At 71.6% G+C, this 54,690-nt stretch carries 56 protein-coding genes and 2 pseudogenes (1 of these 58 running past the window's edge); 25 read left to right on the top strand and 33 right to left on the bottom strand.

From position 1 onward, the window contains the following. Window positions 1–145 precede the first annotated feature (145 nt). The 4 genes from B072_RS0136415 to B072_RS0136430 all read right to left on the bottom strand — a co-directional run bounded on the left by B072_RS0136415 (window position 146) and on the right by B072_RS0136430 (window position 2,371). Window positions 146–430: a zf-TFIIB domain-containing protein gene (locus tag B072_RS0136415; RefSeq protein WP_018534917.1), complete on the bottom strand. Its 285-nt coding sequence runs from the start codon at window positions 428–430 to the stop codon at window positions 146–148. A 69-nt stretch (window positions 431–499) separates the two neighbouring features. Further along, window positions 500–1,456, bottom strand: a complete 957-nt coding sequence (locus B072_RS0136420) for a phosphotransferase family protein (RefSeq protein ID WP_018534918.1) — start codon at window positions 1,454–1,456, stop codon at window positions 500–502. 202 nt (window positions 1,457–1,658) lie between these two features. Next, window positions 1,659–1,865 carry a hypothetical protein gene (locus B072_RS0136425; protein ID WP_018534919.1) on the bottom strand — a complete coding sequence of 69 codons (207 nt, stop codon included), beginning with the start codon at window positions 1,863–1,865 and terminating at the stop codon, window positions 1,659–1,661. Between the two features lie 227 nt (window positions 1,866–2,092). After that, window positions 2,093–2,371 (bottom strand): hypothetical protein, encoded by a 279-nt coding sequence (locus B072_RS0136430; protein WP_018534920.1) that lies wholly within the window; start codon window positions 2,369–2,371, stop codon window positions 2,093–2,095. 202 nt (window positions 2,372–2,573) lie between these two features. Here B072_RS0136430 and B072_RS44895 point away from each other — a divergent pair, with 202 nt between their 5' ends. Further along, the gene (locus B072_RS44895; protein ID WP_018534921.1) at window positions 2,574–3,863 is read left to right on the top strand and encodes a serine/threonine-protein kinase; all 1,290 of its coding nucleotides are present in this window, start codon (window positions 2,574–2,576) and stop codon (window positions 3,861–3,863) included. 5 nt (window positions 3,864–3,868) lie between these two features. On the opposite strand, the gene B072_RS0136440 is transcribed toward B072_RS44895, so the two are convergent. The 10 genes from B072_RS0136440 to B072_RS0136485 all read right to left on the bottom strand — a co-directional run bounded on the left by B072_RS0136440 (window position 3,869) and on the right by B072_RS0136485 (window position 16,509). Continuing rightward, window positions 3,869–4,696: a TrmH family RNA methyltransferase gene (locus tag B072_RS0136440; RefSeq protein WP_018534922.1), complete on the bottom strand. Its 828-nt coding sequence runs from the start codon at window positions 4,694–4,696 to the stop codon at window positions 3,869–3,871. Between the two features lie 54 nt (window positions 4,697–4,750). Further along, complete coding sequence (gene cobA / locus B072_RS0136445; protein WP_018534923.1) at window positions 4,751–5,986, bottom strand: uroporphyrinogen-III C-methyltransferase; 1,236 nt, start codon at window positions 5,984–5,986, stop codon at window positions 4,751–4,753. Between the two features lie 154 nt (window positions 5,987–6,140). Further along, on the bottom strand, window positions 6,141–9,380 hold the full coding sequence (gene cobT, locus B072_RS0136450; protein WP_018534924.1) for a nicotinate-nucleotide--dimethylbenzimidazole phosphoribosyltransferase: 3,240 nt from the start codon (window positions 9,378–9,380) through the stop codon (window positions 6,141–6,143). A 354-nt stretch (window positions 9,381–9,734) separates the two neighbouring features. Then, window positions 9,735–10,958, bottom strand: coding sequence for a precorrin-6y C5,15-methyltransferase (decarboxylating) subunit CbiE (cbiE, locus tag B072_RS0136455; protein WP_018534925.1), 1,224 nt, complete (start codon window positions 10,956–10,958; stop codon window positions 9,735–9,737). Between the two features lie 155 nt (window positions 10,959–11,113). Beyond that, window positions 11,114–11,752: a GNAT family N-acetyltransferase gene (locus tag B072_RS0136460; protein ID WP_018534926.1), complete on the bottom strand. Its 639-nt coding sequence runs from the start codon at window positions 11,750–11,752 to the stop codon at window positions 11,114–11,116. A 147-nt stretch (window positions 11,753–11,899) separates the two neighbouring features. Then, entirely contained in the window at window positions 11,900–12,721 is an 822-nt protein-coding gene (locus B072_RS0136465) for a MetQ/NlpA family ABC transporter substrate-binding protein (protein WP_018534927.1), read from the bottom strand. 20 nt (window positions 12,722–12,741) lie between these two features. Beyond that, window positions 12,742–13,572 carry a MetQ/NlpA family ABC transporter substrate-binding protein gene (locus B072_RS0136470; protein ID WP_018534928.1) on the bottom strand — a complete coding sequence of 277 codons (831 nt, stop codon included), beginning with the start codon at window positions 13,570–13,572 and terminating at the stop codon, window positions 12,742–12,744. 75 nt (window positions 13,573–13,647) lie between these two features. Then, window positions 13,648–14,400, bottom strand: coding sequence for a methionine ABC transporter permease (locus tag B072_RS0136475; RefSeq protein ID WP_018534929.1), 753 nt, complete (start codon window positions 14,398–14,400; stop codon window positions 13,648–13,650). Then, window positions 14,397–15,452, bottom strand: a complete 1,056-nt coding sequence (locus B072_RS0136480; protein ID WP_026246660.1) for a methionine ABC transporter ATP-binding protein — start codon at window positions 15,450–15,452, stop codon at window positions 14,397–14,399. The genes B072_RS0136475 and B072_RS0136480 overlap by 4 nt, the downstream gene beginning before the upstream one ends. A gap of 406 nt (window positions 15,453–15,858) precedes the next feature. Next, window positions 15,859–16,509 carry an HAD family hydrolase gene (locus B072_RS0136485; protein WP_018534931.1) on the bottom strand — a complete coding sequence of 217 codons (651 nt, stop codon included), beginning with the start codon at window positions 16,507–16,509 and terminating at the stop codon, window positions 15,859–15,861. Window positions 16,510–16,582: 73 nt separating this feature from the next. Here B072_RS0136485 and B072_RS0136490 point away from each other — a divergent pair, with 73 nt between their 5' ends. After that, window positions 16,583–16,942, top strand: coding sequence for a hypothetical protein (locus B072_RS0136490; RefSeq protein WP_026246661.1), 360 nt, complete (start codon window positions 16,583–16,585; stop codon window positions 16,940–16,942). Then, window positions 16,923–17,414: a hypothetical protein gene (locus B072_RS0136495; protein ID WP_026246662.1), complete on the top strand. Its 492-nt coding sequence runs from the start codon at window positions 16,923–16,925 to the stop codon at window positions 17,412–17,414. Before B072_RS0136490 ends, B072_RS0136495 begins: the two co-directional genes overlap by 20 nt. 66 nt (window positions 17,415–17,480) lie before the next feature. Here the strand turns inward: B072_RS0136495 and B072_RS0136500 are convergent, their stop codons facing one another. The 3 genes from B072_RS0136500 to B072_RS0136510 form a co-directional block, all read right to left on the bottom strand. Then, entirely contained in the window at window positions 17,481–17,981 is a 501-nt protein-coding gene (locus tag B072_RS0136500; RefSeq protein ID WP_018534934.1) for a GNAT family N-acetyltransferase, read from the bottom strand. A gap of 39 nt (window positions 17,982–18,020) precedes the next feature. Next, window positions 18,021–18,548 (bottom strand): RNA polymerase sigma factor, encoded by a 528-nt coding sequence (locus B072_RS0136505; protein ID WP_043245437.1) that lies wholly within the window; start codon window positions 18,546–18,548, stop codon window positions 18,021–18,023. 73 nt (window positions 18,549–18,621) lie between these two features. Continuing rightward, window positions 18,622–19,815: a glycerophosphodiester phosphodiesterase gene (locus B072_RS0136510; RefSeq protein WP_018534936.1), complete on the bottom strand. Its 1,194-nt coding sequence runs from the start codon at window positions 19,813–19,815 to the stop codon at window positions 18,622–18,624. Window positions 19,816–20,012: 197 nt separating this feature from the next. Here B072_RS0136510 and B072_RS0136515 point away from each other — a divergent pair, with 197 nt between their 5' ends. Next, entirely contained in the window at window positions 20,013–20,786 is a 774-nt protein-coding gene (locus tag B072_RS0136515; protein WP_078506700.1) for a lysophospholipid acyltransferase family protein, read from the top strand. A gap of 167 nt (window positions 20,787–20,953) precedes the next feature. Here the strand turns inward: B072_RS0136515 and B072_RS0136520 are convergent, their stop codons facing one another. Beyond that, window positions 20,954–22,486, bottom strand: a complete 1,533-nt coding sequence (locus B072_RS0136520; protein WP_018534938.1) for an MFS transporter — start codon at window positions 22,484–22,486, stop codon at window positions 20,954–20,956. Next, on the bottom strand, window positions 22,483–23,034 hold the full coding sequence (locus tag B072_RS0136525; protein WP_018534939.1) for a TetR/AcrR family transcriptional regulator: 552 nt from the start codon (window positions 23,032–23,034) through the stop codon (window positions 22,483–22,485). Before B072_RS0136525 ends, B072_RS0136520 begins: the two co-directional genes overlap by 4 nt. Before the next feature lie 151 nt (window positions 23,035–23,185). Between B072_RS0136525 and B072_RS44900 the strand changes: the two genes are divergently transcribed. Further along, window positions 23,186–23,455, top strand: a complete 270-nt coding sequence (locus B072_RS44900; protein WP_018534940.1) for a hypothetical protein — start codon at window positions 23,186–23,188, stop codon at window positions 23,453–23,455. Window positions 23,456–23,530: 75 nt separating this feature from the next. Here B072_RS44900 and argH read toward each other — a convergent pair whose 3' ends face one another. Continuing rightward, a complete protein-coding gene (argH, locus tag B072_RS0136535) occupies window positions 23,531–24,961 on the bottom strand; it encodes an argininosuccinate lyase (RefSeq protein WP_018534941.1) in 1,431 nt (476 codons plus the stop codon). A gap of 155 nt (window positions 24,962–25,116) precedes the next feature. Here argH and B072_RS0136545 point away from each other — a divergent pair, with 155 nt between their 5' ends. Further along, window positions 25,117–25,704 carry a pyridoxamine 5'-phosphate oxidase family protein gene (locus tag B072_RS0136545; protein ID WP_018534943.1) on the top strand — a complete coding sequence of 196 codons (588 nt, stop codon included), beginning with the start codon at window positions 25,117–25,119 and terminating at the stop codon, window positions 25,702–25,704. A gap of 3 nt (window positions 25,705–25,707) precedes the next feature. After that, on the top strand, window positions 25,708–26,427 hold the full coding sequence (locus B072_RS0136550) for a L,D-transpeptidase family protein (RefSeq protein ID WP_026246664.1): 720 nt from the start codon (window positions 25,708–25,710) through the stop codon (window positions 26,425–26,427). An 18-nt stretch (window positions 26,428–26,445) separates the two neighbouring features. Here the strand turns inward: B072_RS0136550 and B072_RS0136555 are convergent, their stop codons facing one another. Together B072_RS0136555 and B072_RS0136560 are read right to left on the bottom strand one after the other, a co-directional pair. Further along, window positions 26,446–27,951, bottom strand: a complete 1,506-nt coding sequence (locus B072_RS0136555; protein WP_018534945.1) for a sensor histidine kinase — start codon at window positions 27,949–27,951, stop codon at window positions 26,446–26,448. Further along, window positions 27,948–28,679 (bottom strand): response regulator transcription factor, encoded by a 732-nt coding sequence (locus tag B072_RS0136560; RefSeq protein ID WP_018534946.1) that lies wholly within the window; start codon window positions 28,677–28,679, stop codon window positions 27,948–27,950. Before B072_RS0136560 ends, B072_RS0136555 begins: the two co-directional genes overlap by 4 nt. A 139-nt stretch (window positions 28,680–28,818) precedes the next feature. Between B072_RS0136560 and B072_RS0136565 the strand changes: the two genes are divergently transcribed. The 8 genes from B072_RS0136565 to B072_RS0136600 all read left to right on the top strand — a co-directional run bounded on the left by B072_RS0136565 (window position 28,819) and on the right by B072_RS0136600 (window position 36,871). Beyond that, the gene (locus B072_RS0136565; RefSeq protein WP_018534947.1) at window positions 28,819–30,189 is read left to right on the top strand and encodes a ferric reductase-like transmembrane domain-containing protein; all 1,371 of its coding nucleotides are present in this window, start codon (window positions 28,819–28,821) and stop codon (window positions 30,187–30,189) included. Between the two features lie 18 nt (window positions 30,190–30,207). After that, complete coding sequence (locus B072_RS0136570) at window positions 30,208–30,684, top strand: FMN-binding protein (RefSeq protein WP_018534948.1); 477 nt, start codon at window positions 30,208–30,210, stop codon at window positions 30,682–30,684. Further along, a complete protein-coding gene (locus B072_RS44905) occupies window positions 30,677–31,444 on the top strand; it encodes an FAD:protein FMN transferase (protein ID WP_018534949.1) in 768 nt (255 codons plus the stop codon). Before B072_RS0136570 ends, B072_RS44905 begins: the two co-directional genes overlap by 8 nt. 36 nt (window positions 31,445–31,480) lie before the next feature. Further along, window positions 31,481–32,497 (top strand): bile acid:sodium symporter family protein, encoded by a 1,017-nt coding sequence (locus tag B072_RS0136580; protein ID WP_018534950.1) that lies wholly within the window; start codon window positions 31,481–31,483, stop codon window positions 32,495–32,497. 140 nt (window positions 32,498–32,637) lie between these two features. Next, on the top strand, window positions 32,638–33,357 hold the full coding sequence (locus B072_RS0136585) for a GntR family transcriptional regulator (protein ID WP_018534951.1): 720 nt from the start codon (window positions 32,638–32,640) through the stop codon (window positions 33,355–33,357). Further along, entirely contained in the window at window positions 33,354–34,385 is a 1,032-nt protein-coding gene (locus tag B072_RS0136590) for an ADP-ribosylglycohydrolase family protein (RefSeq protein ID WP_018534952.1), read from the top strand. Before B072_RS0136585 ends, B072_RS0136590 begins: the two co-directional genes overlap by 4 nt. Window positions 34,386–34,436: 51 nt before the next feature. Then, window positions 34,437–35,906 carry a purine-cytosine permease family protein gene (locus B072_RS0136595; RefSeq protein ID WP_018534953.1) on the top strand — a complete coding sequence of 490 codons (1,470 nt, stop codon included), beginning with the start codon at window positions 34,437–34,439 and terminating at the stop codon, window positions 35,904–35,906. Then, window positions 35,903–36,871 (top strand): PfkB family carbohydrate kinase, encoded by a 969-nt coding sequence (locus B072_RS0136600; protein WP_018534954.1) that lies wholly within the window; start codon window positions 35,903–35,905, stop codon window positions 36,869–36,871. Before B072_RS0136595 ends, B072_RS0136600 begins: the two co-directional genes overlap by 4 nt. A gap of 82 nt (window positions 36,872–36,953) precedes the next feature. On the opposite strand, the gene B072_RS0136605 is transcribed toward B072_RS0136600, so the two are convergent. Genes B072_RS0136605 through argC form a run of 5 tightly spaced genes read right to left on the bottom strand, consistent with a single transcriptional unit; the run spans window position 36,954 to window position 41,862 of the window. Beyond that, window positions 36,954–37,529 (bottom strand): arginine repressor, encoded by a 576-nt coding sequence (locus tag B072_RS0136605; protein WP_018534955.1) that lies wholly within the window; start codon window positions 37,527–37,529, stop codon window positions 36,954–36,956. A gap of 19 nt (window positions 37,530–37,548) precedes the next feature. Beyond that, complete coding sequence (locus B072_RS0136610) at window positions 37,549–38,751, bottom strand: acetylornithine transaminase (protein ID WP_018534956.1); 1,203 nt, start codon at window positions 38,749–38,751, stop codon at window positions 37,549–37,551. Continuing rightward, window positions 38,748–39,680 (bottom strand): acetylglutamate kinase, encoded by a 933-nt coding sequence (gene argB / locus B072_RS0136615; protein WP_018534957.1) that lies wholly within the window; start codon window positions 39,678–39,680, stop codon window positions 38,748–38,750. The genes B072_RS0136610 and argB overlap by 4 nt, the downstream gene beginning before the upstream one ends. Beyond that, on the bottom strand, window positions 39,677–40,828 hold the full coding sequence (gene argJ, locus B072_RS0136620; RefSeq protein ID WP_018534958.1) for a bifunctional glutamate N-acetyltransferase/amino-acid acetyltransferase ArgJ: 1,152 nt from the start codon (window positions 40,826–40,828) through the stop codon (window positions 39,677–39,679). Before argJ ends, argB begins: the two co-directional genes overlap by 4 nt. After that, entirely contained in the window at window positions 40,825–41,862 is a 1,038-nt protein-coding gene (gene argC, locus B072_RS0136625; protein ID WP_026246668.1) for an N-acetyl-gamma-glutamyl-phosphate reductase, read from the bottom strand. The genes argJ and argC overlap by 4 nt, the downstream gene beginning before the upstream one ends. A 158-nt stretch (window positions 41,863–42,020) precedes the next feature. On the opposite strand from argC, the gene B072_RS0136630 reads away from it, so the two are divergent. From B072_RS0136630 to B072_RS0136645, 4 genes are all read left to right on the top strand, one after another. Continuing rightward, a complete protein-coding gene (locus tag B072_RS0136630; RefSeq protein WP_026246669.1) occupies window positions 42,021–42,548 on the top strand; it encodes a DUF3592 domain-containing protein in 528 nt (175 codons plus the stop codon). A 33-nt stretch (window positions 42,549–42,581) separates the two neighbouring features. Next, window positions 42,582–42,893 carry an ArsR/SmtB family transcription factor gene (locus tag B072_RS0136635; RefSeq protein WP_018534961.1) on the top strand — a complete coding sequence of 104 codons (312 nt, stop codon included), beginning with the start codon at window positions 42,582–42,584 and terminating at the stop codon, window positions 42,891–42,893. After that, window positions 42,890–43,282 (top strand): VOC family protein, encoded by a 393-nt coding sequence (locus tag B072_RS0136640; protein ID WP_026246670.1) that lies wholly within the window; start codon window positions 42,890–42,892, stop codon window positions 43,280–43,282. Before B072_RS0136635 ends, B072_RS0136640 begins: the two co-directional genes overlap by 4 nt. A gap of 81 nt (window positions 43,283–43,363) precedes the next feature. Beyond that, window positions 43,364–44,650 (top strand): HEAT repeat domain-containing protein, encoded by a 1,287-nt coding sequence (locus tag B072_RS0136645; RefSeq protein WP_018534963.1) that lies wholly within the window; start codon window positions 43,364–43,366, stop codon window positions 44,648–44,650. Here B072_RS0136645 and B072_RS44910 read toward each other — a convergent pair. Then, window positions 44,638–45,858, bottom strand: coding sequence for an alanine--tRNA ligase-related protein (locus B072_RS44910; protein ID WP_018534964.1), 1,221 nt, complete (start codon window positions 45,856–45,858; stop codon window positions 44,638–44,640). The two genes, B072_RS0136645 and B072_RS44910, sit on opposite strands and share 13 nt — an antisense overlap. Window positions 45,859–46,225: 367 nt before the next feature. On the opposite strand from B072_RS44910, the gene B072_RS0136655 reads away from it, so the two are divergent. Further along, window positions 46,226–47,218 carry an aldo/keto reductase gene (locus B072_RS0136655; protein WP_018534965.1) on the top strand — a complete coding sequence of 331 codons (993 nt, stop codon included), beginning with the start codon at window positions 46,226–46,228 and terminating at the stop codon, window positions 47,216–47,218. A 93-nt stretch (window positions 47,219–47,311) separates the two neighbouring features. Here B072_RS0136655 and B072_RS0136660 read toward each other — a convergent pair whose 3' ends face one another. Further along, a complete protein-coding gene (locus B072_RS0136660) occupies window positions 47,312–49,792 on the bottom strand; it encodes an alpha-L-arabinofuranosidase C-terminal domain-containing protein (protein WP_018534966.1) in 2,481 nt (826 codons plus the stop codon). Between the two features lie 135 nt (window positions 49,793–49,927). Here B072_RS0136660 and B072_RS0136665 point away from each other — a divergent pair, with 135 nt between their 5' ends. Further along, on the top strand, window positions 49,928–50,368 hold the full coding sequence (locus B072_RS0136665) for a DUF6314 family protein (RefSeq protein WP_026246671.1): 441 nt from the start codon (window positions 49,928–49,930) through the stop codon (window positions 50,366–50,368). On the opposite strand, the gene B072_RS0136670 is transcribed toward B072_RS0136665, so the two are convergent. The 3 genes and pseudogenes from B072_RS0136670 to B072_RS47905 all read right to left on the bottom strand — a co-directional run. After that, the gene (locus B072_RS0136670) at window positions 50,343–50,921 is read right to left on the bottom strand and encodes a histidine phosphatase family protein (RefSeq protein ID WP_018534968.1); all 579 of its coding nucleotides are present in this window, start codon (window positions 50,919–50,921) and stop codon (window positions 50,343–50,345) included. The two genes, B072_RS0136665 and B072_RS0136670, sit on opposite strands and share 26 nt — an antisense overlap. Window positions 50,922–51,021: 100 nt before the next feature. Next, a complete protein-coding gene (locus tag B072_RS0136675) occupies window positions 51,022–51,486 on the bottom strand; it encodes a GNAT family N-acetyltransferase (protein ID WP_026246672.1) in 465 nt (154 codons plus the stop codon). Between the two features lie 84 nt (window positions 51,487–51,570). Further along, window positions 51,571–51,711: pseudogene (locus tag B072_RS47905) on the bottom strand (PLP-dependent aminotransferase family protein); the annotation flags it as partial. On the opposite strand from B072_RS47905, the pseudogene B072_RS47105 reads away from it, so the two are divergent. Together B072_RS47105 and B072_RS0136695 are read left to right on the top strand one after the other, a co-directional pair. Then, window positions 51,700–51,843, top strand: a pseudogene (locus B072_RS47105) (EamA family transporter); the annotation flags it as partial. The pseudogenes B072_RS47905 and B072_RS47105 sit on opposite strands and share 12 nt — an antisense overlap. A gap of 95 nt (window positions 51,844–51,938) precedes the next feature. After that, on the top strand, window positions 51,939–52,136 hold the full coding sequence (locus tag B072_RS0136695; protein ID WP_018534972.1) for a DUF1918 domain-containing protein: 198 nt from the start codon (window positions 51,939–51,941) through the stop codon (window positions 52,134–52,136). On the opposite strand, the gene B072_RS0136700 is transcribed toward B072_RS0136695, so the two are convergent. Continuing rightward, complete coding sequence (locus tag B072_RS0136700) at window positions 52,127–53,335, bottom strand: glycoside hydrolase family 10 protein (protein WP_018534973.1); 1,209 nt, start codon at window positions 53,333–53,335, stop codon at window positions 52,127–52,129. The two genes, B072_RS0136695 and B072_RS0136700, sit on opposite strands and share 10 nt — an antisense overlap. A gap of 184 nt (window positions 53,336–53,519) precedes the next feature. Between B072_RS0136700 and B072_RS0136705 the strand changes: the two genes are divergently transcribed. Both B072_RS0136705 and B072_RS0136710 read left to right on the top strand, forming a co-directional pair. Beyond that, entirely contained in the window at window positions 53,520–54,380 is an 861-nt protein-coding gene (locus B072_RS0136705; protein WP_078506710.1) for a 3-hydroxybutyryl-CoA dehydrogenase, read from the top strand. 198 nt (window positions 54,381–54,578) lie between these two features. Beyond that, on the top strand, window positions 54,579–54,690 hold the beginning of the coding sequence (locus tag B072_RS0136710) for a hypothetical protein (protein WP_018534975.1). 146 nt of this gene lie beyond the right edge of the window; only the first 112 of its 258 coding nucleotides appear in the window; it begins with the start codon at window positions 54,579–54,581; its stop codon lies off the right edge, out of view.

Genomic DNA, 54,690 nt, shown 5'->3' on the forward strand with positions numbered 1-54,690 from the left:
CGATTAGCTCAGCGGGAGAGCGCTTCCCTGACACGGAAGAGGTCACTGGTTCAATCCCAGTATCGCGCACCAGCAAGAAGCCCCCGGTCCTCGTGACCGGGGGCTTCTTCGTGCTCGGGAAGCCTCGGGAGGGCTCCCGGACGGCTCAGGAGGAGAAGAGCATCCGGCCGAAGCCCCTCTGGTGGTGACCGTGGTGTCCGTGGTGCCCGCCGTGGTGCGGGGCTCCCCATGCCGGGGCCGGGGCCGCGGGGTAGGCCTGTGGGGCGGGCGGAACCGGCGGGACCTGCTGCTGCCACTGGGACTCGAGGCGGGTCAGCGACTCCAGCTCGCCGTAGTCCAGGAATATCCCTCGGCATCCGCTGCACTGCTCGATCTGGACGCCATTGCGGTTGTAGGTCTGCATCGGTGCGTGACACTTGGGGCACTGCATGCTCGGTTCAACTCCTCGCCGTTCGGTGCTGCTTCGCCGGAACACTTCCCGGCTTCCGTCCCCCGCACCCTACTTGGCGCAATCGGGCCCCAACTGCGGCGGGACGGATGTCATTCGGGCGCACGCGTCGACCACCGCCTCCTCGACCTCGTCGAGCACGCGTCCCGCCTCGACCGCCTTCGTCACGGCCAGCGCGGCCGTCTGGACGGTGAGGGCGCGGGCCGGCACGTCCAGGGCGGGCCACGGGTCGTCGAGGCCCAGTTCCTTTGCGCCACCGGTGCGTTGGTAGGCCGCCAGGAATCGGGTCCACTCCTCGGTGGGCAGCAGACCGCAGGCGAACCAGGCGGCCGGGCGGGCCAAGTCCCAGGCGGGATCGCCGACTCCGAGGTCGTCGACGTCGATGAGGCGCCAGGCCGCCGGGTCGTCCGGGTGGCGGACCAGCTGGCCGAGGTGGAGGTCACCGTGACAGAGGGCGCGGGCGTGGTCGTACGGGACTTCGGCGCGGGCCCAGGGCGGGAGGGTGCGCCAGGCCGCGAGGATCGGGGCCGCGGCGCGGTGGGTGGGGGCCGCGGCGCGGAGTCGGGACAGCGCGCGGGCCGCCTTGAGCGGGCCCCTCATCGGCGGCAGGGCGGGCGGCAGCCGGTGCGTGGGCGTGCTGTGCAGGCGGGCCAGGAGGGTGCCGACCGCCTCCCAGGGGGCGTGTTCGGGACGGTCCGGGTCGACCGGGGTGCCGTACGGCCAGAACGTGACCAGGCGGTCGTGCAGGGGCGACGCCGTGGGGCGCAGCGGCCGCAGGAGGACGTCGGCCAGGTCGGGGTGGGCGGCCACGGCGAGGCGCAGGTCGAGGCCGGCCGGGTCCGTGCCGGGGGCGTGGGCCTTCGCGACGGTGTCGCCGTGCCGGACGACGGCCCCGTCGGGGCGGTCGGCGAGCGTGGACGCACCGCAGACACAGGAGATCTCCGTGGGGTGGGCCGCTCTGGTGGCCCTGGCGCGGAGCTCGGGAAGGATGGGCGTGGGCGTCGTCACGGGGTCCCCCGGGTGTGGTGCGTGTCGCGCCGAAGCCTACGGCCCCGGCCCGCCCTGCCGGGGAAAGCCGGGGAAAAGCAATACTGCGCGCAGCTCCCCAGCTGCGCGCAGTATTTGTGCCGTCCGCCGCACCCCCGTCCCCACGGGGTTTCATGGCCGGATGTCCCCGCCCGGACCGCTCTTCCGGGCCTGGAGGCGCCGCTCAGCGCCCCAGCATCACGCCCACGGACGACGCCTGTGTGACCATCGCGTCCCAGCCGCCGAAGACGACGACGAGCAGGGCGGCGAGGGGGAGAACCATGGCCGTGGCCACCAAGGGGTGACGGCGGCCGGTCGCGGGACCGCCGAACAGGCCGCCCCTGCCGATCCGTGTGCGGAACGCTGTCGTCCGCGATGCCGTGTCCGCCATGGTCCTCTCCCGGTCGAAATCTTGTGGATCACTCTCGTATGGATCTTGAGTTGTGGAGCGGCGGGTACCTGACCTCGGGGGACGAGTGCTGCACCCGCCGCTTGACCTCAAATCTATGGGCGCCGCTCGTCGGGGGCGTCATGCCCTCGTACCGATTGCCGGGCCTCCCGGAGGATGAGCCGTCCGGGCTCATGTACTCCCCTGGGTGGAGACGGGAACCCGGAGAGCTACGAGGTCTCGGGGTCTTCCCCGAGGGGGCGGCTCGTCCTCGCCTCCCGCTCGGCCGCCTCCTCCCGCGGGACCGGCTGCTCGACCAGGGCCAGGACCCGGGTCGCCATGAAGCGCGCCGTGCGCACCACGGAACCGGAGCGGGTGACTTCGCTCACTTCCACGACTCCCCTGCGGACCGCTGTCTCCACTCTCCGACCGGCACGGCTGGCCACCACTTCGTACGTACGTGTCGTGTCCCCGGCGTCCACGACTATCTCGACGCGATCACCCTTCATGGGCTCAATCCCCCTTCTGCGACGGTTGGTTGGAAGTCGTGGCAGCCCAAATCCGCCCAGTTCCCACGCTCCCTGACCACCTTTCAAGTTTCCCACCCGGCACTGACAATCGAATCTGCCGTGAGGGCGCGGCCTGAACGCACAGCCGGGCGTGGAAACGTAAGCTGTGGCTCGTCAGACGGACGACCGGGCAGCAGCGGGGATGAACATGGCGATGATGCGCCTGAGGCGCGAGGACCCGCGCGTCGTCGGCTCGTTCAGGCTTCACAGACGGCTCGGCGCCGGCGGGATGGGTGTCGTCTATCTCGGGTCCGACCGGCGTGGGCAGCGGGTCGCCCTCAAGGTGATCAGGCCGGACCTGGCGGAGGATCAGGAATTCCGGTCGCGCTTCGCGCGCGAGGTGTCCGCCGCACGCAGGATCCGTGGCGGCTGCACCGCCCGGCTCGTCGCCGCCGACCTCGAGGCCGAGCGGCCGTGGTTCGCGACGCAGTACGTGCCCGGTCCCTCGCTGCACGACAAGGTGGCCGAGGAAGGGCCGTTGGCCGCGGCCGATGTGGCCGCGGTGGGGGCCGCGCTGTCGGAGGGGCTCGTCGCCGTCCATGAGGCGGGCGTCGTCCACCGGGATCTGAAGCCGTCGAACATTCTGCTGTCCCCGAAGGGCCCGCGGATCATCGACTTCGGCATCGCCTGGGCCACGGGCGCCTCGACCCTCACGCACGTGGGGACCGCCGTCGGCTCTCCCGGCTTCCTCGCCCCCGAGCAGGTGCGGGGCGCCGCCGTGACCCCGGCGACGGACGTGTTCGCACTGGGCGCCACGCTCGCCTACTCCGCCATGGGCGACTCGCCCTTCGGGCACGGCAGCTCCGAGGTCATGCTCTACCGCGTCGTCCACGAGGAGGCGCAGCTGCACGGGGTGCCGGACGCGCTCGCGCCACTGCTGCGGGCCTGTCTGGCCAAGGACCCGGAGGAGCGCCCCAGCACGCTGCAACTGTCGCTGCGGCTCAAGGAGATCGCGGCCCGTGAGGCGCAGGGTCTCGGCGAGGCCAGGCCGCCCGCGCCGCGCGTCGCCGAGCAGGACCGGCCTACGGGGCGGCTCGCCGACACCTACGAGCAGCACGAGCGCCACGAGCAGCAGCGCACCCAGCGGCGTACGCAGCCGGGCACGCCCGCGCCGCGGCCCAGCAACGGCAGGACCGGGAGTCAGTCGCGGGGCACCTCGTCCCGCTCCGGGAGCAGGCCCGCGCCGCGCAGTGGTGCCGGGCGCCCCGCGCCTCGTACGAACGGCACAGGGGCCGGCAAGCGGCTGCGGCCCGCCAATCCTCGGCTGCTGCGCCAGCGGCTCTTCGTGTTCGTGGTCGTGACGCTGCTCGTGGCGCTCGCCATCGCGGCGATGCAGGGCTGCCAGGGGCCGTCGCGCGGGCTCGGCGACTTCGGCGTACCGCACTCGATCACTTCAAGTGCCTCGCAGAAGCCGCCCGTTCCGGAGAACTGACCGGGTCAGAGTTCGGGGCGGCCGGTGGCCACCGCGTAGAAGGCGACCGCGGCCGCCGCTCCCACGTTCAGCGAGTCCACGCCGTGGGCCATCGGGATGCGGACCCATTCGTCCGCGGCCATCAGCGCCTTGGTCGTCAGGCCGTCGCCTTCCGCGCCGAGCATCAGCGCGACGCGGTCCATACGGTGCGGGGCCACCTCGTCGAGGGACTTGGCCCGCTCGGCCGGGGTGAGCGCCAGGAGGTTGAAGCCCGCCTCGCGGACCGACTCCAGGGATTTGGGCCAGGCCTCCAGGCGCGCGTACGGGACCGCGAAGACGGCGCCCATGGAGACCTTCACCGAGCGGCGGTACAGCGGGTCGGCGCAGTCGGGCGAGAGCAGGACCGCGTCCATGCCGAGGGCCGCCGCTGAGCGGAAGATCGCGCCGATGTTGGTGTGGTCGTTCACCGACTCCATGATCACGACGCGGCGGGCCGTGGTGAGCAGGTCCTCGGCGGTGGGCAGCGGCTTGCGCTGCATGGAGGCGAGGGCACCGCGGTGCACGTGGTAGCCGGTGACCTGTTCGGCCAGGTCGGGGGCGACCGCGTACACCGGGGCCGGGACCTCGTCGATGACGTCGCGCATGACGTCGACCCACTTGGCGGAGAGCAGCATCGACCGCATCTCGTATCCGGCCTGCTTGGCGCGGCGGATGACCTTCTCGCCCTCCGCGATGAAGAGGCCTTCGGCCGGCTCGCGCTTGCGGCGCAGTTCCACGTCGGTCAGGCCCGTGTAGTCGCGCAGGCGCGGGTCGTCGGGGTCCTCGATGGTGATGAGACCTTTGGGTTCAGCCACGGGTCGATACTGCCTTGTTCTCGTTGTGGTGCCAACGGCTCGGAAAGAGTTCAGTTACCGCTGGTTACGGGTGGGGCTCTCGTGGACCACGGGGCCGATGACGATGACGGCCGGGGGCTTCACGCCTTCCGCCACCGCCTTCTCGCCGACCGTGGCGAGGGTCGCGTCGACGCGGCGCTGCGCGGCCGTCGTGCCCTCCTGGACGAGGGCGACGGGGGTGTCGGGCGACTTGCCGTGCGCGATCAGGGCCTCGGCTATCTTTCCGATCTTGTCGACGCCCATCAGGATGACCAGGGTGCCGGTCAGCCGGGCCATCGCCGACCAGTCGACGAGGGAGCGCTCGTCGTCGGGGGCCACATGGCCGCTGACCACGGTGAACTCGTGGGCGACGCCGCGGTGGGTGACCGGGATGCCGGCCGCGCCCGGGACCGAGATCGAGCTGGAGATGCCGGGGACGACCGTGACCGGGATGCCCTCGGCGGCCAGCGCCTGGGCCTCCTCCATGCCGCGGCCGAAGACGTACGGGTCGCCGCCCTTGAGGCGGACCACGGCCTTGCCCTGCTTGGCGTGGTCGATCAGGGCCTGGTTGATGGCCTCCTGGACCATCTGGCGGCCGTACGGGATCTTCGCCGCGTCGATCACCTCGACGTGCGGCGGCAGTTCGTCGAGCAGGTCGCGCGGGCCGAGCCGGTCGGCGATGACGACGTCGGCCTCGGCGAGCAGGCGGCGGCCGCGGACCGTGATCAGGTCGGGGTCGCCGGGGCCGCCGCCGACCAGGGCGACGCCGGGTGTGCGGGCCCGTTCGGTGCTGATCGTGCCGTCGCGCAGGGCCTCGACGAGGGCGTCACGGATCGCGGCCGTGCGGCGCGGATCGCGGTCGGCGGCCTCGGTGGACAGGACGCCGATGGTGACGCCCTCGGTGCGGCCGGTGGCCGGGGTCCAGGCCGTCGCGGCCTCGGCGTCGTCGGAGCGGACGCACCACACGCGGCGGGACTCGGCCTCGGCGGAGATCTCGTCGTTCGCGGTGCGGTCGGCCGTGGCGACGAGGACGTACCAGGCGTCGGCCAGGTCACCGTGCTCGTAGCGGCGCCGGACCCAGGTCAGCTCGCCCGCGTCCGCCATGGCCTCGACGGAGGGGGTGGCGGAGGGCGAGACGAGGGTGATGTCCGCGCCCGCCGCGATCAGCGCCGGGAGGCGGCGCTGGGCGACCTGGCCGCCGCCTATGACGACGGTCTTGCGGCCGGTGAGACGGAGTCCCACCGGGTAGGCGGGGTGCTGTGCGGCGGGCATGTCGTGCGGCTCCTCGGGCGGGCGGAACTGACGGGCTGCGGCGCTGGAGCCCGGTGACGTGCGGGTTTGGGTCTGGGATCAGCCTACGTGGACAGATCGGAGGAGCACCTGCCCCCGTTGTTACGGTTCGGACAGGCGCTCCTCACACCACGGACTACTTCTCTGTGACGCCCGCCGAGTCGAACGTCGCCACCTCGTGCATCGCCCGGGCCGCGCTCTGCACGATCGGCAGGGCGAGGAGGGCGCCCGTGCCCTCGCCGAGGCGGAGGTCCAGGTCGACCAGGGGCCGCAGACCCAGCTTGTTCAGGGCCGCGACGTGGCCCGGTTCGGCGCTGCGGTGACCCGCGATGCAGGCGGCCAGGACCTCGGGGGCGATGGCGCGGGCGACCAGGGCGGCCGCACCGGCGCTGACGCCGTCGAGGATGACCGGGGTCCGCAGCGAGGCACCGCCGAGAAGCAGGCCGACCAGGGCCGCGTGCTCCAGGCCGCCGACCGCCGCGAGGACGCCGATCGGGTCCGCCGGGTCGGGCCGGTGGACGTCGAGGGCGCGGCGCACCACGTCGACCTTGCGGGCGTGGGTCTCGTCGTTGATGCCGGTGCCGCGGCCGGTGACCTCGGAGGGGTCGACCTCGGTGTAGACCGAGATGAGGGCGGCCGACGCCGTGGTGTTGGCGATGCCCATCTCGCCCGTCAGGAGCGCCTTGTTGCCCGCGGCGACCAGGTCGCGGGCCGTCTCGATGCCGACCTCGATGGCCGCCTTGACCTCTTCGCGGGTCAGGGCGGGACCGGCCGTCATGTCGGCGGTGCCCGCGCGGACCTTGCGGGGCAGCAGGCCGGGCGTGGCCGGGAGTTCGGAGGCGACGCCCACGTCGATGACGCAGACCTCGGCGCCGACCTGGTTCGCGAACGCGTTGCAGACCGCGCCGCCGCCGAGGAAGTTCGCGACCATCTGGCCGGTCACCTCCTGGGGCCAGGGGGTGACGCCCTGGGCGTGCACACCGTGGTCGCCCGCGAAGATCGCGACGGCCGCGGGCTCCGGGATCGGCGGCGGGCACATCCGGGACAGGCCGGACAGCTGCGCGGAGATGATCTCCAGCATGCCGAGCGCGCCCGCGGGCTTCGTCATGCGCTTCTGCCGCTCCCAGGCCTCGCCGAGCGCCTTGGCGTCCAGCGGGCGGATGTTGGAGACGGTCTCGGCGAGCAGGTCGTGCGGGTCCTCGCCGGGCAGCGCCCGACGCCCGTACGTCTCCTCGTGGACGACCCACGACAGCGGGCGGCGCTTCGACCAGCCGGCCTGCATCAGCTCGGGCTCGTCCGGGAACTCGTCGACGTAGCCGACGCACAGGTACGCGACGACTTCGAGGTGGTCGGGCAGGCCGAGGGTGCGGACCATCTCGCGCTCGTCGAAGAAGGAGACCCAGCCGACGCCGAGGCCCTCGGCGCGGGCGGCGAGCCACAGGTTCTCGACCGCGAGCGCGGAGGAGTACGGGGCCATCTGCGGCTGGGTGTGCCGGCCGAGGGTGTGGCGGCCGCCGCGGGTCGGGTCGGCGGTGACGACGATGTTCACCGGGGTGTCGAGGATGGCCTCGATCTTCAGTTCCTTGAACTGCTTCGCGCGGCCCTTGGGCAGGGACTTCGCGTACGCGTCCTTCTGACGCATGGCCAGTTCGTGCATCGTGCGCCGGGTCTCGGCGGAGCGGATGACGACGAAGTCCCAGGGCTGGGAGTGGCCGACGGAGGGGGCCGTGTGGGCGGCCTCCAGGACGCGGAGCAGCACCTCGTGCGGGATGGGGTCGCCGCGGAAGCCGTTGCGGATGTCGCGGCGCTCGCGCATGACGCGCAGGACGGCCTCGCGCTCGGCGTCGTCGTAGCCGGAGGCGGCGGCGACGGTCTCGAACGCCTCCGCCTCGGCCACGAACTCCGGCTCGGGCTCGGGCATCGGCTCCGCTACGGGCTCGGGTGCGACCTCGATGAGCTCCGGCTCCTCGGTGACCGTGCCCGCGGACTCCTCGACCGCTTGCGGCTCGGATGCCTGGGTCGCGCCGGGTCCGCCGTCGCGCGGGGCGGGGACGGCGGCCGCCACCTCGGCCGGCTCCGTCACCTCCACCGCGGGCTGCGGCTCGGCGGCGGGCTCGGCCTCCTGGACCGGGGCCTCGACGGGGGCGGGTTCCTCGGCCTCGACCGGCTGCACCGGCTCGACCGTTACGGGGCTCAGCGCGATCGGCGCCTCGGGCTGGGCCTCGGGCTGCGGCTCCGGTTGCTCGGGCTGCGGCTCCGGGGGCAGCTCCTGGTGCGGCTGCTCCATCACGGGCTCGGCGACGGGCGGCTCCTCGGCCACGATCTGCGGCTGCTCCGCCACGACGGCCTGCGGCTGCTCGGCGACCGGCTCCGGGGTCTGCTCGACCGGGGGGGCCTGCGGAAGGTCCACGGCCTGCTCGACCGGTTCCGCGGCGGGCACCGGCTCCGCCGCCATCGGCTCGGCGGCGGCCGGCTCGGGCATCGGCGGCACCGCCATGGCATGCGGCGGCGTCGGCGCCAGGTGCGGCGTCGTGGGCACCGAGCCCTCGACGGGCACGAACTGGCCCAGCGTCTGCTGCTCGGGGGCCGGCTGCGGCGCGCTCTCGTGCGGCGCGTACAGACCGGACTGCTCGTACGGGCCGGACTGCTCGTACGGGCCGGACTGCTCGTACGGGCCGGACTGCTCGGCCTGGCCCGCATAGGCGGCGACCGGCGCGGGCTCGGCGACGGGCGCGAACCGGGGTGCGCCGAGCGACTCCTGGGGAGCCGCGTACGCCTCCGGAACGACCGTTTCTGCGGGGGCTTGCGGCATTTCGTACCCGGGCTGCCGCGTCGCCTCGGCGGGCTGCCACGGAGCGGCGCCCTGCGGCGGGATGTCGAGGTACTCGGGGCCCGTGGTGGGCGGGCCGGACTGGCGCACCGGCATCGGGTTCGCCGGGGTCTGCTGCGCGGGACCGCGGTCGGCGAGCGAGCGCACGCCGCTGCCGCCGGTCTCCGGCATGGGCGGGCCCATGTGCAGCGGACGGCGGGCGGGGCCCTGGTTCGCGGCGGCAGCGGCGGCACCCTGGCCGCCCTGCAGGTGCATGCCGCCCATGTCGTGGTGCCCGCTGTCGCGGCCCGCCATCTCGTGCGGACCCGGCTCGTGAGCGACGGGCCCGCCGGGCGCCGGCGCGTACTGCTGCTGCGCGGGCATCTCGACCTGCGGCTGGCCCCAGGCCCCCTGGGAGCCGGGCATCAGGAGCAGTTCGTCGTCCTCGGCGGTGGCTTCGGAGGGATCGAGGTAGGTGTAGGCCCCCGGGGCGGGAACGCCCGGCGGCTCCACCGTGCCTGCGTTCTCCGGCAGCCCCTCGCCCGGAACCTGACCGGTGTCGGTCATGCCTACCCCTCGCCCATCGATGAGAACTTCCCGGCCGCTCCCGGCCGTTGGCCCGGGGAACGACCCCGTTGACCGGAGCAGCGCGTCAACCGCCCGTCATGATGAACGAGCGTGCGCGCCGCGCGGCACGAACCGCCCCGGACAACAGGTATTGTCCCGGTCGGATCGCGGCCACGGTACGTAGATCGCCCATGGCCTTCTGTGGACTGCGCCACGTTGCGCGTCCTCCGGTCGGCGCCGTACCACACCCACCCCAAAGCTGGTGAGTTTTCCGGACATTGGCCGACGAACTGCCGGACGTCCCGGTGCGGTACAACGATCGGCCAGCCTACCGCGCGCGCTGGGCCGTCAGGGTCACGGGTGGCGTTCCCGCGAACGGCCGGAGAGCAGGAACCCCACGGTCCGTTCCTTCTCCGTCCAGGCACGAGTGTCCAGTTCGACGGATTGCAGCAGCGCGCACTCGACGTCGTAGCCGTGCTCCGTCAGATTCCTGCCGATGAGTTCGGCGGCGTCGCGTGTCGCGGCGTGCGTGACGATGCGCGCGGGCCTGCGGTCGGCGACCGCGGAGACGACCGCCGCTCCCCCGCCGCCGACCCGGACGACGTCGGGCTCGGGCAGGTCCTCCAGGGCGTGCGGCGCGGTGCCGTGCACGATCTGCGCCTGGACGCCGAAGCGGCGGGTCACCGCAAGCGTGCGGGCGCAGGCGTCGGGGTCCCGGTCGACCGCGATGACGGCGGCGCCGAACCGGGCGGCCTCCGCGGTGAACGCGCCGCCGCCGCAGCCGATGTCCCACACCAGGTCGCCGGTCCTCGGTCCCAGGCGGGCGAGTTGGGCCGCGCGCAGCTGCTCGGTCTCGCCCTCGCCGAGGGGGCCCTCGTACGCGGCGGCCGGCAGTGCCCAGCCGCGGGGCGCGGGAGCCGGGTCCCTGGCGTCGCCGCCCGCGAGCCAGCCCCCGTTCTCGGGGACGCCGGTCACCGGGCCGCCGATGACGATGACCACGTTCGGGTCGCGCCAGGTGTGGTCGGCGGCCTTGTCGGAGGTGACGACGGTGACCTGCTCGCGGTCGGTGCCGAGTTCCTCGCAGATGACGAAGGTGCGGTGGACGCCTTCGAGCAGGAGGCCGAGTTCGGCGGGTCCCGCGCCGGGTGAGGTCAGGACCGCGACCTTGGTGTGGGCTCGGCACACATTCACCGCACGTCGCAGGGTGCGGCGGTGTGCGACGACCACCTGGGCGTCGTCCCAGGGCATACCGGCGCGGGCGAAGGCCTGGGCGACGGAGGAGACGGCGGGGACGACCTCGACCTCCAGGCCGTACTCGGGTGCGCGCAGGGTCCGTACGACGCCGAAGAAGCCGGGGTCGCCGTCCGCGAGGACGACGGCGGTGCCGCGGTGCCCGGCGATGCGGCGGGCGGCGAGGGACACGCTGCCGAGCCGGATCCGCTCGGCGCGCGGGGGCACTTCGGGCAGCGCCAGGTGGTGGGCGGCACCGGCCACCAGGGTGGCAGCGCCGAGCGCCGAGCGGGCCGCCGCGGTCAGGGGCGAGCCGTCCCAGCCGATCACCGTGACCCGGTCGGCCATCGTCGTCAGTCTCCAGAAGGTGCGAATGCGTACGCGAACACGTACTCAGTGGGGGAATCCGCCGGGGGCAGGGCCGGGCGGGGCATCGAGAGCGTACCTGCCGGGTCTGGCCGTCGCCTGTGGGGTCGGTGTCGGTCGCTGTCGGTGGGCGCCGGTCAGTTCCAGTCGGAGAAGGCCGTGAAGCCCCCGGCCTCGGCCAGCTGCTCGGTGACGCCCTCGATGTCCTCGGGGAGCAGGCTCCACACGATGAAGTCGGTGCGGACGTCCGCCCAGGTGCCGTCCTCGGTACGGGTACGCGCTATGCAGGCGTTGCGCAGGACACCCTCGCTGATGCAGCCGATCTTCTGGGCGACCTGCTGGGACGCGGTGTTGTCGGCGGCGGTGCGCAACTCGATGCGCTCCAGCCCCTGGTCGCGGAAGAGCCACTGGGCCATGGCGAGCGCGGCCTCCGAGGCGTAGCCCTCACCGCGTGCCCAGGGAGCGACGATGTAGGAGAGCTCGGTGGCGCGGACGTGCCAGTTGGTCTTCGTCAGCTGGACGATGCCGACCAGGCGCTGGGTGAGGAACTCGGTGACGGCGAGGTCGAGTCCGGTGCCGGCCGCGCGCTCCGCGGGCGCGTACTCGGTGATCCAGCGGCGCGCGCCCTCCTCCGTGAACGGCTGCGGCACCGACGTCCAGGCGGCGATGAGCTCGTCGTTCATCATCTCCGAAAGGGCGGGGACGTCGTCCTCGTCGAGCGGGCGCAGCACCAAGCGCTCCGTGCTGATGGAGATCTCGGGGAAGGTGTTCGTCATGCAGCGCTCCGTAACCTTCGTGGCCGCCTGCGTCCCTCGTATCGGCCGGGTGAAGTGCCCAGCATGCAGCATGCAGGTACGTAACTGCACATGGGGGCCGCCCCTGTTGACGGGAGCGGCCCCCCTGAATGCGGCCGGCCGGGGTGTTCAGGCGGGGAGCACCGAGCCCTGGTACTTCTCCTCGATGAACTTCTTCACCTCGGGCGATGTCAGCAGCTCGGCGAGCTTCTTCACGCGCGGGTCGTCCTCGTCGCCCTTCTTGACGGCGAGGACGTTGTTGTACGGGTTGTTCTTCACGGACTCCAGAAGGATGGCGTCCTTCTGGGGGCTCAGGTCCGCGTCGAGCGCGTAGTTGTTGTTGATGACCGCCGCGTCGACGTCGCCCAACGAGCGCGGCAGCTGCGCCGGTTCGAGCTCCTTGAAGGTCAGGCCCTTCGGGTTCTTCGCGACGTCCTGGGGACTCGCGTTCGCGCCCGCGTCCTTCTTGAGCTCGATGACGCCCTTGGAGGCGAGGAGTTGGAGCGCCCTGCCTTCATTGGTGGTGTCGTTCGGCAGCGCCACGGTCGCGCCCCGGGCGAGCTTCGTGACGTCGTCGACCTTCTTGGAGTAGACGCCCATGGGCGGCAGGTACACGTCGGTGACCGCGCTCAGGGTGGTGCCCTTGGACCGGTTGAAGTCCTCCAAGTAGGGCTTGTGCTGGTACAGGTTGGCGTCGAGGGTGCCGTCCTGGAGGGCGGTGTTCGGCAGGACGTAGTCCGTGAACTCCTTGATCTCCAGGTCGAGTCCGGCCTTTTTCGCCAGGTGGTCCTTGATGTACGCGAGGACTTCGCCGGCCGGGGTCGGGGTGGCCCCGACCACCAGCGTGCCGCTCGCGCCGGACGTGCTGTCCGCCGTGTCGGACCCGCAGGCCGTGAGGCCGAGGGCGAGTGCCCCGGCGATCACGGCGGCGGGAAGCGTGTACGTACGCATCGGAAGGTTCCCTCGGAGGCTCAGAAGGAGGGGAGCACCGAGCCCTTGTACTTGTCCTCGATGAACTTCTTCACCTCGGGCGACGTGAGGAGCTTGGCGAGCTTCTTCACGCGCGGGTCGTTCTCGTTGCCCTCCTTGACCGCGAGAACGTTGTTGTACTTGTTGTTCTTCGCCGACTCCAGGACGAGCGCGTCCTTGGCGGGGCTGAGGTCGGCGCCGATGGCGTAGTTGCCGTTGATGACGGCGGCGTCGACGTCCTGGAGGGAGCGCGGGGTCTGGGCCGCCTCGACCTCCTTGAAGGTCAGGTCCTTCGGGTTCTTCGCGATGTCCTGCGGGGTCGCGGTGGCCTCGGAGCCGCTCTTGAGGGTGATGAGCCCGTTGGCGGCGAGGAAGCGCAGGGCGCGGCTCTCGTTGTCGGCGTCGTTCGGGACGGCGATGGTGCCGCCCTTCTTGATGTCGGCGACCTTCTTGGCCTTCTCGGAGTAGAGGCCGAGCGGCTCCAGGTGCACGGTGGCGACCGACTTGAGGTGCGTGCCGTTCTTCTTGTTGAAGTCTTCCAGGTACGGGACGGTCTGGAAGTAGTTGGCGTCGACCGAGCCGTCCTCGGTGGCGTTGTTCGGCTGGACGTAGTCCGTGAACTCCTTGACCTCGAGGTTGAGGCCTTCCTTCTTCGCCAGGTTCTTCTTGATGTAGTTGAGGACCTCGGCGTGCGGGACGGGCGTCGCGGCGACGACCAGCGGGTCGGACGCCTTGGCCTTGGTGTCGGCCTTGTCGGAACCGCAGGCGGTCAGGCCCAGGGTGAGGGCTCCGGTGGCGAGGACAGCAGCGGTGATCTTGGTGGTGTTACGCACGAAAAGTGCCTTTCTCCATGGGTGGTGCAACCCGCCGGGTGAGGCGGGGAGACAGGGATGCAGCGGGGCTGCGGGTCAGCGGGTCTTGGCGGGGGCGGGCTCCGTGGCGGCCGGGCCACCGGACAGGAAGCCGCCGAGCACGCGGAAGCGGAGCGGTTCGCCGCCCTTGCCGGCGCGGCGGTGCAGGACGCGGGCGCCGCTGTCGCCGGCGAGCTGGATGATCGCGATGGTGACCGCGAGGATGGCCACGATGATCCACATCATGGTCGTCTCGAAGCGCTGGTAGCCGTAGCGGATGGCGAGGTCGCCGAGGCCGCCGGCGCCGACCGTGCCGGCCATCGCGGAGTAGCCGATGATCGCGATGATCGTCGTGGTGGTGGCCGAGATCAGCGAGGGCAGCGACTCGGGGACGAGGGCCTTGCGGACCACGGTCCAGGTGTTGCCGCCCATCGACTGCACGGCCTCGACGAGCCCGCCGTCGACCTCCCGTACGGATGTCTCGACGAGCCGCGCGAAGAACGGGATGGCGCCGATGGCGAGCGGCACGATGGCGGCCTCGCGGCCGATGGTGGTGCCGACGATCCAGCGGGTGAAGCCCATCAGGGCGACCATCAGGATCAGGAAGGGCATCGAACGGACGATGTTCACGATCTGCCCGATGACCTTGTTCGCGAAGGCGTTCTGCAGCAGCCCGCCGCGGTCCGTGAGGACGAGCAGGATGCCGAGCGGCAGGCCGACGACGACGGCGATCAGCGTGGACCAGCCGACCATGTAGAGGGTGTCCCAACATGCCTGGGACAGCAGCGGCTGCATCTCCGACCAGGTCACTTGGAGACACCTTCCTTCAGCAGTTCGGACGCGCGGCCGTCGAGGGCCGCGCTCTCGACGATCTCGGCCTGGAGGCCCTGCTCGCGCAGGAAGCCGATGGGGACGACGTTCTCCTCGTAGCGGCCGGGCAGTTCGATGCGCATGCGGCCGACCTGCTTGCCGGCGACGGTGTCCATCGCGGCGCCCAGGATCGAGATGTCGATGTTGTACGTGCGGGAGAGCTGGGAGATGACCGGCTGGGTCGTCGACTCGCCGTGGAAGGTGACGTCGAGGACGGTGCGGTCGGCGCCCGAGGCCTCGCCGCTGACGGGGAAGAGCGCGGCGGCGAGTTCGGAGCCCGGCGTCGCGAGGAGTTCGCTGACGGTGCCGGACTCGACGATCTGCCCGCGCTCCATCAGCGCGGCCGAGTCACAGACGGTCTTGACGACGTCCATCTCGTGCGTGATGAGCAGGACGGTCAGGCCGAGCTGCTGATTGAGGTCGCGCAGCAGCTGGAGGATCGAGCGGGTGGTCTCCGGGTCGAGGGCGCTTGTCGCCTCGTCGGACAGGAGCACCTTCGGGTCGCCGGCCAGGGCGCGGGCGATGCCGACGCGCTGCTTCTGGCCGCCGGAGAGCTGGGCCGGGTAGGACTTGGCCTTGTCGGCGAGGCCGACGAGGTCGAGGAGTTCCAGCGCCTTGGCGGAACGTTCCTTCCCCGACTTGCCGAGGATTTCGAGGGGCAGCTCGATGTTGTCCTGAACGGTGCGCGAGGCCAGCAGGTTGAAGTGCTGGAAGACCATGCCGATGCGGCTGCGCGCCTCGCGGAGTTCCTTGCCGGCGCGCGGTCCGCGTCCGGCGAGCGCGGTGAGGTCCTGTCCGGCCACCGTCACGGTGCCGGAGGTGGGGCGCTCCAGGAGGTTCACGCAGCGGATCAGCGAGGACTTGCCGGCGCCGGACTGGCCGATGACGCCGTACACCTCGCCTTCGCGCACGTGCAGATCGACGCCGTCCAGGGCGGTGACCTCGCGGCCGCGCGAGCGGTAGACCTTGGTGAGGCCCTGTGTGGTGATCACGTGGATGTCCGTCACTGTCGAGTGCGCGGCACGGGTGGCGCCGGGCACGGGGCATTCATTCGGGAGTTCCGGGGCGCGGCAGGTTCTCGCGGCGGTGTGACACCGGTACGGGATCAGTGCGGAGAAGCTGTGCGCGGGGAAGGCCCGGTCACGTAGGTGAAGCGGTGGTTCTCCCTACGTGCGGGGCGCGCGGGTCTCGCTTCGGGGCGCGAGAACAGGCGATGTTGCGGGGGCCCTCAGAAGGCGCACATTCGACACATACAACGAGCACCGGGCGTCATCGTCGCCTCGGTCGCAAGGGTGCGGCTGCTCGTCGTGGTCATGCGGCAAGTAAAGCAGACGTGAGGACACGGCCCGCCACCGCTGTCCGAATAGCGGACAGCGGTGGATGGCTGCGCGGAACGCGTCAGGGCGTGGCCGTGATCTCCACTCCGGCCTCCGTGGCCAGTGCTGACACGGCCGACAGGTCCTTCACCACGACGTCCGCGATGAGCTCGTGGGCCTCGTGCGTTGTGGTCAAGGCCACGGTCTTCATGCCGCCGGCGTGGCCCGCCGTCAGTCCGGCCGGTGCGTCCTCGAAGACGACGCAGCGCGCCGGGTCCACGCCGAGCTTCCGGGCGGCGAGCAGGAACGGCTCCGGGTCGGGCTTGCCGCGCGTGATGTCGTCGGCGGCGATGAGCAGGGGCGGGGTGATGCCGACGGCGGCGAGGCGGGCCTCGGCCAGGCGGCGGGTGGCGGAGGTGACGACGGCCCAGCGGCCCTCGGGCAGGGAGGCGAGCAGGTCGAGGGTGCCGGGCAGGACGTGGGTGCCGCCGTTGGGGACGTCCTCGACCTCCAGCTCCTCGATGCGGGCCACGGCCTCGGCGACCCGTTCGGCGGGGAGCAGGTCGGCGGCGATCTCGGCGGCGGGGCGCCCGTGCAGTTCGACGGCGGCGAAGTCCTCGGCGGTGATCCCGTACTCCTGCGCCCAGCGGGTCCAGCAGCGGTACACCGACTCCATGGACGAGAGCAGGGTTCCGTCGTTGTCGAACAGCAGGGCGTCAGCGGTGATCTTCATGGTTCCCGAGCGTAAGGGCGGTCGGCCGGGGTCGCGCGCAGCGGGTCTTTTCGGCCGTAATAGGCTCTCGGCCATGCTTGATGTCCTGACCCTGGTGACGGGTCTCGCCGCGCTCGCGCTCGCCGCGTGGTGCGGTTTCGCAGCCTCTCGCGACCAGCCGACCAAGGACTGGCACTTCATCGGTATGGCCGTGGTGTCGGTGCTCGCGCTGGTGCAGCTGGTGGTCGGGATCGTGCAGCTGGCGCGGGGCGAGAAGCCCGCGCAGGGGACGACGATCTTCGTCGCGTATCTGATCGGGGCGTTCGCGTGCGTGCCGGCGGCCGGGTTCATGTCGCTGGCGGAGCGGACGCGGTGGGGGTCGGCGACCGTCGCCGCGGGTGGTGTGGTGCTGGCCGTGCTCGAAGTACGGCTCTATGACATCTGGGGAGGATGAGGTGGCTGTGACCTCTTCGGAGAAGCCGGAGAAGGCCGACAAGGCACAGAAGGCCGAGAAGGCGGGGCGTCGGCGTCTGATCGGCGGGCCCGGCCTGCTGCTCGTGTGGCTCTACGGCGTGATGGTCGTCGGGGCCGTGTCGCGCTCGGCCGTGCAGATCTCCACCGACTTCGGCAAGGCGCCGCTCGCGTACACGCTGTCCGCGGTGGCGGGGGTCGTGTACGGGTTCATCACGTACTCGCTGGTGCGCGGCGGGGACAAGGCCCGGCGGGCCGCGTTCGCGTGCTGTGCGCTGGAGTTGGCGGGTGTGCTGATCGTCGGCGTGTGGACGCTGGTGGAACCGTCGGCGTTCCCCGACGCGACGGTGTGGTCGGACTTCGGGATGGGCTACCTGTTCATCCCCGTACTGCTGCCGGTGACCGCGATGTACTGGCTGCGCAAGGGCGTGCTGCAGCAGCAGGCCGCGGGCTGAGACCGCGGAGACGGCGAAAGGGAGACGGCCGGGGCCACGCGCCCCGGCCGTCTCCCTTTGTCCGTCTCACACGCCGGTCAGGCTCGGCGCTTCCGTCTCCTTCGCCAGCGTGACCAGCGTCAGGCGCTCGTCGACCTTCTTCGTCGTCACCGGGGCGTAGCCGTGCTTGCGGTACAGGCGCAGGTTGTGTTCGCTGCGGTGGCCCGTGAAGAGCTCGAAGCGCTTGGTCGTGCCCGCGGTGGCGAGCTGCGCCTCGATGGCGGCCAGGAGGCGGCCGCCGAGGCCGTGGCGCTGCATGCGCGGGTGGACGATCAGCTTGTTGATGTGCGCCGTGCCGTCCGCGTCGGTCGTGCCGCGGACGGACGCCACCACTTCGTCACCGAGGCGGGCCACCAGGACGGTGCCGCCTGCCAGTTCGGCCCTGAGCGATTCCAGGGACTGTGTGAGCGGCTCGATCGAGTAGTCCCCGTAGAGCTGCGCCTCGCTCTGGTAGCAGAGGTACTGCAGTTTGAGGATCTGCTCGGCATCCGCTTCGGTCGCCGCAGAGATGGTCACGCTCATGCCCATGTGTGCATGCCTCCCGCTCACCTGTCCGCCGTTTGTCCTTCACCCTTTTCCCCGGCGGGCATGCGGCGCAACCTCGGAGGCCATGATTCTGCGCAGGCATCCCAGACATCTGGAACGTTCCGGCCCAAGACTGCCCTGTGACATACCCAACGTGCCCGCGATCTCGCGGTACGTGAGGTCCTGTGGTGCGAGGAGTGCGCCGATGAGGCGGGGGCAACGGCCGGGCAGCCGGCGTACTGCGGAGTGCAGGGCACGCGCCTGCTCCCTGGCGAGCGTGCGCAGCTCGGGGTCCGACTCCGGCGCGTCGGCGGCGGGTTCGCCGGAGTAGGGCCGCTCACGGACGCTCGTACGGCGTTGACGGCGGGCCTCCGCGCGGACGGTCGCGGTGAGCCAGGCCGCCGGGTCGGGCGGCGGGCCCTGCGTGCCGAGGTGCTCCAGCAGGCGCAGCCAGACGGCCTGTTCGAGGTCGTCGAGGTCGGCGCGGCCGGTCGTGGCCGGAAGCTCGGCGTGCGCCTCCGCCGCGAGGAGGGGGCGCAGGGTCTCGATCACCGTGGTGTCGTACGTCATGTACGACGGGACGGGCCGGCCCGGCGCGTGGTTGCCGGGCCGGCCGTCTCTCACTCCAACCGGCGCCCGCGGCTCAGCCGTTGACGAAGTCCTCACGGGCCAGCAGGGCGGTGTCGCAGTTGTCGGAGAAGATGCCGTCGATCCCGGTGGCGAAGTACGCCTTGAAGGCGCCGAACGCGTCGCCGTAGGCGTTCGGGTCGGTGCCCTTCTTGAAGTCGGCCGGGAGGAAGGTGTTCTCGTTGCGCATCGTGTAGGGGTGCAGGATGAGGCCCGCCGCGTGCGCGTCCTCGACGAGCGTGGTCGGCTCCTTGAGCTTGCCCGACGCGTCCTTCGGGATGATCAGGTCGAGGGTCGGGCCGATGCCCTGCGCGTAGCCGGCGATCTCCTTCAGGCCCTTGGGCGTGATCAGGTCGGCGACGGTGCGCGGGTCGCCGATGTCGACGAAGTCGGCGGGGCGCGAGTTCGCCGTGGAGAGCAGGACGACCAGGGGGTTGTCGACCAGCTTGTTCAGGCGCTGGATGCTGGTGGGTTCGAAGGACTGCAGGAAGGCCGGCGAGTTCTTCTTGTTCAGGCCGTAGGCGCGCAGCAGCTTGGCGATGCGCTCCTCCAGACCCAGACCGAGCTTGCGGAAGTAGGTGGGGTGCTTGGTCTCGACGTGGATCCACACCTCGCGGCCGCGCTTGCGGCTCTGCTCGGCGCGCCAGTCGAGTACCTCTTCGAAGGTGGGGATCTCCCAGCGGCCGTCGTAGAGGGTGTTGTGCTGGCGGGTGGCCGGGATGCGTTCCTTGGCGCGCAGGGTCTTCAGCTCGGCGAGCGTGAAGTCCTCGGTGAACCAGCCGGTCGTGGAGACCCCGTCGATGACCTTCGTCGTCTTGCGTCCCGCGAACTCCGGGTGCGCGGAGACGTCCGTCGTGCCGCCGATTTCCGGCTCGTGACGGCATACGAGGTGACCGTCCTTGGTCGGGCAGATGTCACCGGCCTCGATGACGTGGGCGCCCATGTCGAGCGCGAGTTGGTACGAGCCCAGCGTGTGCTCGGGGCGGTAGCCGCTGGTGCCGCGGTGGGCGATGACGGTCGGCACGGGCAGGCTCCGGTAGCCCTTGCCGGGGTGATTCCCGCCACTGTCGCGGTCGGCTGCTCTCGCCGTTCCGGGTGCGGCCAGGGCCGCGGCGCCCGCGCCGAGCACCGCGGCGCCGAGGAGGGAGCGGCGGCCCACTCCCCCGGTCTCCTGGGCCCCCTGCGCCGTCTGTGACTTCTCGTTCCCCATGAAGCACTCCTCCCGCCACGTTGTGCCTTGTTGTGCCTTGCACCTGTCAAAGCGGTCCCGATCGTAGGTGGGCGGGTGTGACCAACGGGAGACCCTGGGCGGAACGGAAGGGTGCGTCGAGGTGACCCCTGAGCGTTGCCTGCGCGTCAACCGTGCGCGAACTCAGGTCAACTCTGCGTATCCAGTCGGTGAACCCGATGTGCGACGGGCCCGCAGGCGCGAGTATCGTCCTCACCTGCACAGACCCAACGACCCGTTCGAGGTCGTTCCCAACCGAATCCTTGACATCGGAGGGCCCGTTGTCCCGCTTCGCGCTCATCAAGGCAGTGCTCGGACCGATCATGCGCCTGATGTTCCGCACCCGTGTGGAAGGCGCCGAGAACATCCCGGGCACCGGCCCCGTCATTCTGGCGGGCAACCACCTGACGTTCATCGACTCGATGATCCTGCCGCTCGTCTGCGACCGGCAGGTGTGCTTCATCGGCAAGGACGAGTACGTCACCGGCAAGACCCTCAAGGGCCGCTTCATGGCGTGGTTCTTCACCGGCGTCGGCATGATCCCGGTCGACCGGGACGGTGCCAACGGCGGCGTGGCCGCGCTGATGACCGGCCGCCGCATCCTGGAGGAGGGCAACATCTTCGGGATCTACCCGGAGGGCACCCGCTCTCCCGACGGGCGCCTGTACCGCGGTCGTACGGGTATCGCGCGGCTGACGCTGATGACCGGCGCTCCCGTCGTGCCGTTCGCCATGATCGGCACGGACAAGCTGCAGCCGGGCGGGGCGGGGATGCCGCGTCCGGGGCGGGTGACCGTGCGGTTCGGCGAGCCGATGGAGTTCTCCCGCTACGACGGGATGGACCGTGACCGGTACGTGCTGCGGGCCGTGACCGACTCCGTGATGACCGAGGTCATGCGGCTGTCCGGTCAGGAGTACGTCGACATGTACGCGACCAAGGCGAAGGCCGCGTAGGCGTTTTGACCTGAGCCTGGGCCCCCGGAGATTTCCGGGGGCCCAGGTTTTTTGTCTGCGGGGCCGCGGCGCGGGCCCGTCGAGGCGCCTGCCCGGCGCCGGGGTGCCGCCTTGCCCACCCTGCCGCCCCAGGCGGCAGATTGCCCAAGTCGGGGGCGGCGGTGAAGCTAGTTCTCGAGGCGCTGCCCCCTGAGCATGAACCACGCCGCGACCGCCGTGCCCAGCAGGACGATCGCGCCGACTCCCGCCGCCACCTGGAGGCCGTCGACGAACGCGCCCTGGGCCGAGGCGAGCAGTTCGTGGGCCTGGGCCGTCGGCAGGCTGTGCGCCGACTCGACCGCTCCGCCGAGCGATTCGTGGGCCGCGGCCGCCACGTCCGCCGGGGTGCCCGCCGGGGCCGTGAAGCCCGCGTAGACGCCGGTGACGATGGAGCCGAGCACGGCGATGCCGAGGGCCGCGCCGAGTTCGTACGCCGTCTCGGAGACCGCCGACGCCGCGCCCGCCTGTTCCTTGGGCACGCTGGAGAGGATCACGTCGGCCGTGACCGTGAACGAGAAGCCGGCGCCGATGCCGACGACCAGCAGGACCGTGCCGAGGAGCGGGTAGCCCGTCGACTGGCTCAGGGTGGTGAGCGCGGCCAGGGCCAGGCCGACCGCCGCCAGACCGCCGGCCACGACGACCCGGACCGAGAAGCGGCGGGCCACCGTACCGGCGATCAGTCCGGCGCCCACCGCGCCCACGGCGGCCGGGAGTTCGGCGAGGCCCGCCTCGAACGGCTCGCGCCCCTGGACCAGTTGGAGGAACTGGGACAGGAAGAAGATCAGGCCGGCGAGGCCGAGGATGGTCAGCAGGTCCGCGAGGACGGCGCCGGAGAAGCCGCGGTTGCGGAACAGGCGCATGTCCAACAGGGGCGAGCCCAGGGTGAGCTGGCGGCGGACGAACCAGAGCAGCGCGGCCGCGCCGAGTACCGCCGTCGCCGCTACGCTCCAGCTCACACCGTGCGCCGCCGCCTCCTTGACCGCGTAGACGACACCGATCATGCCGATGAGCGAGAGCGCCACGCTGAGCAGGTCCCAGGGGCCGGGGACCGGGTTCTTCGACTCGGGGATGAGCTTGATGCCGACGATCACCAGGACCGCCATGACCGGCAGGTTGATCAGGAAGACCGAGCCCCACCAGAAGTGTTCGAGCAGGAAGCCGCCGACGACCGGGCCGACCGCGGCGCCGGCCGAGGCCATGGCGCCCCAGATGCCGACGGCGAGGGAGCGCTCGCGCGGGTCGTGGAAGATGTTGCGGATCAGGGCGAGGGTGGAGGGCATGAGGGTCGCGCCCGCGACTCCGAGCAGGGCCCGCGCCAGGATCATCAGCTCCGGTGACGACGCGTAGGCGTTGAGGACCGAGACCGCGCCGAACGCGACCGCGCCCCACAGCAGCAGCTTCTTGCGGCCGATGCGGTCGCCGAGACTGCCCATGGAGACGAGCAGGCCCGCGATGACGAACGAGTAGACGTCGCCGATCCAGAGCAGCTGCGTACCGGACGGCTTGAGGTCCTCGCTGATGTACGGGGTCGCCAGGCCGAGGACGGTCGCGTCCACGGCGACGAGCAGCACGGCCAGCACGAGGACGCAGAGGGCGAGCCACCGTCCCGGACGGGACTCCACCACCTCCGCCGCAGGGGTGCGCTGTTGTGTGCCGGTCATGGTTCCACGCTCCGTCGTGCGCCGCCGAGCAGCAGCTCGGCGATCATGTATGAGAAGTCCTTGGCCGCGACGCGGCCGTCCTGTACGGCCCAGGCGCCGCTGCCGATGAGGCCGTAGAGCGCCTCGCAGAGCCAGGCCGGTGTCAGGTCGATGCGGAAGTCGCCGGCTTCCTGGCCGCGCCGGAAGAGCGCCACCATGCGGCCGTCGATCCGCTCCCAGCCGGCGTGCTGCTCCTCGCCCTCGAAGAGCTGGTTCTCCGTGATGAGGAAGGCGAGCAGCGGCGCCGCCGGTTCGATCTCCGCGATCAGGCGGCGCAGCGCGTCCTCGGCCCGGTCCGCGTCGAGGCCGGCCCGGTCGAGGGCCGCCTCGCACTCCTGGATGCCCAGGTTCTCCAGCGCCCGCACGAGCGCGTCGCGGCCCGCGAAGTGACGATGGAGGGTGGCGCGGCTGATACCGGCCGCCCTGGCGACCTCGTCCATCGTGGCCGTGGACTTGCGGGTGAGCAGGGCGGCGGCGCTGCGCAGCATCTGTTCGCGATCGACCGACATGAGACAAGAGTAGAGCAGATGAGACACGAATGTCTCATCCATTGCGCGGCAGAGCGCCCCGTGTGACTCCGGTGGCTCGTCCTGTCACCCGGTGTTACGACTGTCGGGACGGTGTCGGGACGTTCCGACGGCTCTCTCGGGAGGTACGGGCATGGGGTGCTGCATCTTCGCGGCGATGGCGGCGATCGGGCCACGGGTCGCGCTCGTGATCACCTGGTTGTTCACGAATCTCGTGGACCGCGCCTTCACCGGCATGCTGCTGCCGCTGTTCGGCCTGATCCTGCTGCCCTGGACGACGCTGGGGTACGTCTTCGCGTACGCGCCCGTCGTCGGGGTGCGCGGCATCGGCTGGCTGGTCGTGCTGATCGGACTGCTGATGGACCTGTCGAGCTACGGGGGCGGGGCGCGGGCGCGCCGCTGACGCCGGTCCGTAAGGAAGCAGGGGCCCGGTTCATCCACGGATGGATGAACCGGGCCCCTGCTTCTGCTGTTGCCGCTACTTCTTCTTCGCGTCGGCCCAGGTCCGCTGGACCGTCAGGTCCTGCTTGACCTCGGCGAGCTGAACGGCGACCGCGCTGGGCGCCGTGCCCCCGCGGCCGTCGCGCGAGGCCAGCGCGCCCGGCACGTTCAGCACCGTGCGGACCTCGGGGGTGAGGTGCTCGGAGATCTTCGCGAACTGCTCGTCGGTGAGCTCGTCGAGCTCCTTGCCCTCGCCTTCGGCGACCTTGACGCACTCGCCGGCGACCTCGTGCGCGACACGGAACGGCACGCCCTGCTTCACCAGCCACTCGGCGATGTCGGTGGCGAGCGAGAAGCCGGCCGGGGCGAGCTCCTCCATCCGCTCCCGGTTGACCGTGAGCGTGGCCATCATGCCGGTGAACGCGGGGAGCAGGATCTCCAGCTGGTCGCAGGAGTCGAAGACCGGCTCCTTGTCCTCCTGGAGGTCGCGGTTGTACGCGAGGGGCAGCGCCTTGAGCGTCGCCATCAGGCCCGTCAGGTTGCCGATCAGGCGGCCGGACTTGCCGCGCGCCAGCTCGGCGATGTCGGGGTTCTTCTTCTGCGGCATGATCGACGACCCGGTGGAGAAGGCGTCGTGCAGCGTGACGAAGGAGAACTCCTTCGTGTTCCAGAGGATGATCTCCTCGGCGATCCGCGAGATGTTCACGCCGATCATCGCCGTGATGAAGGTGAACTCGGCGACGAAGTCGCGCGAGGCCGTGCCGTCGATGGAGTTGCCGACGGAGCCGTGCTCGAAGCCGAGGTCCTTCGCGACCGCCTCCGGGTCGAGGCCGAGCGAGGAGCCGGCGAGCGCGCCCGAGCCGTACGGCGAGACCGCGGTGCGCTCGTCCCACTGCCGCAGCCGCTCCGCGTCCCGGGCCAGCGACTGGACGTGGGCGAGGACGTGGTGGGCGAAGAGCACCGGCTGGGCGTGCTGGAGGTGCGTGCGGCCGGGCATCGCGGTGTCCGGGTGCGCCTCGGCGAGGCCGACGAGGGCCTCCTGGAGCTCGGCGATCAGGCCGCCGATGATCCGGGCGTGGTCGCGCAGGTACATCCGGAAGAGCGTCGCCACCTGGTCGTTGCGCGAGCGGCCCGCGCGCAGCTTGCCACCGAGGTCCGGGCCGAGGCGCTCCAGCAGGCCGCGCTCCAGGGCGGTGTGCACGTCCTCGTCGGCGATGGTGCCGACGAAGGAGCCGTCCGCGACGTCGGCCTCGAGCCGGTCGAGACCGTCGATCATGCGGGTGAGCTCGTCGTCGGTGAGCAGGCCCGCCTTGTTCAGCACGCGCGCGTGGGCACGGGAGCCCGCGATGTCGTACGGGGCCAGGCGCCAGTCGAAGTGGACCGAGGCGGAGAGTTTCGCCAGGGCCTCGGCGGGGCCGTCGGCGAACCGGCCGCCCCAGAGGCGGACATCGCCGGTGTTGCTGCTCACGTGCTCTGCTCCTCTAGCCGGTGGGTGTCATGCATGATTATGCAGAGTTCCGCATGAATCGTCAATCGCACCGTCGCGACACGATCCTCCCGCACTCTATCCCGCATGGCGAGACGCATCTGTCCAGCATGTGATCACACCGGCATACTCCCCTCATGGGCAAGAGCTACGAGCACATAGACGGCCGGCTGCGCACCTTCATCGAGTCCCAGCCCCTCTTCTTCACGGCCACCGCGCCCCTCGCAAGCGACGGGACGGTCAACCTCTCCCCCAAGGGCCTCAAGGGCTCCTTCGCCGTCGTCGACGAACTCACCGTCGCGTACCTGGACTTCGCGGGCTCCAACGCCGAGACCATCGCGCACCTGCGCGAGAACGGCAGGATCACGCTCATGTGGTGCGCCTTCCAGGGGCCGCCGAACATCGTCCGGGTGCACGGCCGCGGCGAGCCCGTCTTCCGCGACGACCCACGCTTCGGCGACCTGCTCGGGCACTTCCCCGACATCGACCCGACGCGCAACGGCCTGCGCGCGATCATCCTGGTGCGGGCCGAACTCATCCGGGACACCTGCGGATACGCGGTTCCCTTCATGACGTACGACGAGGAGCGCACCCTGCACGGCGACTTCTTCGTGCGCAAGGACGACACCGAGCTCGACGCGTACTTCCAGAAGAAGGAGTACATCGGGAGCAGCCTGGACGGACTGCCCGGGCTGCCGTTGCCGCTGCCGCCCGCTACGTTCTGACCCATGCGTCCTTTACGTACATGTATCGCCGCGGCTCTGACCGCCGCCGCGCTCGGCGCCACGCTCGGTGCCACGCCGTCCGCCGGTGCCGCCGGGCCGCTGCCCGCCCGGATGGCGGACACGGGCGCCGGCAGCCAGCTGATCACCGCGCAGGCGCCCCGCGCGTCCTCGACGTCCGGCACCGTCACCTGGTGGGACCGGCGCCCCGACGGCCGCTGGGTGAAGGCCGGTTCGGCGCCCGCGCGGTTCGGGGCCAAGGGGCTCGTCGCGGGGACCAAGCGCAAGCAGGGCACCAACACGACCCCGGCCGGGCTCTACCGCCTCCCCTTCGCCTTCGGCAACAAGGCGGCGCCGGGCGGCACTTCGGTCACGTACCGGCGGGTGCGCAGCACCTCCTGGTGGTGCCAGGACAACAAGTCCCGCTCCTACAACCGCTGGACCCAGCCCCGCCCGGCCGACTGCCGCGCCGCCGAGTCCGAGCACCTCGCCGACTACGGCACGCAGTACGCGTACGCCCTCGTGATCGGCTTCAACTACGACCGGCCGGTGCGCGGGCGCGGCGCCGGGATCTTCCTGCACGTCAACGGACGCGCGGCGACGGCCGGTTGCGTCTCCGTGCCGAGGGACGACATGCGGCGGATCATGACGTGGGCGCGGCCGGGGCGGGCTCCGCACATCGCGATCGGGACGTCGGGCGGGGCGACGGCGATCACGAAGTACTGATCGACCGGTGCGTACGGATCACTGATCGCCGGCGTCGGTGTCGGCACGCGGCAGCCGGACGGTGAACGCGGTCGCGCCGGGTTCACTCGCCAGCGCGACCGAGCCGCCGTGCGCCGTCGCGACCCCGGCGACGATGGACAGGCCGAGGCCTGTACCGCCCCCCTCGCCGCGTCGGTGCTCGCCGTGCACGAACCGTTCGAAGACCGTGTCCCCGACCTCCGCCGGGACACCGGGGCCGTCGTCGGCGACCGTGAGCAGCACCGCGTCCGGGTGGCTCGTGAGGGCTGTCGTGACCTGGGTGCCGGGCGGGGTGTGCAGCCGGGCGTTGGCGAGGAGGTTGGCCAGGAGCTGATGAAGGCGGTGGGCGTCTCCGGCCACCGTGACCGGATCCTTCGGCAGCCGCAGAGACCAGCGGTGCCCGGGCCCCGCCGCGCGGGCGTCGTCGACCGCGTCGAGGACCAGGCGGGTCAGATCCACCGGGGCGCGCTCCAGCGGACGGCCCGCGTCCAGGCGGGCGAGCAGCAGCAGGTCGTCGACCATGGCGCCCATCCGGCCCGACTCGGCGGTGATGCGCTCCAGGGCCCGGGTCACCTCCGGCGGGACCGGGCCGGGGTGCAGCAGGGCGAGTTCGGCGTGGCCGCGGACGGCGGCGACGGGGGTGCGCAGTTCGTGGCTGGCGTCGGCGGAGAAGCTGCGCAGCCGCTCCTCGCTGCGCTGGCGCTGGGTCAGCGCGTTCTCGACGTGGCCGAGCATGCGGTTGAAGGCACGGGTGACCCGGCCGATCTCGCTGTCGGGCGGCGTCGTCTCCGGGGCACGGGCGGGCAGCGCCACCTCACCGCTGGCCAGGGGGAGTTCACTGACCCGGGTGGCGGTGGCCGCGACCCGGTTGAGGGGGCGCAGCGACCAGCGCACCCACAGGGCGCCGGCGACGCCGGTGGCCAGCAGGGCGATACCGAAGACGACACCGCAGACCAGTTCCAGCTGGTGGACGGTGGCGTCGACGGGTTCCAGCGGAAGGCCGGTGACGAGTACGTCACCGTCGCGGCCCGCGGCGGCCATGACCCGGTACTCGCCGAGTGTGGGCAGGTCGACGGAGTGGCCCGCGCCGTCGACCGGCAGGTCGGCGAGTACCTTCTGGTCGGCCCCGTCGAGCCGCACCGACTGGTCGCTGGGGTCGTCGGCGGAGCGGACCACCCCGGCCTGGGTGACCTTTCCGTCGACCAGACAGACGCCGAGGGTGCCGGTGCTCTGCCGACGGGTGTCGCCGTGCTCGTCGCCGTCGTGGTCGTCACGGCCGACCCGGGTGCCCCGGTGTTCGAGGCTGGCCGGGTAGGTGCTGCCCGCGTCCTGCAGTTGCTGGTCCAGACGGGAGGTGAGGAAGCCGCCGAGTTCCAGGACCGCCGCGATCCCCACCGCGGCGCAGCTGATGGCGAGCAGCACGACGAGCCCCGCGGTGAGCCGGCCGCGCAGGGTGCGCGGCGCCCGCAGCCACCGCGGCGGCCTCGGTCGCTCGGGCCGCTTCACCGGGCCGCCGGCTTGAGGACGTACCCGGTGCCCCGGACCGTGTGGATCATGGGTTCGCGGCCCGCGTCGATCTTCTTGCGCAGGTAGGAGATGTACAGCTCGACGACGTGCGCCTGGCCTCCGTAGTCGTACGACCAGACGAGATCGAGGAGCTGGGTCTTGCTCAGCACGCGGCGCGGGTTGCGCATCAGACAGCGCAGCAGCTGGAACTCGGTCGGTGACAGCTCGACGGGCACGCCTCCTCGGGTCACCTCGTGGGCGTCCTCGTCCATCTCCAGGTCGCCGACGGTGAGCAGGGCGGCCGTGGCCCGCTCCCTGGTCATCCCGGCGCGACGCAACAGGCCGCGCACCCGGGCGACCAGTTCGGCCAGCGCGAACGGCTTCGTCACATAGTCGTCGCCGCCCGCCGTGATGCCGGCGATGCGGTCCTCGACGGTGTCCCGGGCGGTCAGGAAGAGCACGCACACGTGCGGCTGGGCGGCGCGCAGCTCGCGCAGCACGGACAGGCCGTCGCGGTCCGGCAGCATGATGTCGAGGACCACGGCGTCGGGCCGGAAGTCGTGGGCCAGGGCCACCGCGGCGCGGGCGGTGGCGGCGGAGCGCACCTCCCAGCCCTCGTAGCGCAGGGCGCCGGTGACGACCTCGGCGAGGTCCGGCTCGTCGTCGACGACGAGGACCCGCACGGGGGTGCCGTCGGGGCGGGTCAGGGCTGTGGAGTGTGGGCTCATGGCCCTACCAGGGTCTCCCGATTTCCTTTGAGTTTCCTCTGAAGGCGGGCGCGGGGCCCGTTCTCAGAGGCTGCTCAGAGGTTGGCCCAGCACAGTGGCCTTTCCGCACAACCGTTTCGAACAACAGTGAGGAGGCCCCATGGTCGCCACCACCCACACCCCGCCCCCCACGAGCCACCGCGCCCAGGCCGCCCGGCCCCGCCGCTCCCCCGCCGCGCCCCTGCTGGCCGCGGCCTGGGCGGGCGGCTTCGCGGTGCTCGGGCTGTGGTGGCAGAACACGGTCTCCGTGGCGGGCTCCGCGGGCTGGCTGGGCGGGGCCGGACGGATCACCGGGCTGCTGTGCGGCTACATGTGCGCGCTGCTCGTCATGCTGATGGCCCGGGTGCCGTGGCTGGAGCACGGCGTGGGCAGCGACCGCACGGCCCGCTGGCACGCGTCCGCCGGGCGGTGGACGGTCGGGCTGCTCGCGTGCCACATCGTGCTGATCACGCTCGGGTACGCGGCGCAGGCGCACACCGGTCCGATACGCGAGTTCCTCTCGATCGTGTTCGACCTGCCGGAGATGCTGAAGGGCACGCTGGGCGCGGCGGTCCTGCTGGCGGTCGGCTTCGTCTCGGCGCGGGCGGTGCGGCGCCGGATGCGGTACGAGACCTGGTACTACCTGCACCTGCTCACGTACGCGGCGATCTTCCTCGCGTTCTGGCACCAACTGGCCCTCGGCGCCGACTTCGTGGGCAGCGCGGCCGCCCGGGCCGCCTGGTACGTGCTGTATGCCGGCGCCGCCGCGCTGGTGCTGTGGTTCCGGGTGCTGGTGCCGGTGCGGCTCAATCTGCGGCACCGGCTGCGGGTCGAGGTCGTCGTGCCGGAGGCGCCCGGGGTGCACTCGGTGTGGGTCCGCGGCCGTCGGCTGCACGAACTGGGCGCGCAGCCGGGGCAGTTCCTGCGCTGGCGGTTCCTCACCCAGGGCCTGTGGGGTGCCTCGCACCCGTACTCGCTGTCCGCGGTGCCGCAGTCCGGTCTGCTGCGGATCACCGTGAAGTCGCTGGGCGACCACAGCGCGGCGGTGCCGACGATCGCGCGCGGCACCCGGGTGTGGGCGGAGGGCCCGTACGGGGCGCTGACCGCGAACCGGCGTCGCCGCCGCAAGGTCCTCCTCCTTGCGGGCGGCACCGGGATCACGCCGCTGCGCACCCTCTTCGAGGCGTTGCCCGCGGCGCCCGGCGACCTCACCCTGCTCTACCGGGCCCGCACCGCGGCAGAGCTGACGTTCCGTCATGAGCTGGAGGCGATAGCCGACCGGCGCGGGGCGCGGCTGCTGTACGCCCTGAACTCGCCGGACGGGACTCGTACCCCGCTCACCGCGGACCGGCTGCGAGCGACGCTGCCCGACATCGCGGAGCACGACGTCTTCCTGTGCGGGCCGCATCCGCTCGCCGTCGCCGCGTACGAGGCCCTGCGGGCTGCCGGGGTGCCCGCGTCCCGCATCCACTACGAGTCCTTCGAGTTCTGAGGAGCCATGAGCAGCGCCATGAAGGCCCATCCGCTCCGCCGCACCGCCCTGACCTGCGCCGCGACCGTCACCGTGACGGTGCTCGCGCTGGCGCTGAAGCCGCATTCGACGACCGCGACGGCGGCGCCGTCCGGGTCGGCACCGTCCGGCGACTCCTCCAGCGGGTCATCGGGCGTGTCATCAGGTGGGTCCGGTTCGTCCGGTGGCTCGACCTCCGGGACCCGCACCGTCACCGGCGACACGGTGCAGACCCGCTACGGCCCCGTACAGGTCGAGCTCACCCTGAGCGGCTCGAAGATCACGGCGGCGCGCGCGGTGCAGTCGCCGGGCGACGACCCGCGCAGCCGGCAGATCAACGCCGCCGCCGTGCCGACGCTCGTCCAGGAGACGCTCAGCGCCCAGAGCGCGCGGATCGACACCGTCTCGGGCGCCACCTTCACCAGCGAGGGCTACATCTCGTCGCTGCAGAGCGCGCTGGACCAGGCGCATGGCTGACGGCAGGGGCCTGCACCGCGTGGTGCGCACGATGGGCACGATGTTCTCGTTCACGGTGCGCGATGATCCGACTCCCTTGCTGGACAGTGTGCTTGACGGTGCCGAGGCGCTGCTCCACCACGTGGACCGGGTCTTCTCGACGTACCGCGACGACAGCGCGATCAGCGCTCTGGCCCGCGGCGAGAGCGTGCCCGAGGGCCGGCGGGCGGAGGTGGACGAGGTGCTCGACCTGTGCGCGCGGGCCGAGCGGGAGAGCGAGGGCTGGTTCTCGGTGCGGCACTCGGCGGGGCTCGATCCGAGCGGCCTGGTGAAGGGCTGGGCGGTGGAGCGCGCGGCACGGCTGCTGCGCGAGGCAGGCGCCAAAGCGGTCTGCGTGAACGGGGGCGGCGACGTCCAACTCCACGGCGGCCCCTGGCGGGTGGGCATCGCACACCCCCTCGTCCCCGGCAAGGTGGCGGCCGTCGTCACCTCGGACACGGGCCCGCTCGCGGTGGCGACGTCCGGTACCGCCGAGCGCGGTTGCCACATCGTCGACCCGCACACCGGCAGGCCGCCGGTCGGCGCCCCGGCCTCGCTGACCGTGGTGCACCAAGGCCTGACCCGGGCGGACACCCTGGCGACGGCCGCGTACGCACGGGGCGCGGGGGCTCGTGCGTGGCTGACGGGGCAGCCGGGCGTGGCGGCGTTCGCGGTGGCGACGGACGGTTCGACGTGGACGACGGGGAGCTTCGGCGCCCCCGCCACCGACCATCAGGTGTAGCGACCACATATCGAGACGGGGTTGCATGCCCCTGCCATGGCGACGTTGCATCGCCCGGTGCGAAGCGAAACCGAACCCCAGTCCGACCAGACCGACAGTACGTCCACCGACGGCACGTCCACCGACCGGGCCGCCCGGCTCGCGGTCACCGTCTTCCCCGTGCTCGTGCTCGTCGCGGGCGCGCTGGGGCTGCTGCTGCCGGACACGTTCGCGGACTACAAGACGGATGTGCCGTATCTGCTGGGCGTGGTCATGTTCTGCATGGGGCTGACCATGAGCCTCGGGGACTTCAAGGGGGTCGCGCAGCGGCCCTGGGCGGTCGGGATCGGGCTCGTCGCGCACTACGTGATCATGCCGGGGCTCGGCTGGCTGATCGCCAACGTTCTCGATCTGTCGCCCCAGTTGGCGGCGGGGGTCATCCTCGTCGGCTGCGCGCCCAGCGGTACCGCGTCGAACGTCGTGACGTACCTCGCGCGCGGTGACGTCGCCCTGTCCGTGTCCGTCGCGACCGTCTCCACGGTGCTCGCCCCGCTCGTCACGCCGCCGCTGACGCTGCTGCTCGCCGGGGAGTACCTGCCGGTGGACGCGGGGTCGATGGTGACGGACATCCTCAAGACCGTGCTGCTGCCGGTGCTCGCGGGCCTCGCCGTCCGGCTCCTCTTCGGCCGCTACGTCGACCGGGTGCTGAGCGTCCTGCCGTGGCTGTCCGCGGCGACCGTCGCCGTGATCGTGGCCGTGGTCGTCGCGGGCAGCGCCGCCGCGATCAAGTCGGCCGCGCTGGTGGTGCTCCTCGCCGTGGTCCTGCACAACGGCCTCGGGCTCGCCCTCGGCTACGGCGCCGGCAAGGCCGCCCGGCTCGGGAAGCCCGCGTCGCGCGCCATGGCCTTCGAGGTCGGCATGCAGAACAGCGGGCTCGCGGCCTCCCTCGCCACCGCCCACTTCAGCCCGCTGGCCGCGCTGCCCGCCGCCGTGTTCTCGGTCTGGCACAACGTGTCGGGCGCGGTCGTGGCGGCGTGGATGTCGCACCGGTCCAAGGCCGAGCCCGCCGACTGACCCGGGCGGCACGGGCCGCGCATACACCGACACCGACGCGGACGCGGACGCCGACGCCGCGAGAAGCCGACCGGTCCCCCACCGAATTCCTCACTGGACAGGTATGGACAGGTCGGCTTTCGCATGCCTACCGTCTAGACATGCCTGGACAGGTTCACAAGCATCACCATGTCGCCCGCGTCCTCGCCGACGAGATCCGCGCGGGCGTGCACACCGACGGCAGCAAGCTGCCCGGGGAGCACGCCCTGCGGGAGCGGTTCGGGGTCAGCCGGACGACCGTGCGGCAGGCCCTCGGGGTGCTCGGCGAGCAGGGGCTCATCCAGACGCACGCCGGGATCGGCTCGATCGTCACCTTCGACGGTACGCCGCTCGACCAGCGTCTCGGCTGGACCAAGGCGCTCGCCGCGCAGGGCACCGAGCTGACCACGCGCGTGCTGCGCTTCGAGCGGATCAGGGACGCCGCACTCGCGGCCGAACTCGGCCTGGACAGCGACGCGTTCACCGCCCTGGACCGGGTCAGGCAGCTGCCCGACGGGCAGGGTGTCTCGCTGGAGTTCAGCCGCGTACCGGCCGTGGGCCCGCTGGCCGACCTGGCCGAGCGCGGCCTCGACGGTGACTCCCTGAGCCGCACGCTCACCGCGGCGGGCCGGATCCCCGACTCCGCCGAGGCGCGGATAGCGGTCGCCGGGCTCGGACCGGAGGACTCCGACGCCCTGCATCGCTCCCCCGGTGAGCCCTTCCTCCGTGTCGCCCAGGTGTTCCGCGACGCGGAGGGCGGCGTGGTCGAGCAGGTGACGAGCCTGCTGGACCCCGCCCGGTTCCAACTGCACGTACGTACCGGCCGAGGAGGCCACTCGTGACACCCGTGTCCGCAAACCCCCAACTCGACCGCGCGCTCGGCGCCTTCTACGGCCTCGCGCTCGGCGACGCCCTCGGCATGCCGACGCAGGTCATGTCGCGCGCCGACGTCGTCCGCGTCTACGGCGCGCTCGAAGGCTTCGAACCGGCCCGGCCCGACAACCCGGTGAGCGCCGGGATGCCCGCGGGGTCCGTCACGGACGACACCGATCAGGCGGTCATCGTGGCGCGGCTGATCGTCGAGGGCGACGGGCACGTCGACCCGCTGCGGTTCGCCGAGGAACTCCTCGCCTGGGAGAAGGAGATGAAGGCCAAGGGGTCGTTCGACCTGCTCGGCCCGTCGACCAAGGCGGCGCTCGACTCCGTGGCCCGGGGCACCGACCCCAAGGAGGCCGGGAAGCACGGCACCACGAACGGTGCCGCGATGCGGGTCACGCCGGTCGGCATCGCCTTCCCCTGCGACGTCTCCCGGACCGCGGCCATCGAGGCGTTCCTCGACCGGGTCGTCGAGTCGTGCCAGGTCACGCACGACACCACCGTCGGCATCGCGGGAGCGGCCGCGGTCGCCGCGGCCGTCTCCACCGGGGTCGCCGGCGGCACCCTCGACGAGGCCTTCGACGCCGCGATCACCGCGTCGGCGGCAGGCGCCCGGCGCGGGAACTGGATCGCGGGCGCCAGCATCTCGGCGCGGATCGGCTGGGCGCGCGAGCTCGTCGCCGGTCTGGACGAGGCCACGGCGCTCGACCGGATCGACGCGCTGATCGGCACCAGCGTCGCCAGCCAGGAGTCGGTGCCCGCGGCCTTCGCGGTGCTCGCCATGACCGGCGGCGACCCGTGGCGCTCCGCGCTGCTGGCCGCGAACCTCGGCGGCGACAGCGACACGATCGGCGCCGTCGCGGGCGCGATCGCCGGCTCCGTGCACGGCCTCGCGGCCCTGCCCGCCGACGCCGTACGGACCCTGCGCGAGGTCAACGACCTCGAACTGGATCCGTTGACAAGCCAGTTGCTCACGTACCGCGACCTCGACTGACACCACCGGCCCCCACCGACTGCCCCAGCACCCGAGCAAGGAGGTTCCGCGATGGCCGCTTCAACGAAGAACGACCGCGTCGGCACCGTGGAGACCCGAGGGATCGAACCGGTCCCGGACCATGAGCGGCACGGACACGCGAGCCAGATGTTCTGGACGTGGTTCGCCGCGAACATCTCGATCCTCGGGCTGCCGCTCGGCGCGACGCTCGTCGCCTTCCGCGGCCTGAACATCTGGCAGGCCGTGCTCGTCGCGGTCGTCGGCGCGGTCGGTTCGTTCGCCCTGGTCGGCGCGCTCAGTCTGGCCGGGAAGAAGGGCGGCGCCCCCGCCCTGACGCTGTCGCGGGCGGTGTTCGGGCAGCGCGGCAATCACGGTCCCACGCTGGTGACGTGGCTGAGCCGGGTCGGCTGGGAGACGATCTCGACGACCACGGCCGCGTACGCGCTGCTCGCTCTCCTCAACACCCTGTTCGGCTTCGGCCAGGGCACCGTCCTCACTCTGATCTGCCTGCTGGTCTTCATCGCCTGCACCCTGCTGATCAGCGGCCTCGGCCACGCCACGATCATGTGGATCAACAAGTGGGCGACGGTCGGTTTCGGTGTCCTGAACCTGATCGTGATGGGCTTCCTGGTCGCCACCGTCGACTGGCAGAAGGTGCTCGACGCCCCGGCGGGACAGACCAGCGCGGTCATCGCCGGCATCGGGTTCATCGCCTCGGGCACCGGCATCGGCTGGGCCAACGCCGGTGCGGACTACGCCCGTTACCTGCCGAAGTCCATCCCCGGCGGGCGCCTCGTGCGCGCCTCGGCCTTCGGCGCCGGCATCCCGCTGGTGCTGCTGATCTCGCTGGGTTCGCTGCTGACGGCCGGCGACTCGTCGCTCGCCACCTCGTCCGACCCGGTCTCGGCGATCAACGCGATGCTGCCGTCGTGGATGGCGGTCCCGTATCTGATCGCGGCGTTCGGCGGGCTGCTGATGTCCAATCACCTGTCCACGTACTCGGCCGGGCTGACGATGATCACGCTCGGTCTGCGGGTGCCGCGCGCGTGGGCGGTCTGCGTCGACGTCGTGCTGATGTTCCTCGGCGGCATCTACTTCATGCTGATCGCCGGTGACTTCTACGGCCCGTTCACCACGTTCCTGACGTTGCTCGCCGTGCCGATCTCGGCGTGGATCGGCGTGATCGTCGTCGACATGCTGCGCGGCCGCCAGTACGACGCCGAGGCGCTGATGGACACCGGGAGCGGCAGCCGCTACTGGTACCGCGGCGGTTTCCATCTGCCGGCTGTCGTCGCCTGGGTGGTGGCGATCGTGGCCGGGCTGCTGTTCACGACGGCCGCGACCAGCGCGGACGACGTGTGGTTCAAGGGGCCGCTGGCCGATGCGTGGCTCGGTACGAACGGGCTCGGCTGGCTCGTCGCCATCGTCGTGGGCGCCGCGGTGTACGCCGTCCTCGGCCGCCGCTCCCCGGTGACCGCCGAGTCCCCCACCCCCACCGCACTCGAGGAGGTCACCCGATGACCACGCCCGTATCCCGTGTCGTGCTCGCGGGGAACGTCATCGCCGATCTGGTCATCGACGTACCCGCTCTCCCGGAGCGGGGTGGCGATGTCATCGGCACGCGTACGGAGCTGTACGCGGGCGGCGGGTTCAACACCCTGACCGCCGCCCGCCGCCTGGGCGCCGAAGCCGTGTACGCGGGCCTGCACGGCACCGGCCCGTACGGCGGCCTGGTGCGCTCCTCGCTCGCGGCCGAGGGCATCGGCACCGTGCTGGACGCGCGGGCGGACGGCGACACCGGGTTCTGCGTGGCCCTGGTGGACGGCGGCGGCGAGCGAACGTTCGTGACGAGCTTCGGGGTCGACGCGCGCATGACGCGGGACGAGGCGTCGGCGATCGCCGGCGCCGTGCGCGCGGGCGACCTCGTCCAGGTCTCCGGGTACGGCCTGGTGATGGAGGTCAACGGACCGCTTCTCGCCGAGGTGGTGGCGGGTCTCGCGGACGACGTACGGGTGTGTCTCGACCCGGCGCCGCTGGTCGCGGACATCCCCGCCGAGGTACTGGATCCGGTGCTGGCCCGCACGGACTGGCTGAGCTGCAACGCGCGGGAGGCCGGGCTGATGACCGGCGTGGCCGAGCCGCGGGCGGCGGCCGAGGTGCTGCGCGGGCGGCTGCGGCCCGGGGCCGGTGTCCTGGTGCGGGCCGACAAGGACGGCTGCTGGGTGGCTCCGCCCGGGTCGGGGGACGTGGTGCACGTCGCCGGGTTCGCCGTGGACGCGGTCGACAGCAATGGGGCCGGGGACGCGCATGTCGGGGCGTTCCTGGCGCTGCTGGGGCGGGGGGTGCCGGCGGTCGAGGCGGCTCGGGGGGCCAATGCGGCTGCCGCGCTGGCTGTTACTCGCAGGGGGCCCGCGACGGCGCCGACCGGGGGCGAGCTGGCGAAGTTCGTCGGGCCCGGCCTCGCCGCTGTGCTGGGGCTGCTGTAGCGCCTCCGGCGACCGAGCCGGGGTCACGGGGCTGAGCCCCCGGACCCCGCGCCCCCATCGCCGGAGGGGCTCGAGGTGCGTACTAGTGGTCGTTCTGCGCCAGCCGCAGCAGATGCTCGGCCAGTGCCTGCCCGCCCGCCGGGTCCCGGCTGATCAGCAGCAACGTATCGTCACCGGCGATCGTGCCGAGGATGACGTGCAGTTCGGCCTGGTCGATGGCCGAGGCGAGGAACTGCGCGGCACCCGGCGGGGTGCGGAGCACCACCAGGTTCGCCGACGCCTCGGCGGAGATGAGCAGCTCGCCGGCGAGGCGGCGCATGCGCTCCTCCTTCGCCGACTCGCCGAGCGGGGCCTGCGGGGTGCGGAAGCCGCCCTCGCTGGGCACGGCGTAGATCAGCTCGCCGTTGGTGTTGCGGATCTTGACCGCGCCCAGCTCGTCCAGGTCACGGGAGAGCGTGGCCTGGGTGACGGTCAGGCCGTCGTCGGACAGCAGCTTCGCCAACTGGCTCTGCGAGCGCACCGGTTGCCGGTTGAGGATGTCCACGATCCGGCGGTGGCGCGCGGTGCGCGTCTGCGGCACGGCGGGGCCGTGGGCCTGTGCCAAGGCGTTCGCGATGTTCGCCCCGGCCCGCAGGTCGTTCTCCGCTTTGCTGCTCATCGTCGTCCCATCCTCAGGATCAGGCTTCCCCGTCGGCCGCGGCCGCGTCCAGGACGGCGGGCAGGGCCGTGAGGAACGCGTCCGCCTCGGCGTCGGTCAGGTTCAGCGGGGGCATGAGCCGGACGACGTCGGGTGCGGGCGCGTTCACCAGGAAGCCCGCGTCCTGGGCCGCCTGCTGCACCTGGGGTGCGCGCGGCCCGGTGAGCACGATACCCAGCAGAAGGCCCGCGCCCCTGACATGGCTGACCAGCGGGTGCTTCAGGGCTTCGATTCCGCCGGTGAGCCGCTCGCCGACGCTCTTGGTGTTCTCCAGGAGACCTTCGGCGGCGATCGTGTCGAGGACCGCGAGTCCGGCGGCGCAGACCACCGGGTTGCCGCCGAACGTGGTGCCGTGCTGTCCGGGCCTCAGCAGCTTCGCCGCCTCGCCGAACGCGACGGTCACGCCGAGCGGAAGCCCGCCGCCGATGCCCTTGGCGAGCGTGACGACGTCCGGCTCGACGCCTTCCCCGGCCTGGTACGCGAACCAGTGGCCGGTCCTGCCGATGCCGGTCTGCACCTCGTCGAGGACGAGCAGGGTGCCGGTGGCGCGGGTGATCTCGCGGGCCGCCTTCAGGTAGCCGGCGGGCGGCACGACCACGCCGTTCTCGCCCTGGATCGGCTCGATGATGACGAAGGCGGTGTCCTCGGTGACGGCGGCGCGGAGCGCGTCCACATCGCCGTACGGGACGTGCGTGACGTCGCCCGGGAGCGGTGTGAAGCCGTCCTGCTTGCCGGGCTGGCCGGTCAGGGCGAGGGCGCCCATGGTCCGGCCGTGGAAGCCGCCCGTCGTGGCGACCATGTGCGTGCGGCCGGTGAGCCGGCCGATCTTGAAGGCCGCCTCGTTGGCCTCGGCTCCCGAGTTGCAGAAGAAGACGGCGCCGTCGCGGCCGAAGAGCTGGAGGAGGCGCTCGGCCAGGGCGACCGGCGGCTCGGCGACGAAGAGGTTGGAGACATGGCCGAGCGAGCCGAGCTGCTTGCCGACCGCGTCGATGATCGCCGGGTGGGCGTGGCCCAGGGCGTTCACCGCGATGCCGCCGACGAAGTCCAGGTACTCCTTGCCGTCGGCGTCCCACAGCCTGGCGCCCTCGCCCTTGACGAGGGGCAGCCGCGGGGTGCCGTAGTTGTTCATCAGCGCGCCCTGCCAGCGCGAGGTCAGCTCTGCGTTCTTGGCGTGCTCGTTCATGCGTTGCTCTCCCCCTCCGCATCGGGCACGACCATCGTGCCGATGCCCTCGTCCGTGAAGATCTCCAGCAGGATCGAGTGCTGGACGCGGCCGTCGATGACGCGGGCGGTGTGCACGCCGTTGCGCACGGCGTGCAGGCAGCCCTCCATCTTCGGGACCATGCCGCTCGCCAGGTCGGGGAGCAGCTTCTCGAGTTCGGTGGCGGTGAGCCGGCTGATGACCTCGTCGGAGTGGGGCCAGTCCTCGTAGAGGCCCTCGACGTCGGTCAGCACCATCAGCGTCTCGGCGTCCAGCGCAGCAGCGAGTGCCGCAGCCGCCGTATCAGCATTGACGTTGTAGACATGGTGGTCGTCCTGGGAGCGGGCGATCGAGGAGACGACCGGGATGCGGCCGTCGGCGAGCAGGGCCTCGATGGCGCCGGTGTCGATCTCGGTGATCTCGCCGACGCGGCCGATGTCGACCAACTCGCCCTCGATGCGGGGCTGGTGCTTGGTGGCGGTGATGGTGTGCGCGTCCTCGCCGGTGAGGCCGACGGCGAGCGGGCCGTGCTGGTTGAGCAGGCCGACGAGCTCGCGCTGTACCTGTCCGGCGAGCACCATCCGTACGACGTCCATGGCGTCCTCGGTGGTGACGCGCAGGCCGGCCTTGAACTCGCTGACGATGCCGTGCTTGTCGAGGGCCTTGCTGATCTGCGGGCCGCCGCCGTGCACGACGACCGGCTTGAGGCCGGCGTGGTGCAGGAAGACGACGTCCTGCGCGAACGCGGCCTTCAACTCCTCGTCGATCATGGCGTTTCCGCCGAACTTGATGACGACGGTCTTGCCGTGGTGGCGGGTCAGCCAGGGCAGCGCCTCGATGAGGGTCTGCGCCTTGGGGAGCGCGGTGTGCTTCCGCGCGGCGGGCTGGCCGCTCTGTTTCGTCTCGCTCATGAGGAGTACGCGCTGTTCTCGTGGACGTAGTCGGCGGTCAGGTCGTTCGTCCAGATCGTCGCGGTCTCGGTGCCCGCGGCGAGGTCGGCGGTGACGACGACCTCCCGGAAGCGCATGTCGACCTGGTCGCGGTCCTCGCCGACTCCGCCGTTCTTGCAGACCCAGACGCCGTTGATCGCGACGTTCAGCTGATCGGGCTCGAAGGCCGCCTTCGTCGTGCCGATGGCGGAGAGGACCCGGCCCCAGTTGGGGTCTTCGCCGTGGATGGCGCACTTGAGGAGGTTGTTCCGGGCGATGGAGCGGCCCACCTCGACGGCGTCGTCCTCGCTCGCGGCGTTGATCACCTCGACCTTGATGTCCTTGCTGGCGCCCTCGGCGTCGCCGATGAGCTGCCGGCCGAGGTCGTCGCAGACGGTCTTCACGGCGTGCGCGAACTCGGCGTACTCCGGGGCGACTTCGGACGCGCCGGAGGCGAGCAGCAGCACCGTGTCGTTCGTCGACATGCAGCCGTCGGAGTCGACCCGGTCGAAGGTGACGCGGGTGGCGTCGCGCAGCGCCTTGTCCAGTACGTCGCTGTCGAGGTCGGCGTCGGTGGCGAGGACGACGAGCATGGTGGCGAGGCCGGGGGCGAGCATGCCCGCGCCCTTCGCCATGCCGCCGACCGTCCAGCCGTCGCCCTCGTACACGGCGGTCTTGTGCACGGTGTCGGTGGTCTTGATGGCGATGGCGGCCTTCTCGCCGCCGTGCTCGGACAGCTGCGCGGCGGCGGTGTCGACGCCGGGGAGCAGCTTGTCCATCGGGAGCAGGACGCCGATGAGGCCGGTGGAGGCGACGGCGACCTCCCCCGCGTTCAGGTCGAGGACCTCGGCGACCTTCTCGGCGGTGGCGTGCGTGTCCTGGAAGCCCTTCGGTCCCGTACAGGCGTTGGCGCCACCGGAGTTGAGGACGACGGCGGAGACGAGTCCGCCCTTGAGGACCTGCTCGGACCAGAGGACCGGGGCGGCCTTGACGCGGTTGGAGGTGAACACGCCCGCGGCCGCCAGGCGGGGGCCGCGGTTGACCACGAGGGCCAGGTCCGGGTTCCCGCTCTGCTTGATTCCGGCGGCGATGCCCGCGGCCTGGAATCCCTTGGCTGCCGTCACACTCACGGCGCGACTCCGATCGTCGAGAGCCCGGTGGTCTCGTCCAGACCCAGGGCGATGTTCATGGATTGGATGGCACCGCCTGCGGTGCCCTTGGTCAGGTTGTCGATGGCGCTGATCACGATGACGCGGCCCGTGTCGGACGCCGTCTCGTCGAACGCGACCTGGATCTGCACGGCGTTCGACCCGTACACGGCGGCCGTCTGCGGCCACTGGCCCTCGGGCAGCAGGTGCACGAACGGCTCGTCGGCGTACGCCTTCTCGTACGCGGCGCGCACGGCTTCGGCGGTGACGCCCGGGACGGCCTTGGCGCTGCACGTGGCGAGGATGCCGCGCGGCATCGGGGCGAGGGTCGGCGTGAAGGAGACGCTCACCCGGTGGCCGGCCGCCGCGCCGAGGTTCTGGATCATCTCGGGGGTGTGCCGGTGGCCGCCGCCCACGCCGTACGGCGACATGTTCCCCATGACCTCGCTGCCGAGGAGGTGGGGCTTGGCCGCCTTGCCCGCGCCGGAGGTGCCGGACGCGGCGACGATCACGGCCTCGCTCTCCACGAGCCCCGCCCCGTACGCGGGGACGAGCGCCAGCGAGACGGCCGTCGGGTAGCAGCCGGGCACCGCGATGCGCTTGGACCCCTCCAGCGCGGCGCGACCACCCGGCAGTTCGGGGAGGCCGTAGGGCCAGGTGCCCGCGTGCGGGCTGCCGTAGAACTTCTCCCAGTCGGCGGCGTCCTTCAGCCGGAAGTCGGCCCCCATGTCGACCACGAGGACGTCCGGGCCGAGCTGCTCGGCGACGGCGGCGGACTGCCCGTGCGGCAGCGCCAGGAAGACGACGTCGTGCCCGGCGAGCACCTCGGGGGTGGTCGCCTCGAGGACGCGGTCGGCGAGCGGGAGCAGGTGGGGCTGGAGCGCACCGAGTCGCTGTCCCGCGTTCGAGTTGCCCGTCAGGGCGCCGATCTCCACCTCGGGGTGGGCGAGCAGCAGGCGCAGGACTTCGCCGCCCGCGTATCCGCTCGCTCCAGCCACTGCTGCGCGTACCGCCATGGAACCCTCCTCCTAGATGGCATGACTATACGTCTCCATGCACGTTTATGCAATCGACCTTCAGTGTGCGCTGATGGCGAGAGGGCGGGAGAGGCGCCTGGGATAGCGTCGTTCCCGCTCTCCGCGCAGGTGAGCCTCGGGCGGGCGAGAGGGATGGCATGCGGTTTCGGGTGCGCGGGCGGAGCTCGGGCTGGTGGATCACGTTCGGGGTGATCGCGTTCGGCGGGCTCTTCCTGACCATCGGACTGATCATGACGGGGGTGTCCGTCTCATTCCTGGCGAGCGCCGAACGCGCGCAGGGCACCGTGGTGTCGCTGGAGTGGTCGCAGGGCGGCTCCGGCAGCGGCTCCCGCGGCACGTCGCGGTCCGGCAGCGGGCCGACGGCGCACCCGGTGGTCGCGTTCACCCCGGCGGGCGGCGGGCTGACGACGTTCCGCAGCTCGACGGGGACCAACCCGCCCGCGTACGAGAGGGGCGAGCGGGTCGAGGTGCTCTACCGCGCCGACGACCCCGGGGACGCGCAGATCAACGGGTTCGCGTCGATGTGGCTGCTGCCGCTGATCTTCACCGGGATCGGCCTGCTGATCAGCGGGATCGGCACGGCGGTGGCGATGACGAGCCCGCGGCGGCGCCGCAGGGCCGCGACGGCGCCGGTCCGGCTCGACAAGGCGCCCGCCACCCGTTGATAGGCAAGTACCGGCTTGCCTATGGTGGGGGGTGTGGCCCATGACGTGTTCAAAGCTCTGGCCGACCCCACCCGTCGCACCATCCTCGACGAGCTGACGGAGAAGTCCGGCCAGACACTGTTCGAGATCTGTGCGCGGCTGAGCATGCGGCACGGGCTCGGCATCTCGCGTCAGGCGGTCTCCCAGCATCTGGCGGTACTGGAGGCCGCCGGGCTCGTCGAGACCCGGCGGGAGGGCCGCTACAAGTTCCACGACCTGAACACGGAGCCGCTGCGGCAGATCGCCGAGCGGTGGCGTGTGTCCGAGCCGCCCGAGCCGCCCGAACCGGAGGAGAGCACCCCGTGAAGATCCATATGACCAGTGTCTTCGTCGACGACCAGGCCAAGGCCGCGCACTTCTACACGGAGATCCTCGGATTCCGGAAGAAGCACGACGTCCCGGTGGGCGAGACGCACCGTTGGCTGACCGTCGTGTCGCCCGACGAGCCGAACGGCACGGAACTTCTCCTGGAGCCCGCCGCGCACCCGGCAGCCAGGACCTATCGCGACGCGCTCGTCGAGGACGGTATTCCGCTGGCCCAGTTCGCCGTCGACGACGTGAAGGCGGAGTACGAGCGGCTGACGGCTCTCGGGGTCCGTTTCACGCAGGAGCCGGTGGAGATGGGCCCGGTCACCACCGCCGTCTTCGACGACACCGTCGGCAACCTGATCCAGATCGCGACCGAGCCGCAGTAGCCCGGCCGACGGGACTGTCGGTGCCGTGCACCATCATGCGAGGCGCGAATCGGTGGGCACGCGCGCGTGGAGGGGACTGCGGTGGACGTGATCGAGGATCTCGCCGACCCGGACCGCCGGGAGGCGGCCCAGGATCTGCTGGGCGCGCTCGGCGGCACGGTGGTGCCGAGGCTGCTGGCGGAGCTGGTCGACGAGGAGTCCTCGGTGCCGCACGACGCGATCAGGTTCGTGCTGACCCGGAGCATCGGCGCGGCCGCCTACGACCCCGTGGTGGCGGCCCTGGCCGGGGCGACGCGGGAGCGGGCGCGGCGCCGTCTCGGCCGCACCCTGTCGGCCATGCGGGACGTCGACCGCCACGTCGGGGCGCTGTCCCATCCGTCCGCGGAGGTACGCCGCTGCGCGGCCTTCGGCATCCAGTCCACCTGCTCGGTGGCGTACGGGCGCGAGCCGCGGCCCGACGTCGACTACGGCCTGCTCGCCGAGGCGCTGATCCCGCTGCTCGGCGATCCCGACCCGGAGGTGGCGCAGCGGGCGGAATGGGCGCTGAGCCTGCTGGGACCCGCCGTCGAGGAACCACTGCGCCGCGTGCGCGCGGAAGGCCCGGGACGGCTTCGGGCCGCCGCACTCTCCGTGCTCGCCGCGATCGGCGGCGAGGAGGCGCTGTCGGACGCGGACCGGGCCGCGGTGGACCGGCTGATCCGGATCAAGCTGCCCGGCGACCGGGCGCGACCGCTGGACACCTGCTTCACGTCCTGGATCGCCGTCCCCGGCGGCGATCAGCAGGGTGTCGCCGAGTTGCTCGGTCTGTACGACGCGCGCCCCGTGACCTTCGCGCTCGGGCACAGCGTGGGGCAGCACGACAGTGACGACGGCGCCGAGTACGGCCGGGTCCACGTCACCGCGGAGGTGGACGGCTGGACGCTGGTCCTCGGTCCCTGGTGCAACCCGGTCGACACGGAGCGCGCCGAGGACGTTCTGCGCCTCGTCACGGAACTGAGCCGCCGCTACGGCCGCGCCCAGGCGTACTGCTTCGGTGAGCACGGCGGCGGTTCGGGCTGGCTGGTCGCCGAGCGCGGGGCCGCCGTACGCCGCCTCAGCGCTTCCGGGAGGGACGGCGACGCCCGGTTCACGCTGGGCGAGCGGCTGCCCGAGGAGCTCGCGGCCGGCGCCGACGAGGGGGCCGACCCGGACGACGCGGAGGAGTGGGCGGACTTCGCCACGTACCTCGCGCCGCCGCTCGCGCGGAAACTGGGCGTCAGCCCCTTCGACCTGGGCCCGCGCACCGAGGTGCGCGGAGCCGGGATCGTGGCGCTCACGCCGTACGCGCGCGAGCACGGCAGGCCGCGCACCGGCGCCTACCTCGTCTGACGCCCGGACCCGGTCTCGATCTCCCGCTCGTCCCGCAGATTCCGTACGAGATCGCGCGGCAGGCCGTGGGTGTCGTGCAGGTAGTGCAGGTCCTCCTCCGTGAGCGGGCCGCGGAAGCGCGGCCGGTCGAGCACCGTGCGGCCGACCTCCAGGAGGCGCCGGAAGCGCCGCTCCTCGTCGACCAGCAGCCGGCGCACCACCTCGGGATCGATGTCCTGGCGGAAGTGGTCCCGGGTGTGCTCGATCAGCTCCCCCGGCAGATCCCCCAGACCGCGGGACGGGTCGTCGCGCCACAGCGTGGTGAGGACGCGCCGGACGAGTCGGCGCAGGACGTAGCCGCGGCCGGTGTTGGACGGGCGGACACCGTCCCCGAGGACCACGACGGCCGAGCGCAGATGATCGGTGACGAGCCGCGTCGACGTCTCGTCCAACGATCCCCACAGACCGGGCAGGTGGTGCCGCCACGGGGAGAAGACGTCGCAGTCGAACACCGAGGTGCGGCCCTGCAGGAGCGTGGCCAGGCGTTCCAGGCCGAGGCCCGTGTCGACGTTGCGCCGGGGCAGGGGCACGAGCGAGCCGTCGGGGCCGTTGCGGTGGCCCATCATCACGTGGTTCCACACCTCCACCCAGCGCTCGTCCCCGGTGGGCGTGGACTGCGGCGGAGTGTCGCCGGTCCACAGGAACATCTCGGAGTCGGGCCCGCACGGACCGGTCGGCCCGCCCGACCACCAGTTGTCGTCGACGGTGAGCTCCACCGGCACACCGAGCCGCTGCCACGTCTCCAGCGATCCGGTGTCGGGACCACTGCGCTCGTCGCCGCCGAAAACGGTGGCGTGGAGCCTGCCGGGATCGATGCCGAACCCCTCGGTGAACAGCTCGTACCCCCATTCCAGGCTCTGTGGCAGCTCGTAGTCCCCGAGCGACCAGGTGCCGAGCATCTCGAAGACGGTCAGATGGGTGAGGTCACCGACCTCGCCCAGGTCCGTCGTGCGCAGACAGCGCTGGACGTTGACGAGCCGCGAGCCGAGCGGATGCGGACGTCGTCCTTCCAGGTACGGGGTGAGGGGGTGCATCCCGGACGTGGTGAACAGGACGGGGTCACCGGGCTCGGGCAACAGGGTGGACCCGGTGATCCGGCGATGGCCGCGTTCCTCGAAGTACTCGACGAAAGTGCGCAGGACGCCTTCAGTGGTCACGGGGTTGTTCATGAGGGTGCTCCTCGGTGTGTGTGCGGGACGGCACCGGAAGGCGGGTGCGCACGATCACCGGGAGCCGGGCGGAAGGCCCTGCATGTCATCGGCGCACCGTTTCCGGTCGCCGACGGGAGGAAAGCGTCAGACGGCGGCAACCGGCGAGCTGGTCGCTCGCGCGGTCGCGGTGTTGGTTCGGCCGATGACGTTCATGGGCCGACGGTAACGCGGCGGGGCGCGGTGGTGCATCCGCATTTCCTGTGGGCCGCATCGCGCGGCCGGTCACCGCAGGGCGCTTGCCCTGGAGCGCACTCGAAGTCGTACGGTCGGCGGCATCCCACATCGGCGGAGCAAGCAGGATCAGCACATTCTCAGGAGGCAGCTCATGACCGGACTTCCCACGCGTCGGCTCGGCTCCCTCACCGTCTCGGCCCAGGGCCTGGGCTGCATGGGGATGAGCCATGCCTACGGCGCGTCGGACGACGAGCAGTCCATCGGGACCCTGCACCGCGCCCTCGACCTCGGCGTCACCCTTCTCGACACGTCCGACTTCTACGGGGCGGGGCACAACGAACAGTTGATCGGGCGTGCCCTCGCCGCCCCCGGGCGCCGCGAACAGGCCGTCCTGGCGACGAAGTTCGGCTTCGCCAACCGGCTCGGCGAGTCCACGCGGATCCGCGGTGACGCGGCGTACGTACGTGAGGCGTGCGAGGCGTCGCTGCGCCGCCTCGGGGTGGATCACATCGACCTGTACTACCTGCACCGTGTCGACCGGAGCGTGCCGATCGAGGAGACCGTGGGCGCGATGGCCGAGCTGGTGAAGGAGGGCAAGGTCCGGCATCTGGGCCTGTCCGAGACGGGCCCCGACACGCTGCGCCGGGCCCACGCCACGCACCCGATCGCGGCGCTGCAGAGCGAGTTCTCGCTGTGGACGCGCGATTTGGAGGCCGAAGTGCTGCCGGTGTGCCGGGAGTTGGGGATCGGGCTCGTGCCGTTCTCGCCGCTCGGCCGGGGTTTCCTCACGGGCCGGTACAGGTCGACCGAGAACCTCCCCGAGACCGACATGCGGCGCGGCCAGCCCCGCTTCACCGACGGCAACCTGGAGCGCAACCTGGCGATCGTGGCCCGCCTGGAGGAGCTCGCGGCCAAAAAGGGAGTCACGGCGGGGCAGTTGGCACTTGCCTGGGTCCAGCACCAGGGCGACGACGTGGTGCCGATCCCCGGAACCCGCCGCCAGAAGTACCTGGAGGAGAACGTCACGGCCGCCACGCTGAACCTGTCGGCCGACGAGCTCGCGGCGATCGAGTCGGCGGCGCCGGCCGGTGCGGTGGCGGGCGCCCGCTACGACGACAACAGCATCAAGTTCGTGAACGGCTAGGCGAATACGGATACGGATACGGATACGGATACGGATACGGATACGGCGGCGGCGGCGGCGCGGGAACGCCTTGCGACACCGCCGCCACCTGCCCTAGCCCTTCTTGATGCGCAGGAACGTCACCGAGTTCGCCGGGAACGTGTAGGTGAAGGTGTCGGCGACCCCTCGGAACGTCGAGGTCGTCGGCTTCACGGGGGTGTCCGTCGCCGTGTTCTCGGCCGCCGGGTCCGCGGTCAGTGTCGTCACGGCGGCGGAGTTCGCCACCTTGGCGCCACCGAGGTTCACCGTCGTACGGGCCCGGGCGTCCTGGGCGTTGACGACCTTGACGATCAGGTCACCGGACTTCTTGTCCTTGGTGACCACCTGGCGGAACGGCTCGGCGGGCTTGTCGTCCTTGAAGGAGCCCCACTCCGCGCCGTCCAGGTACAGGGTCACCTGGCGGCCGCGCACCTTGATGTCGATGTCGTAGGCGCGGCCCGTCTCGATCGACCCGGCCTTCGACACGAGCGTGGCCTTGCCGCCGTTCACGGCCTGTTCCACCGCGGACGAGGTGTTGTTCCAGCCGCCCAGGTTCCACCAGTAGTAGTTACCGGTGTCCTTGACGCCGAAGGCGACGAGGAAGCCCTCCTTGCCGGACTTCTTGGTGGCCTTCACGTGCAGGTCGTAGTTCTGCCAGTTCGGGTCGCCGGCCGTGACCATGGTGTTCTCGGCCGTCTCGTCGGACTGCACGTACTGCCCGTCCTGGACGGCCCAGCTGCCGCTGCCGGACCCGGTCCACTTCGACGCGTCGCCGCTGAAGTCGTCGGACAGCAGGCTGTCGCCGTCGGCGGACGTCACCCGCACGTCGTCGTACGCGGCGCTCGTCGCCCAGGTCGAGAGGCCCACGGCCCCGGTGATCGGCTGGAGCGTCGACGGTGTGGCGGTGGCGGTCGACGGGACGACCCGGTCGCCGACGTTGCGCATGAACAGCTTCTGGACCTCGTAGTCGGCGGAGCCCCACGACTTCTGGTCGTCGAACCAGATCATGTCGGGTGTCCACTGGACGGTGTCCCGGCGGGCGAGCAGCGGGGCGTACGAGGCGAGCTTCACCACGTCGGCGTTGCGCTCAAGTCCCGTCATGTAGGCGGCTTCTGACAGTGCGTTGGACCATGTGTTGCCGAGCGAGGCGTACTCACCGAGGAAGACCTTGGGGCCGCCGCGGTCGTAGGAGTCGTAGCGGTCGTTGTTCTGCAGGAACCATTGCGGGCTGTTGTAGTAGTGCTCGTCGACCATGTCGACGTCCGCGTCCTTGTTGAGCTTCCAGGCCGTGTCGAAGGTCGTACCGCTGTCGTCGGGGCCGGAGTTGGAGATGACGGTGACGTCCGGGTACGCGGCCTCGATCGCCGTACGGAACTCGGTGAACCGCTCGAAGAAGTCCTCGGGGAGGTTCTCCTCGTTGCCGACCTCGAGGTGCGTGAGGTGGAAGGGCTTCGGGTGGCCCATCTTGGCGCGCAGCTTGCCCCACTTGGTGGTGACCGGCCCGTTGGCGAACGCGATCAGGTCGAGGGTGTCCTGGATGTGCCGCTTCAGCAGCGCGTCGTCGTCCGTGGCCTTGTTCTGGCCGCAGCCGGTGACGAGTGCGGGCACGACGGGCAGCGGCATCGCGCCGATGTCCTCGGCGAACTGGAAGTACTCGTAGTAGCCGAGACCGTAACTCTGGTTGTAGCCCCAGAAGTTGGCGTTGGTGGCCCGCTCCTCGACCGGGCCGACGGTGTCCTTCCACTGGTACGAGCGCTTGCGCTGATAGCCGGACGCCTCGTCGTAGCCCTCCATCGAGCCGGTGTTGACCAGGCAGCCGCCGGGGAAGCGCACGAACCCGGGGCGCAGGTCGGCGATCTTCTGGGCGAGGTCCTTGCGCAGGCCGTTCGCGCGGCCCTTGAACGTGTCGCGCGGGAAGAGGGAGACCATGTCGAGCGCGGCGTCGGCGGAGGTGGCGACGGTCAGCCGCCCCGTGGTGCTGCCGCGGCTCGCGGTGAACGTCGCCGTGTACTTGGTCCAGCCGCCGCGGGCCTTGACCGTGCGCGGGGCGGCGAGGGTTCCGTCGGCGTCGGCGAGGGTCACGGTGAGGGCGGAGTCGGCCCGGGCCCACACCGAGAAGTCGTACGTCCTGCCCTTCTCGACGTTGACGCCGGTGCCGTACGCGGAGTTGGTGGCGGACGAACCGGCGCCCAGGGAGAGGTAGTTGCGGTTCCGCGCGTTCAGCCGTCCGTCGTCGTCGGAGACCTTCGCCGTGCCGGTCGTCGTCCACGCGGTGAGCGGTGTGTACGCCTTGTTGTCGGCGGTCGAGTACTCGAAGGACCGGTTCTGCAGCAGCTCGGCGTAGAGCCCGCCGTCGGCCGCCCGGTTGATGTCCTCGAAGAAGACGCCGTACATGGTGTCGTCGATCGTCGCGCCCGCGCGGCCCGGGTCGACGGTGACGGTGTAGTCGGTGACGTCGTCGGCCACGGCCGGCGGCGTGACCGCCGTCCCGGCCAGCAGGGCTCCGACGGCCGCCCCGAGCCCGATTCTCCAGCGCCTGCGTCGTCCACGCGTCATGCGCTCCCCATCCTTCACAGCGATCACGGATCGTTCGATATCTCGTACGTCGTCCTAAACTGCGAACGGCAAGATAGGAAGTGGTGGTGCGCGCGTCAACGGTTCGCGCAGAGGTGAACGGGAGTGGTGTGCGTGGTGAGTCAACTCTGGCCGGTTTCCGACGTGTTGACGTTCCTGGCCGGGAGCTGGCAGGTCGAGCGGACGGTACGCGACCTCGCCGAGGACGCGACCGGCACGTTCACCGGCGGCACGGAGTTCACCGCGGCCGACGAGGGCGGGCTGCGGCACTTCGAATCCGGCACGTTCACGTGGCGCGGTGCGTCACGCCCCGCCGAGCGGACGCTCCTGTTCACCCCCGGCGAGGACCCCGGCACGGCGGTGGTCCACTTCTCCGACGGCCGCTTCTTCCACGGCCTCGACCTGCGCACCGGCCATCACGTGGCGGACCATCCGTGCTCGGCGGACCTCTACCGCGGCGAGTTCACCGTGCACGACGCCGACCGCTGGCGGACGGTGTGGCGGGTGAAGGGCCCGGCCAAGGACCTCGTCCTCACGACGGACTACCGGCGAGCCTGACGCTCCAGCGGCCCCGGTGCCCGCTGACCAGGGCCGTCGACAGCGGCCGCACGTCGATGTTCCAGTACGTCGACGGGGGCGCCTTCAGTGCGTAGACGAGGGCGGCTCGGATCACGGACGGCTCGGCGATCGCGACCGCCCGTGTGCCGTCGTCGGCCGGCCGGGTGTCCAGCCAGGAGCCGACGCGCGCGATGAACCCGAGCAACGACTCGCCGCCGTGCGGCGCCGAGCGCGGATCGCCCAGCCAGCGGTCGACGGCGGCCGGTTCGACGGCCGCCACCTCGGCGAGCGTACGGCCCCGCCAGCGGCCCATGTCGCAGTCGCGCAGGGCGGGTTGGGCCAGCGGGGCGAGGCCGAGCGCGTCGCCGGTGGCGCGGCTGCGCGGGGTCGGCGAGCAGTAGCGCAGCTCGGCCGCGGCGAGCGGCCCGAACCCGGGCGCCGCGCGCTGCACCTCGTACCAGCCCGCCTCGTCGAGCGGCCGGTCGTCGTCGAAGCGCTCGGCGAGCAGGGAGGAGCTGCGCGCGGCGGCGAGAAGCGTGACGCTGAGCTGCATGCCTGATCGTGTACCGGCCGGTAGTCCGGGTCAAGGAATCACCACCGGTTCACAGCGAGCGGGCTCGGGAGCGCACGAGCCACGGCGGACGGTGCACGGGTCAGGAACGTACGGACCGGTCGTAGTAGTGCACCATCCACTGGCTCGGCTCCGGCAGTGGTTCGAAGCCGACCTGTGCGTACACCCCGTGCGCGGTGCTGGTGGCGAGCAGGATGCGCCGGACGCCGAACGGCTCCAGGTGGTCGCGGACCGCCGCGGCGAGCGCCTTGCCGAGCCCCTTGCCGCGCACGGACCGGTCCACGTACACGTCGCAGAGCCAGGCGAAGGTCGCGGAGTCCGTCACGACACGGGCGTAGGCGACCTGCTCCCCCGAAGCGGCTTCGTACGCGCCGAAGTTGAGGGAACCGGCGATCGCCGCGTCCTGCGTCTCGCGCGTCCGGCCCATCGCCCAGTACGCGTCGGTGGACAGCCAGTGGTGCACGCGGGCGGCGTCGATGCGTGTGGGGTCGAGGGAGATCTCGTACCCGGCAGGACGTTCCGTCGCAGGGAGTTCTGTAGCTGACATGCGGCGGATCGTCGCACGTCAGGGCCTGGCCGGTCGATCCGGTTTCCGCCCACCGGCCCGACAACCCCTCAGCCCCCCAGCCCGTCAGCCCGTCAGCTCGCGCCAGGCCTCCTCCAGGCGCCGCACCCCTTCCGTGATCTCCGCCGTCCCGGCCACCGCCACGAAGCTGAACCGGATGTACGGGGCCGGCGGCTCGGCCGCGAAGTACGGGCGGCCCGGCGCCACCGGCTCGCGCAGCCCCTGTTGACCCTCGTCTGGTCGGTGTTCCTGCTCGGCGAGACCCTGCCGGTCGCCGCACCCCTGACCGCGGCGGCGGTCCTGGTGTGCATCGCCGTCACCCAGCGGTCCCGCGGCTGAAGCCCCAGGGGCGCCAACTCCCTTTACCCGCCGTACACTTGCGGCAACTCACGGGCACGGCGAGATACCGAGACACGTCGAGGAGGTCACCCCTGATGCGCGCATCCGTAGGCGACCAGCTCCTGGTGCACGGCCGGATCGTCGGACAGCACGACCGGATCGCCCAGATCATCGAAGTACTCGGGGCGGACGGCGGTCCGCCCTTCCGGGTCCGCTTCGAGGACGGCCACGAGGCGATCATGTCGCCGGGCCCCGACGCGGTCGTACGGCACCCGCCCGGCCGTCAGGAGTAGTGGTCCGCCACCACGCGGGCCATCGCCCCGATCCGGTCCTCGCCGACCTCCTTGGCCGAGAAGAAGACGTGCCCGCGCACCTCGGGGAAGCCGCGCGCGTAGGTGAGGTGCCGGGACAGCTCCGCCGGGTCCTGCCACGCGGCGGGCTGCGCCGGATCGCCCGCCTTGTACAGGGCCTCGCCGATGTACAGCCGCACGTCCGTGCCCCGTACGACATCGGCCCACCAGGGCAGCAGCTTCGCGTAGTCGGCGGCCGCGAAGCCGATGTTCCAGTACACCTGCGGTGCCACGTAGTCGATCCACCCCTCGCGCACCCAGGTGCGGGTGTCCGCGTGCAGGTCGTCGTAGGTCTGCACCCCGGCGGTGGTGTCGGAGCCCTTCGGGTCGGTCGCCTTGTTGCGCCACACCCCGAACGGGCTGATCCCGAACCGCGCCGCGGGCCGCACCTTCTTGATGCGGCGCCCCGTCTCCCGTACGAGCCGGTCGATGTTGTCCCGCCGCCAGGCCGCCCGGTCCGGGAAGGCGCCGCCGTGCGCCGCGTACGCGGCGTCGTCGTCGAAGGTCTGCCCGGCCACCGGGTACGGGTAGAAGTAGTCGTCGAAGTGCACGGCGTCGATCGCGTACTTCTTCACCGCGTCCAGCATCGCGTCCTGCACGAACCGGCGGACCTCGGGCAGGCCCGGGTTGTAGTAGAGCTTCCCGCCGTACGGCACGACCCAGTCGGGGTGCAGGCGGGCCGGATGCGTGGGCACGAGCCGGCTCGGGTCGGTGTGGTTGGCGATGCGGTACGGGTTGAACCAGGCGTGCAGTTCGAGGCCGCGCCGGTGCGCCTCCCGCACCGCCGTGCCCAGCGGGTCCCAGCCGGGGTCCGCGCCCTGGGTGCCGGTGAGCACCTGGGACCAGGGCTCGTACGGGGACGGCCACAGGGCGTCGGCGGTCGGCCGCACCTGGAGGACCACCGCGTTCAGCCGGCGGCGGACCGCGGTGTCGAGGTGCGCGAGCAGTTCGGCCCGCTGCTCGGCGGCGGTGAGCCCGGCCCGCGACGGCCAGTCCCGGTTCGCGACCGTCGCCAGCCACATGCCCCGCAGATCGTGGCGGCGGGGCGGCGCGGAGCCCGCGGCGACCGCGTCCCCCGCCGTCGCGGCGGCCAGCGTCAGTGCGGCGCCCAGCGTGAAGGCGCGGCGTGAGATACGTCCCATGGATCCCCCCTCGTTCCCGTGTCACGGTGAGCCCGGGCTGAACAGCCGTTAACCCGGACTCCACCCCTCCCATGTCTACGGGGTAACGTGCAGATCCGGAACCCCCTGGAAGTGTTTCCAGAGCTCTGCTCCGGCAGCCCCGGAAGAGCGGACGAATAGCGAAAGGCACGAGGTGACGGACGCCTTGACTGACATCACACGCGTCGGAGTGGTGGGCTGTGGCCAGATGGGCGCCGGCATCGCGGAGGTCTGCGCCCGCAGCGGCCTGGACGTGATGGTCGCCGAGACCACCGGCGAGGCCCTGGAGATCGGCCGCACCCGGCTGCTCAACTCCCTGTCGAAGGCGGCGTCCCGCGGCAAGATCACCGAGGAGGAGCTGGCGACCACGCAGGCGCGCCTGACCTTCACCACGGATCTGGGCGAGTTCGCCGACCGTGACCTCACCATCGAGGCCGTCGTGGAGAACGAGCAGGTCAAGACGGAGATCTTCCAGGTCCTCGACCAGGTCGTGACGCGCCCGGACGCGATCCTCGCCTCGAACACCTCCTCCATCCCGCTGGTGAAGCTGGCCGTGGCGACGTCCCGCCCGGACCACGTCATCGGCATCCACTTCTTCAACCCGGCCCCGGTGCAGAGCCTCGTCGAGCTGATCCCGGCGCTGACCACGTCCGAGGGCACGATCAGCCGTGCCCAGGCGCTGGTGGAGAAGGTCCTCGGCAAGCACGCGATCCGCGCCCAGGACCGCTCGGGCTTCGTGGTGAACGCGCTGCTCGTGCCCTACCTCCTCTCCTCGATCCGGATGTTCGAGTCCGGCATCGCGAGCCGCGAGGACATCGACAACGGCATGGAGCTGGGCTGCGCCCACCCGATGGGCCCGCTGAAGCTCTCCGACCTGATCGGCCTCGACACGATCGCCTCGATCGCGGACTCGATGTACGCCGAGTACAAGGAGCCGCTGTACGCCGCTCCCCCGCTGCTGCAGCGGATGGTCGACGCGGGCCGACTCGGCCGCAAGAGCGGCTCGGGCTTCTACACGTACGTCTGATCGGCGACGCGCCTGATCACACTCCGTGTCCATGAGCGGGCCCGGTGTTCTTCGGAACACCGGGCCCGTTCGTTTCGCACGGGGTGCGCGCGGCTGACTCGCATATGCCCTCCGCACACGCTCCCGCCGCGCCCACCAGGCGAGTTGACTTCCGATGCGCGCAACACGGATGCGATGACTACAGAAAGGAGCGGACTCGTGACCACCGACCCGGAGCATCCCGTGGTCTCAGAAGAATTCGCAGAGTTACGCCGCGTCTTCGAGGTCGGACTGACCCGTATCGACGGTGAACTGGCCCTGCTGGCCCACC

The organism is Streptomyces sp. HmicA12, assembly GCF_000373565.1.
Lineage (GTDB): Bacteria > Actinomycetota > Actinomycetes > Streptomycetales > Streptomycetaceae > Streptomyces.

Bases quoted from the DNA above. Each gene is read 5' to 3' on its own strand.
- B072_RS0136415 (WP_018534917.1), bottom strand. From the start codon at position 430: ATGCAGTGCCCCAAGTGTCACGCACCGATGCAGACCTACAACCGCAAT.
- B072_RS0136425 (WP_018534919.1), bottom strand. From the start codon at position 1,865: ATGGCGGACACGGCATCGCGGACGACAGCGTTCCGCACACGGATCGGC.
- B072_RS0136430 (WP_018534920.1), bottom strand. From the start codon at position 2,371: ATGAAGGGTGATCGCGTCGAGATAGTCGTGGACGCCGGGGACACGACA.
- B072_RS44895 (WP_018534921.1), top strand. From the start codon at position 2,574: ATGAACATGGCGATGATGCGCCTGAGGCGCGAGGACCCGCGCGTCGTC.
- cobA (WP_018534923.1), bottom strand. From the start codon at position 5,986: ATGCCCGCCGCACAGCACCCCGCCTACCCGGTGGGACTCCGTCTCACC.
- cobT (WP_018534924.1), bottom strand. From the start codon at position 9,380: ATGACCGACACCGGTCAGGTTCCGGGCGAGGGGCTGCCGGAGAACGCA.
- cbiE (WP_018534925.1), bottom strand. From the start codon at position 10,958: ATGGCCGACCGGGTCACGGTGATCGGCTGGGACGGCTCGCCCCTGACC.
- B072_RS0136460 (WP_018534926.1), bottom strand. From the start codon at position 11,752: ATGACGAACACCTTCCCCGAGATCTCCATCAGCACGGAGCGCTTGGTG.
- B072_RS0136465 (WP_018534927.1), bottom strand. From the start codon at position 12,721: ATGCGTACGTACACGCTTCCCGCCGCCGTGATCGCCGGGGCACTCGCC.
- B072_RS0136485 (WP_018534931.1), bottom strand. From the start codon at position 16,509: ATGAAGATCACCGCTGACGCCCTGCTGTTCGACAACGACGGAACCCTG.
- B072_RS0136490 (WP_026246661.1), top strand. From the start codon at position 16,583: ATGCTTGATGTCCTGACCCTGGTGACGGGTCTCGCCGCGCTCGCGCTC.
- B072_RS0136495 (WP_026246662.1), top strand. From the start codon at position 16,923: ATGACATCTGGGGAGGATGAGGTGGCTGTGACCTCTTCGGAGAAGCCG.
- B072_RS0136500 (WP_018534934.1), bottom strand. From the start codon at position 17,981: ATGGGCATGAGCGTGACCATCTCTGCGGCGACCGAAGCGGATGCCGAG.
- B072_RS0136505 (WP_043245437.1), bottom strand. From the start codon at position 18,548: ATGACGTACGACACCACGGTGATCGAGACCCTGCGCCCCCTCCTCGCG.
- B072_RS0136510 (WP_018534936.1), bottom strand. From the start codon at position 19,815: ATGGGGAACGAGAAGTCACAGACGGCGCAGGGGGCCCAGGAGACCGGG.
- B072_RS0136515 (WP_078506700.1), top strand. From the start codon at position 20,013: ATGTGCGACGGGCCCGCAGGCGCGAGTATCGTCCTCACCTGCACAGAC.
- B072_RS0136520 (WP_018534938.1), bottom strand. From the start codon at position 22,486: ATGACCGGCACACAACAGCGCACCCCTGCGGCGGAGGTGGTGGAGTCC.
- B072_RS0136525 (WP_018534939.1), bottom strand. From the start codon at position 23,034: ATGTCGGTCGATCGCGAACAGATGCTGCGCAGCGCCGCCGCCCTGCTC.
- B072_RS44900 (WP_018534940.1), top strand. From the start codon at position 23,186: ATGGGGTGCTGCATCTTCGCGGCGATGGCGGCGATCGGGCCACGGGTC.
- B072_RS0136545 (WP_018534943.1), top strand. From the start codon at position 25,117: ATGGGCAAGAGCTACGAGCACATAGACGGCCGGCTGCGCACCTTCATC.
- B072_RS0136550 (WP_026246664.1), top strand. From the start codon at position 25,708: ATGCGTCCTTTACGTACATGTATCGCCGCGGCTCTGACCGCCGCCGCG.
- B072_RS0136560 (WP_018534946.1), bottom strand. From the start codon at position 28,679: ATGAGCCCACACTCCACAGCCCTGACCCGCCCCGACGGCACCCCCGTG.
- B072_RS0136565 (WP_018534947.1), top strand. From the start codon at position 28,819: ATGGTCGCCACCACCCACACCCCGCCCCCCACGAGCCACCGCGCCCAG.
- B072_RS0136570 (WP_018534948.1), top strand. From the start codon at position 30,208: ATGAAGGCCCATCCGCTCCGCCGCACCGCCCTGACCTGCGCCGCGACC.
- B072_RS44905 (WP_018534949.1), top strand. From the start codon at position 30,677: ATGGCTGACGGCAGGGGCCTGCACCGCGTGGTGCGCACGATGGGCACG.
- B072_RS0136580 (WP_018534950.1), top strand. From the start codon at position 31,481: ATGGCGACGTTGCATCGCCCGGTGCGAAGCGAAACCGAACCCCAGTCC.
- B072_RS0136585 (WP_018534951.1), top strand. From the start codon at position 32,638: ATGCCTGGACAGGTTCACAAGCATCACCATGTCGCCCGCGTCCTCGCC.
- B072_RS0136595 (WP_018534953.1), top strand. From the start codon at position 34,437: ATGGCCGCTTCAACGAAGAACGACCGCGTCGGCACCGTGGAGACCCGA.
- B072_RS0136600 (WP_018534954.1), top strand. From the start codon at position 35,903: ATGACCACGCCCGTATCCCGTGTCGTGCTCGCGGGGAACGTCATCGCC.
- B072_RS0136605 (WP_018534955.1), bottom strand. From the start codon at position 37,529: ATGAGCAGCAAAGCGGAGAACGACCTGCGGGCCGGGGCGAACATCGCG.
- B072_RS0136610 (WP_018534956.1), bottom strand. From the start codon at position 38,751: ATGAACGAGCACGCCAAGAACGCAGAGCTGACCTCGCGCTGGCAGGGC.
- argB (WP_018534957.1), bottom strand. From the start codon at position 39,680: ATGAGCGAGACGAAACAGAGCGGCCAGCCCGCCGCGCGGAAGCACACC.
- argC (WP_026246668.1), bottom strand. From the start codon at position 41,862: ATGGCGGTACGCGCAGCAGTGGCTGGAGCGAGCGGATACGCGGGCGGC.
- B072_RS0136630 (WP_026246669.1), top strand. From the start codon at position 42,021: ATGCGGTTTCGGGTGCGCGGGCGGAGCTCGGGCTGGTGGATCACGTTC.
- B072_RS44910 (WP_018534964.1), bottom strand. From the start codon at position 45,858: ATGAACAACCCCGTGACCACTGAAGGCGTCCTGCGCACTTTCGTCGAG.
- B072_RS0136655 (WP_018534965.1), top strand. From the start codon at position 46,226: ATGACCGGACTTCCCACGCGTCGGCTCGGCTCCCTCACCGTCTCGGCC.
- B072_RS0136660 (WP_018534966.1), bottom strand. From the start codon at position 49,792: ATGACGCGTGGACGACGCAGGCGCTGGAGAATCGGGCTCGGGGCGGCC.
- B072_RS0136670 (WP_018534968.1), bottom strand. From the start codon at position 50,921: ATGCAGCTCAGCGTCACGCTTCTCGCCGCCGCGCGCAGCTCCTCCCTG.
- B072_RS0136675 (WP_026246672.1), bottom strand. From the start codon at position 51,486: ATGTCAGCTACAGAACTCCCTGCGACGGAACGTCCTGCCGGGTACGAG.
- B072_RS0136695 (WP_018534972.1), top strand. From the start codon at position 51,939: ATGCGCGCATCCGTAGGCGACCAGCTCCTGGTGCACGGCCGGATCGTC.
- B072_RS0136700 (WP_018534973.1), bottom strand. From the start codon at position 53,335: ATGGGACGTATCTCACGCCGCGCCTTCACGCTGGGCGCCGCACTGACG.